A 57078-nucleotide genomic window follows, 5' to 3' on the forward strand; every position below is an offset into this window, starting at 1 on the left:
CCCGGTGGCGGTCCCGGCGGTGGCGCGGGTCGTCCCGGCGGCGGTGGCGGTGGCTACCGCGGCGGCGGCGCGCCCGGTGGTGGCGCCGGTGCCGGCACGGGTGCGCCCGGTGCCGGTGGCGCCGCGGGTGGTTTCCGTGGTCGTCCCGGTGGCGGCGGTGGCCGTCCGGGTGGTCCCGGTGGCCGTGGTGGTGCGGCGGGTGCGTTCGGTCGCCCCGGTGGCGCCCCGCGTCGTGGCCGTAAGTCGAAGCGGGCCAAGCGCGCCGAGTACGAGAGCATGCAGGCGCCCGCCGTCGGCGGCGTGCGGCTGCCGCGCGGTAACGGCGAGATCATCCGGCTCGCCCGCGGCGCCTCGCTGTCGGACTTCGCGGAGAAGATCGACGCGAACCCGGCCGCCCTGGTGCAGGCCCTGTTCAACCTCGGTGAGATGGTCACCGCGACCCAGTCGGTGAACGACGAGACGCTCGAGCTGCTCGGCAGCGAGATGAACTACGTCGTGCACGTGGTCAGCCCCGAGGACGAGGACCGCGAGCTGCTGGAATCGTTCGACCTGACCTACGGCGAGGACGAGGGCGGCGAAGACGATCTCGAGCAGCGTCCGCCGGTGGTGACCGTGATGGGTCACGTCGACCACGGTAAGACCCGACTGCTGGACACGATCCGCAAGGCCAACGTCCGCGAGGGCGAGGCGGGCGGCATCACCCAGCACATCGGCGCCTACCAGGTGCTCACCCACCTCGGCGAGCAGGACCGGCTCATCACCTTCATCGACACCCCGGGTCACGAGGCGTTCACCGCCATGCGTGCCCGCGGTGCGAAGGCCACCGACATCGCGATCCTGGTGGTCGCCGCCGACGACGGCGTCATGCCGCAGACGGTGGAGGCGATCAACCACGCGCAGGCGGCCGACGTGCCGATCGTGGTGGCGGTCAACAAGATCGACAAGGAGGGCGCGAACCCGGACAAGGTCCGGCAGCAGCTGACCGAGTACAACCTGGTGGCCGAGGAATACGGTGGCGACACCATGTTCGTCAACATCTCGGCGCGGCAGGGCACCAACATCGACCAGCTGCTCGAGGCCGTCCTGCTCACTGCGGACGCGGCGCTCGACCTGCGGGCCAACCCGGACATGGACGCGCAGGGTGTCGCCATCGAGGCGCACCTCGACCGTGGCCGCGGCCCGGTGGCGACCGTGCTGATCCAGCGCGGCACGCTGCGCGTCGGCGATTCGATCGTGGCGGGCGACGCCTACGGTCGCGTCCGGCGCATGGTCGACGAGCACGGTGACGACGTCACCGAGGCGCTGCCGTCGCGGCCGGTCCAGGTCATCGGCTTCACGTCGGTGCCGGGCGCCGGTGACAACCTGCTCGTGGTCGACGAGGACCGGATCGCTCGCCAGATCGCCGACCGGCGCAACGCGCGCAAGCGCAACGCACTGGCCGCGCGCAGCCGCAAGCGGATCAGCCTGGAAGATCTGGATGCCGCCCTGAAGGAGACTTCGGAGCTCAACCTGATCCTCAAGGGCGACAACTCCGGTACCGTCGAGGCCCTCGAAGAGGCGCTGCTCGGCATCCAGATCGACGACGAGGTGCGGCTGCGAGTCATCGACCGCGGTGTCGGTGGTGTCACCGAGACCAACGTCAACCTGGCGTCGGCGTCGAACGCGATCATCATCGGGTTCAACGTCCGGGCCGAGGGCAAGGCGACCGAGCTGGCCAACCGCGAAGGCGTGGACATCCGGTACTACTCGGTGATCTACCAGGCCATCGACGAGATCGAGAAGGCCCTCAAGGGCATGCTCAAGCCGATCTACGAAGAGGTCGAGCTGGGCCGGGCGGAGATCCGCGCGATCTTCCGTTCGTCGAAGGTCGGCAACATCGCCGGTTGCATGGTCACCTCGGGTTCGGTCAAGCGCAACGCCAAGGCGCGCCTGCTCCGCGACAACGTGGTGATCGCCGAAACCGTCACCATCTCCTCCTTGAAGCGGGAAAAGGACGACGTCACCGAGGTCCGCGAGGGCTTCGAATGCGGTTTGACGCTGACCTACAACGACATCAAGGAAGGCGACATCATCGAGGCCTACGAGCTGCGCGAAAAGCCGCGCGACTGAGCTCTGGACCGTGCGTCACGCCCGGCGTGACGCACGGTCCGGCCTTTCGAACTTTGTGAGGTGGATGGGTGTACCTGGGTGCACTGGAGTTCGACCTCCTCCTGGGGGATGTGCATTCGCTCAAGGAGAAACGCTCGGTGATCCGGCCGATCCTGGCCGAACTACAGCGTTTCGGGGTGAGTGCCGCCGAGGGTGGGGAGCACGACCGCCATCGTCGCTCGTTGCTCGGGGTCGCCTTGGTCAGTTCCGGTATGGATCACCTGACCGAGGTACTCGATCGTTGCGAGCGGCACGTCGCGGCACGTCCGGAGTTACAGTTGCTGGCAGTGCGCCGCAGGATCTTCGGACCCGAAGATTGACCGTGGCGGGAGGTCCGTTCACTCCCGTCACCAGTGAAAAGAGGAGGGTTCAGCCATGGTGGATCAAGCCAGGGCACGCCGACTCGCGAAGCGGATTTCCTCGATCGTGGCGACCGCGATCGAATACGAGATCAAGGATCCGCGGCTGGGTTTCGTGACCATCACCGACGCCAAGGTCACCGGCGATCTACGCGAGGCGACGGTGTACTACACGGTGCTGGGCGAAACCTTGGACGCCGAACCGGACTACGAGGGCGCCGCGCAGGGGCTGGAGAAGGCCAAGGGCGTGCTGCGCTCGAAGGTCGGCGCGGGCACCGGCGTGAAGTTCACGCCGACCCTGGCGTTCGTGCTCGACAAGGTGCCCGAGGTAGCGGCGGATATGGAAGCGCTGCTGGCCAAGGCCAGGGCGGCGGACGAGGCGGTGGCCAAGGTGGCCGCGACCGCCCGGCACGCCGGTGACGCCGACCCCTACAAGGTCGAACGCGACGACGAGTGACGTGCGGTAGACGATGACGACGATGCGGGAAACAGTCGACCTCGAACCGGCTGTCGAGGCAATGAAAGCCGCCCGCTCGGTCACCGTCCTCTGTCATGTGCAACCGGATGCCGACACGGTCGGCAGTGGTCTCGCGCTGGCGTTGGTGCTGCACCGGCGCGGGATCCCGGTATGGGTGTCGTTCGCCGAGCCCGCCGAGCTGCCGGAATCGATGCGGTCGCTGCCCGGTGTGCAGCATCTGGTGCCGCCCGCCGAGGTTCCGGCGCAAGTCGATCTGCTGATCGCGGTCGACTGCGGCAGTGCCGGGCGCCTCGGCGCACTCGCCGACCGAATGGCCGGGGCCGCAACGGTTCTGGTGCTCGACCATCATCGATCCAATACCCGGTTCGGCACGATCAACGTGATCGATCCCGGTGCGGAATCCACTACCAGCTTGATCGTGCGAGTGCTCGACACGTGGGGCATTCCGATCGATCCCGAAGTGGCGCACTGCCTCTACGCGGGACTGGTGACCGATACCGGATCGTTCCGCTGGGTGCGTCCCGGCACCCACGTGCTGGCCGAGCGGCTGCTCGCGACCGGCATCGACGGCGCCGAGATCGCCCGAACTCTGTTGGACACCCACCCTTTCGGCTGGCTGACCATGCTGTCGAAGGTGCTGGGCACCACCCAGCTCGTGCCGCAGGTGCGCGGCGGCATCGGGCTGGTGTACGCGTTCGTGCGGCGCGACGATATCGCCGAGGTGAGTTCCGAAGAGGCCGAAAGCGTCATCGACATCGTCCGCACCACCTCGGAAGCGGGAATCGCCGCGGTGTTCAAGCAATCTCGCACCGTGGCCGACCGCTGGACGGTGTCGCTGCGGTCCCGTGACAGCAGGCCGGGCGCGAACGACGGCGTGGACGTCGCCGAGATCGCGAGCGGACTCGGCGGCGGGGGGCATCGGTTCGCCGCGGGCTACACCGCCTACGGCACCGCCGACGATCTCGTCGCCACCCTCCTGGCCGCGCTGGAGTGAGCGGCTCACGTTCATTGGACTGCGCACCTCGGGCCGGGACTCGCAGGTCGAGTCTGCTGGTCTTCGAGGCCGCGGCGCTTGCAGCGCGTGCGCGATGGGTGTTTTGTCGGTGCCGCATGGCAGGGTGATCGCCGTGGCGCGGTCCGCCGGGGGTCCGCGGCTGCTCGGCCCGTGCTGGTCGGTGTCGCTTCCAGGCTTGCCGCGTAGCCCGGCGATATCCGTCGTGCCGACGGGTGTAGCCAAAAGTGTTGTGGTGAGGGAGGTCCGATGAGCGGGCGAAGCATGGTCGGATCGTCGCGCACGGTCCGGTGCGAATGTGGGCCGTGCGAGGCGCGGGTAGGACAGCGCGGGGCACGATCCGAACGCGGGCAGAGCGGGGCGCGGGAGCGGCGGTGTGGGGCTCGACCCGAGCGTGGGTCACGCGTGGCGCGGGTAGGACAGCGCGTGGTTCGACCCGGACCTGGGCAATGCGGGGCGTGGGAAAGGTATTGCGCGCCATCGGGTGTGGCGGTGTCGAGTGACGGGGTGGATGCGTGAGCGGGGAGCGTGGGTGGCCGATCGAGGACGATCCGGCCGCGGGTGCCGCGCCGTCGACCGTGGCGACCGGTGAGGTGGAGGCCGAGCCTGTGGGGCAGGCGGGTCCGCGGCGGATTCTCGGGCTGGCGATTCCGACGCTCGGTGTGCTCGTCGCCGAACCGCTCTATCTGCTGTTCGATCTGGCGGTGGTCGGGCGGTTGGGCGCGCTCGCGCTGGCGGGGCTCGCGGTGGGCGGATTGATTCTGGCGCAGGTGAGTTCGCAGCTGACGTTTCTGTCCTATGGGACGACGGCGCGGGCGGCGCGCAGGCACGGGGCGGGGGACGAGCGGGGCGCAGTGGCCGAAGGTGTGCAGGCGACGTGGCTGGCGATCGGTGTGGGACTGGCGATTCTGGTGCTGGTCCAGTTGTGCGCGGTCCCGCTGACCAACGCGATCTCGGGCGGCGGGGATATCGCCGACGAGGCTCTGCTGTGGGTGCGGGTGGCGCTGTTCGGGGTGCCGCTCATCTTGATCTCCATGGCGGGCAACGGGTGGTTGCGCGGCGTGCAGGAAACGCGCCGTCCGCTGATCTATGTCGTTGCCGGGCTTGCGATTTCGGGGGTGCTGTGCCCGGTGCTGGTGCACGGGCTGCTCGGCGCGCCCCGGATGGAACTGCCCGGTTCGGCGGTCGCGAACGTGATCGGCCAGCTGGTGATGGCGGCGCTGTTCCTGAATGCCCTTGTTCGCCGGCGGGTTCCACTCGCGCCGCACTGGTCGGTGATGCGGGCGCAACTGGTGCTCGGTCGCGATCTGATCGTGCGCAGCCTCGCCTTCCAGGCCTGCTTCGTGTCGGCTGCGGCCGTGGCGTCCCGCTTCGGCGCGGCCTCGGTCGCGGCGCACCAGCTGGTGCTGCAACTCTGGAATTTCCTTGCGCTGACTCTGGATTCGCTCGCCATCGCCGCGCAGACCCTGGTCGGTGCCGCGCTCGGTGCGAACGACGCGGCCGGCGCGCGGACGCTGGCTCGGCGCGTCACCCAGTGGTCGGAGATCTTCGCCCTCGGGCTCGCCGCGTGTTTCGCCGCGGGCGCTGTGCTGATCCCGAAGCTGTTCACCGACGATCCCGCGGTGCTGGACCGGACCCATGTCGCGTGGTGGTTCTTCGTCGGCATCATCCCGGTCGCGGGCGTCGTGTTCGCCCTCGACGGCGTCCTGCTCGGTGCGGGCGACGCCGCCTATCTGCGGACCAGCACGCTCGGCTCGGCGCTGCTCGGCTTCCTCCCCGCCATCTGGCTCTCGCTGGCGTTCGACTGGGGGATCGCCGGAATCTGGGCCGGGCTGGTGGCTTTCATGGTGCTGCGGCTGGCTGCGGTGTCGTGGCGGGCGGCGTCCGGTCGCTGGGCGCAGGTGGGCGCGGAGGTTCCCGGCCGCGAAAAGGCCGCCGGTTGACGAACGAAACCCCGGGCCGCGCCCGGGGTTTCGCGCTCCGTACGGTGCGTCAGTTGGGCAGGAAGCAGCGGTCGGCCGGTAACGCCTCGACCGTGCCCGCGGGCACCGACACCTTGGCGCAGGCCAGGGTCGGGTACGTGCCGGGCGTCTGCGAGTCGCCCTCGTAGTCGGCGCAGTAGGTGACGGCCAGATGGTCGCCTGCGGCCACCTCGCGGCTCAGGGTGAAGTTCGCCGGTGCGGCGGCTCGGTCGGACAGCTCGTTCTGCTGCGGATCGCCGTCGATCAGCAGCGTGCACTGCACCTGAGCGGCGGGTAAATCGGAGCTGATCGTGGTCAACGTGGCGGTGACTGTGCTGCCCGCGACTTGTAAGGTCGCGCTGCTCGGCGGGATGGTGACGGCCGCCCCGGCGAGGCCGGGAGCGGCGATGATGGCTGCCGCGGCCGATGATGCCACGGCAAACCCTCGAATTGTGTTGCGTGCGATCATGGCCCGCAACCTACCGTGTTGCTTGCTTCGATTCGGAAGTTTCGGGATTCCGTTTGTCAGGTCGCCGCACGCCGCGGTCGGTGATCTCGGCGCGCCCGGGGGTGGGCGGCGCGGAGGGGGTGGGTGTGCTTAAGGTGGGTGTGGTGATACCCAAGTTGATGGCGGTGAGCGACATTCACGTCGGGCACCAGGGGAATCGGCCGGTCGTCGAGCAGATCAAGGCCGACTCGCCGGAGGACTGGCTGATCGTGGCCGGGGACGTGGGGGAGAAGACCGACGACATCCGGTGGGCGCTGGAGCTGCTGCGTGGCCGGTTCGCGAAGGTGATCTGGGTGCCGGGCAACCACGAACTGTGGACCACGGCGAAGGACCCGGTGCAGATGACCGGCGCCGCCCGCTACGACTACCTGGTGTCGATCTGCCGCGATCTCGATGTGCTGACCCCGGAGGACCCCTTCCCGGCGTGGGAGGGCGCGGGTGCGGAGCAGTACGGCGGGTCGGTGACATTGGCGCCGATGTTCGTGCTCTACGACTACACCTGGCTGCCCGAGGGCGCGACCACCAAGGCCGAGGGCCTCGCGATCGCGCGGGACCGCAATGTGGTCGCCACCGACGAGTACCTGCTCTCCCCGGACCCGTATCTGACCCGCGATGCCTGGTGCAACGCCCGCGTGCAGGTCACCAAGCGCAAGCTGGACGCGCTGCCCGAGGGCACGCCGCTGGTGCTGATCAATCACTTCCCGCTGGTCCGCCAGCCGACGGACGTGCTGTTCTACCCCGAGTTCGCGCTCTGGTGCGGCACCGACCAGACCGCCGACTGGCACACCCGCTACAACGTGGTCTGCTCGGTCTACGGTCACCTGCACATCCCGCGCACCTCGCACTACGACGGCGTCCGCTTCGAAGAGGTGTCGCTCGGCTATCCGCGCGAATGGCAGCGCCGCGGCCTCCCGGACCGCCTGCTCCGCCAGATCCTGCCCGCCCCGGAGTATCCGCCGGGCACGTTGAACGAGTGGGGCGGCCACTTCCAGGTCACCCCGGAGATGAAGGCCGCCGCCGAGGAGATGCGCCTGAAGGCCAGGCGCCGCCGTGGGCTGTGAGTCGGCCCCGCTGCGGCGGCACGGTGCCTGCCGGCCTGCCGCTGCGGCGATTTGATTCCCGACGTAACTACTGATTTGGTGTGTGCATGGGTAACTCGTCGGATACCGGCGAACTCAGCGACTTGTCTACCGCCGGACGCCCGCTGAAGCAGCGTGGCACGCGAGTCTGGCCTGAATTCGCGGGGAGGCGGACGAGCTGATCGAGAACATATTGCCTGCGGGGGTTGCGTCGGCCGAGCTGCTGAAGTATCCGGCGGACCTGACGGCGCATCCGGCGGAAGAGCATCTCATCGCGAAGGCCGTGGAGAAGCGGCGGCGGGACTTCATCGGCGCCCGGCACTGCGCGCGCCTGGCGCTGGCCGAGCTCGGCGAGCCGCCGGTGGCGATCGGCAAGGGCGAGCGCGGCGCGCCGATCTGGCCGCGCGGGATCGTCGGCAGCCTCACCCACTGCGACGGGTACCGAGCCGCGGCGCTCGGGCACAAGCTGCGCTTCCGTTCGATCGGGATCGACGCCGAACCGCACGCGGAACTGCCGGAGGGCGTACTGGATTCGGTCTCGCTGCCGCCGGAGCGCGAATGGCTGCGCGCGACGGATTCCCCGCTGCACCTGGACCGCCTGATCTTCTGCGCGAAGGAAGCGACGTTCAAGGCGTGGTGGCCGCTCACCCTGCGCTGGCTGGGCTTCGAGGACGCGCACATCACCTTCGAACTCGAGAACAACGCCGTCGGCGCCGGCCACGGCACGTTCCACAGCCAGATCCTGGTGCCCGGGCAGACGAACGACGGTGGCGTGCCGCTGTTGTCGTTCGACGGCAAGTGGCAGATCGTCGACGGTTTCATCCTCACTGCGATCGTGCACGTCTGATGGCCGGTCTCGGCGGGTTGCTGATCGTCGACAAGGACGGTGGCTGGACCAGTCACGATGTCGTCGCGAAGTGCCGGAAACTGCTGCACACCAAGAAGATCGGGCATGCGGGCACGCTCGATCCGATGGCCACCGGCGTGCTCGTGCTCGGCGTGGACCGCGCGACCAAGCTGCTCGGTCTGCTCACCCTCACCACCAAGGCCTACACCGCGACGATCCGGCTCGGTCAGGCCACCAGCACCGACGATGCCGAGGGCGAGGTGCTCGCGACCATCCCGGCGCTGCACCTCGCCGATGCCGAAATCGCCGCGCACACCGCGAAACTCACCGGTGACATCGATCAGGTGCCCGCCACGGTGAGCGCGATCAAGGTGGACGGGGAACGCGCCTATGCCCGGCATCGCGCGGGCGAGGACGTCCAGTTGGCCGCCCGGCCGGTCACAGTGTCCCGGTTCGACATTCTCGGCCGCCGCGACGTTGCCGAGGGCGAGTTCGTCGATCTCGACGTGGTCGTCGAATGTTCTTCCGGCACCTATATTCGGGCGTTGGCGCGCGACCTGGGCGCGGCGCTCGGCGTCGGCGGGCATCTGACCGCGTTGCGCCGCACCAGGGTCGGCCCGTTCACCCTCGAACATGCCCGCACCCTGGACGAATTGGCGGTGGCCGCCGAATCGGACGGCTCGTTGCTCAGCCTCGACATGGACGAGGCCGTGCGAACCGCCTTCCCGCACCGCGAGATCGACGAGAACCAAGCAGAGGACTTGCGCAACGGCCGGTGGCTCGAGCCGGTCGGCCTGCGCGGCGTCTACGCGGCGATCGATCCGGCGGGCCGGGCGATCGCGCTGCTCCAGGAGAGCGGTAAGCGGGCGGCGTCGGTCATGGTCGTGCGGCCGTCCAACCTGTAGCGGCGGATCGGAAGCTACTGCGGCCCAGCCGTTTCGGCGGTGGCGAGGTCGGGGCCGAGAATCGGCTGCAGTGCGCCGAGCAGTGCACCCTTGCTGATCTCGAGCAGTTCGGCGCGGGAGTAGTGCTGGTTCTCCAGCCATTCGACGGTGAGCACCCGGACGAAGGTGAGCCAGCTGCGGAGTATCGAGGACCGTCGCCGTCTACGGCTGGCCGCACTAATTCCAGATCGTCCTCACCGCGATCGCGGCCGTCTTGCCCCCGCTGTACTTCTGGCTCGCGAGCGCGGACGAAAAACGCCTCGGCGCATCCGCACCGGTGCACAGCACCGTAGCCTTCAGTCGAGTTGTGCCGCCGCCCCTGATCCATGGGGATTGACCGGTGGTAACCGTCGCGTGCAAAGTGGCGATAGGCGGGGTATCTGGTTGCTCTGACGGGGGAGGTGGCGGCGATGGTCGGTCGCAGGACGGTACGTGTGGTGGGGGTGCTCTTCGCGGTGCTGCTGGCCGGGGCCGGGTGCGGTGGGGATGCGGAGCCATCGGAGGGAAAACCGACGAGTTCCGCAACGCAGCGGTCGACAACCGTTGTGGCGTCGCCAGATCCGTCACCCGCTCAACCGCCGAAGCTGATTCCGTCACCCGGTCAGCCGCCGCGGGTCACGCCGCCGCCCGGCAACCCGCCGCCCGGCAACCCGCCGCCCGGCAATCCGCCGCCCGGTATGGGGACGGCGATCATCAAGACCCGGACTCTTTCTCAGGCGCCGGTGCCCAATGTGCCGGTCTATGTGACCTTGGTGCAGCCGTGTGACCCTGCATCGCACGACATTCCGCTCGGTGAGACCAGGGAAGTGCTGAACCGGCAAGCGGTCACCGACGGCTCCGGTTCGGCCACCTTCGCGGTGCCGCTCGGCTGCTATCGGTTCGGCATGGGCACCCCGCCGCCCGGCACGAAACCGGTTCCGGAGGGGATGCACCAGCTCTTCCTGGTCCGCGAGGCCGACGTGGTCGAAGGCCTGCTGCGGTTCGACGACACCGGGCAGCCGCAGTGCTCCTCGGGGGCGATCGCGCACGACCTGGACGATATCGGCGGGCTGACCGAATACCAGGCCGAGGTGCACTACTGCGACGGCGCCTGGGGTGTCATCGCCTGGGATGCGCCCGGTGACAGTCAGCGAATAGTCCGGCGCGGCAACGGCGGCTGGGTCACCTATCTGGTCTTTCCGCACGACCAGTGCTGGTCGAAGGCCGCCGCCGACGGCGTCCCCGAGAGCCTGCGGCACTACTTCAGCTGCTGACTGCTCCGATCGGCGGCGATGGCCTGGACGGCGCCGCGCATGTGCTCGACCAGCAGTTTGCGCGCGCGGGCGGCGGGTCCGGCGCCGATCGCGTCCCGGAGTTCGACGTGTTCGCGTGCTTGCTCGTGCAGGTCCGGATTGGTGGTCTGCAAGGCGCCCAGGCACATTCGGGTCTCGATCAGCAGGGTGCGGGCAGCGCGGGCCAGCCGCGGACTGCCCGCGCTGTCCACCAGCGCGACGTGGAAGGCCTGATCGGCGTCGGAAAGCCCGGCGGCGTCACCGTTTTCGGCGGCCGCGCACATCTGCTCGACGCTCTCGCCGAGCGCCGCGTACGCGATCTCGCGGCGGCCGTCCAGGATCAGCTCCAGCGCACCGCCCTCGATGGCGGTCCTGGCGTGGTAGATGTCGGCGACGTCGTCGAGGGTGAGGTCGATGACGAAGATGCCGCGATGCCTGATGCTGTGCAGCAGACCCTCGGACACGAGTCGCTGCATGGCCTCGCGGACCGGCCCGCGGGACACGTCGAAGCGGGCGGCGAGGTCGGCCTCGCCGAGTTGGTCGCCGGGCGCGAAGCTGCCGCGCATGATCGCCTCGCGCAGTCGGTCGGCGATCACCTCGGCCGTCGACTGCCTGCTGACCGGCTCGATCTCAACGAGCGGCATGAGCGTGCCTTTCTGTGAACAGGGTGCCTAGAACTGGGCAGGTCGCGGTGTGGCCCGCCAGTCGCAGCCCGGCCCAGATGGTGACCTGGTTCGCGGTCAGCACCGGCTTGCCGAGGGCGGCTTCCAGTTCCGGCAGCACGGCAAGCGTATGCATGGCCGTGTCCGGGATGAGCAGCGCCTGGGCTTCGGGGTGATCGTTGGCCACGGCCAGCTGCCGAACCTGGGCGGCGTCCAGTGTGCCGACCTCTGCGGCGGTATCGATGCCCGCGCTGCGCATCGAGACGACGCGGATGCCCGCGTCGGCGAGGAATTCGACGAACAGCCGCGCGACCTCGTCCGGATAGCTGGCGGCGATGGCGACGGTGTCCAGGCCGAGTGCGTGCACCGCGTCGACGAAGGCGAGGCTGGTGCTGGTCGCGGGTACGCCCGCGGCGGCGGCCAGCGCGTCGACCTGCTCGCGTGCCCCGCGCGGACCGTAGACGAAACTGCCTGAGGTACAGGCCCAGACCACGGACTGCGGCCGGTGCGGGCGAGCAGTTCGGCGCCGTGGCGCAGCTTGTCGGGGCTACCCAGGTCCAGCAACTCGGCGACGGCGTGCAGGTCGGTGCCGTAGATATGGGCCACCGGCAGGTCGGCGCCGAGCACCGCGGCGGCCCGCGGGTAGTCGTCCTCGGCCGCGTGATCGGGGTAGATGAAACCGACTGTGGTGGTGTGCATGTGCTGTGCTCCCGATCAGAAGACGTTCAGTAGCCATTTGCCCGGGCCCATCATCGGCAGCTTCATCCGGCCGAGGCAGGCCCACATGGTGAGCTGGTTGGCGGTGAGGACGGGTTTGCCGAGGGCCTGTTCCAGCGGCTCGATCACGTCGTAGGTGGGCAGGTTGGTGCAGCTGACGAAAATCGCCTGAGCCTGCGGGTCGTTCGCGCCGACGATGCGCTCGGCGATGGTGCGGTAGTTGACTTTCCAGATGCCGCCGCCGAGACCGAGATGGTCGGAGCGGATGACGCTGCACCCGGCCTCGCCGAGGAACTCGTGCAGCTTGTTGGTCAGCACCTCGTCGTACGGCGTCAGCACCGAGAGCCGGGTGATGTCGAGGTGCCGGATCGCCTCGAGCAACGCGCCCGAGGTGGTCACCGCGTCCAATGCGCCTGCGGCGCAGATTGTTTCCCGTAGGGATCGTTCGTACGCGAGTCCCTTGATGAAACTGCCCGAGGTGCACAGGTACGCCACCACTTCCGGCTCGACGTGCAGCACGTCGCGGGTCGCGGTGGTCAGATGCGCCGGGTTCGAGACGAGTTCGGCCATCGCCAAGGAAACAGGGACGGGTTCGTACGGGGTGCGGGCCAGATGCAGGCTCACCTCCATCGGTGCCCAGCGCCAGAGCTCGCGCTCGAGCGCGAGGTCGAACGGCGCGATGATACCGATGCCCCGCTGTGCGACCGGGCCCTCGATATCCGGGAAGCTGAGTTCCATACGGCCCCTCTCGCACTCAGCTGGGTAGACCTCCGAACGCGATCGGATTGTTGACAATCATACGATGCGATCTTAGTGTGTCAATGTGGAAACGGGCCCCATTGTCACCGTCCTGCACAGTGACCGCGTGCCCGAGGCGGATCTGATGGCCGCCGTGGCGGCTCGCGCCACTGTGCGCTACACCGAGGCAGCCGGTCTCGCGACCGCCCTGCGCGGTGCCGACGTGCTGTTCGTCTACGACTTCCTGACCCGCGCCCTACCCGGCGCGTGGCCGGCGGCCGACCGGCTGCGATGGTTGCACATGGGCTCGACCGGGGTGGACCCGGCGATGTTCCCGGAACTGCGGGCCAGCGACGTAGTGGTGACCAATACGCGTGGTCTGTTCGACACGGCCATCGCGGAATACGTGCTCGGCCAGATCCTGGGCTTCGCCAAGGATCTGCCCGGCGCGCTGCGCAGGCAGCTGCGCCACGAATGGGAACATCGCGAGAACGAACGGATAGCGGGCGCCACCGTGCTGATCGTCGGCACCGGTTCGATCGGCCGTGCCATCGCGCGACTGTTGCGCGCGGCCGGGATGAACATCCGGGCGGTGGGCCGGCGAATGCGCTCGGACGACCCGGATTTCGGCGCGGTGGGCACGGACTTGCACGCCGAGTTGCCCGCGGCCGACTATGTGGTGGCGATCGCCCCGCTGACGCCGCAGACCCGGAACATGTTCGGCGCGAGGGAATTCGCCGCGATGAAACCGCATGCGAGGTTTGTCAACGTGGGCCGCGGGGAACTCGTAGTTACCGACGATCTGGTCGCCGCCCTCGGCGCCGGGTCGATCGCCGGGGCGGCGCTCGATGTGGTCGCGCCCGAGCCGCTGCCCCCCGACCACCCGCTGTGGGATCTGCCGAACGTGTCGATCACACCGCACAATTCGGGCGATTTCATCGGCTGGCGGACCGAGATCGTCTCCGTGTTCGCCGAGAACTTCGACAACTGGATCGCCGGTCGGCCACTGCGCAACGTGGTCGACAAAGAGCTGGGGTACGTGCCCGGCTGAAGGAGCCCCGAGAATGAGCGAACACCGTGAGCGAATCATGTGCCAGCGCGCCGTAGGCATGGCGGAACCGAGCGCCAGCGAGGTGCAGCCATGAGTTACCCCGATATCAATATTCCGACCGAGCCCGCGGCGATGACCGCCGTCCAGTTGGTCTCGGCCTACGCCGCGGGCGCGCTCTCACCGGTCGAGGCGACCGAGGCCGTGCTGGCCGCCATCGCCGCCAACGATCCGGCGGTGAACGCGTACTGCCTGGTCGATCCCGATCGAGCGCTCGTGCAGGCCAAGGACTCCGAGGCGCGCTGGCATTCCGGGCACGCGCGCGGACTGCTCGACGGTGTGCCGATCTCGATCAAGGACATCTTCCTCACCGAGGGCTGGCCGACGCGTCGCGGCTCCACGTCGGTCGATCCGGCCGGTCCGTGGACGGTGGACAGCCCGGTGGCCGCGCGGCTGCGCGAGGACGGCATGGTTTTCCTCGGCAAGACGACGACGCCCGAAATCGCTTGGAAGGCAGTCACGGACAGCCCGCTGACCGGAATCACCCGCAACCCGGTGGATCCGGCGACGACGGCGGGCGGCTCGTCCGGCGGCAGCGCGGCGGCGGTCGCGGGCGGGATGGGGCCGGTCTCGGTCGGCACCGACGGCGGCGGCAGCATTCGCATCCCGGCGGCGTTCTGCGGCATCGTCGGTTTCAAGCCGACGCACGGGCGGATTCCGCTGTATCCGGCGAGCCCGTTCGGTCCGTTGGCGCACGCGGGCCCGATGACCCGCACGGTCGAGGACGCGGCGCTGCTGATGGACATTCTCTCGCTGCCCGATCCGCGCGACCCGACGAGCCTCGCGCCGACCCTGACGACCTTCCGCGGCCAGGTGGTGCGCGACGTGCGCGGACTCACCGTCGCCTATTCGCCGACCCTGGGTTATGCGAAGGTCGATCCCGAGGTGGCCGCCCTCGTCGACGCCGCGGTCCGTAAGCTCGGCGAGGCCGAATTACGGGTGGCCACAGCCGATCCCGGTTTCGCGGATCCGCGCGAGGCGTTCGAGCTGCTGTGGGCGGCGGGCGCCGCCACCATGCTGTCGAAATTCCCCGCCGGGTCGCCTGAGCGGGTAGATCCCGCGCTGCGGGAGGTCTGGGAGCAGGGCGACGCCGTGCGGGCGGTGGACTATCTCGACGCACGTAACGAGGCGGCGCAACTCGGCATCACCATGGGAACCTTCCACGCCGCCTACGACGTGCTGATCACTCCGACGATGCCGATCAACGCGTTCGAAGCCGGACACGACGTGCCGCCCGGCAGCGGCCTGACGAGCTGGCCGCAGTGGACGCCGTTCACCTACCCGTTCAACATGACTCAGCAGCCCGCGATCAGCATCCCGGTCGGCACCACCGCGGCCGGACTACCGGTCGGGCTCCAGATCGTCGGCCCGCGCCACTCCGACGACCTGGTCCTCGCCGTCGCCCGCTACGCCGAACACGTTCTGGCGCAGTAGGGCCGGTGCGGCCGCCGCGCACCTCTCATGCCGCCGCGCACGAATTCGTCGATGAATTCGTGCGCGGGAGGCGAGTTCGTGCGCGGGGTCAGGCGCGGGCGAAGGCCAGCGTCTCGCCGGAGACGCCGTGCAGCCACAGGTCGTTGCAGGCGGCGGCGATATCGGCCAGGCCATCCTCGATCGTGGCGAAGACGTTGCCGGGCACCCAGCCCATGTCGCCGTTGATGAGCAAGTTGTTGCGGCCGTAGAAGATCGCCAGATCGGTCGCGCCCTGGTCGTGGTGCGCGGTCGAGCCCGGCTCGTAGCCGTAGGCCGGGTTGCCGATCTCCCAGGCTTCGAAATCGAACAGGCAGACATCGCCCGGGATCGGCGTGACCGTCGGGTTCTCCCGATGCGGGGCCGCGCCGATGCGGGGGACCAGGGTGTAGACCTCGTTGCGGGCGTACTTGGCGTGGAAGGCGTCGCCCTCCTGCGGGAGCGCGTCCCACACGGCGGCGCAGGTGTGCGGCGCCTCGGCGTCGAGCAGCCGGGCGCGGCAGGTGACGGCGGCTTTGGTCAGGGTGATGGTGATGAAACGAGCCATTGCTGTCTGCTTTCTGTTGTCGCGCGGGTCGATGTGCGGGACTCACAGGCGTCTGTTCGGCTACCGCGAGGCTATCGCCGGGCAGGCCGAGGTGCACGCGCCGCGGGGGCCTGCGGGTCAGAGTTCGGCAAGCACCTCGGTCCAGATCGCGAGCGCGTCATCGATCTGGGTCGCGGTCACGATGAGGGGCGGGATCATGCGCACTACGTTCATGTGCGCGCCGCAGGTGAGCAGCAACAGTCCCTTCTCGACCGCGAGCCGCTGTGCGGCGCTCGCCGTCTCGGTATCGGGTTCGCCTGTCGCGGTGGTGAATTCGGCTCCGGCGAGCAAGCCGAGGCCGCGTACGTCACCGATCGCCTTGGTGGCGCTCGCGCGCAACCCGGCGAGCAGTTGCGCGCCGCGGGCGGCGGCGTTGTCCACCAGGTGCTCGGATTCGATGACCTCCAGGGTCGCCACGGCGGCGGCGCAGGCCACGGCGTTGCCGCCATAGGTGCCGCCCTGTGAACCCGGCCAGGCCTTGGCCATCAGCTCGCGCGAGGCCGCGATACCCGAGAGCGGGAAGCCGCTGGCGAGCCCCTTCGCGATGGTGATGATGTCGGGTCGCACGTCGAAATGCTGGTGCCCGAAGAACTTTCCGGTGCGACCGAACCCGGTCTGGATCTCATCGATCACGAGCAGGATGCCGTGCCGGTCGGCGCGTTCGCGCAGGCCGCGGAAGAAGGCGGTGTTGCCGGGGATGTAGCCGCCCTCGCCGAGCATCGGCTCGACCACGAACGCGGCGGTCTCCGCGGGCGAGGTGAGCGTGGCGAACAGATAATCGAGCTCGCGCAGCGCGAACGCGGTCGCCTCCTGCTCGGTCCAGCCGTAGCGGAACGCGGTCGGGAAGGGCGCCACGTGCACGCCGGACATGAGCGGGCTGAAACCTGCGGAGAACCGGGTGCCCGATGTGGTCATGGTGGCCGCCGCGACGGTGCGACCGTGGAAACCGCCGTGGAAGACCACGACATTCGGCCGTCCGGTCGCCTGGCGCGCCAGCCGCAGCGCGGCTTCGATCGCCTCGCTGCCGGAGTTGGCGAAGAACAGCGCGTCCAGTCCCGCAGGCAGGACTGTGCCCAGGCGCTCGACGAGCTGCAGCATCGGCCGGTGCATGACGGTGGTGTATTGGCCGTGGATCAGGCTGCCCACCTGGGCTTGCGCCGCCGCGACCACGTGCGGGTGGCAGTGGCCGGTGCTGGTGACACCGATGCCGGCGGTGAAGTCGAGGTAGCGGCGTCCATCGGTGCCGTGCAGGTAGCAGCCGGTGCCGTGATCGACGGTCACCGGTGTGGCCTGGCGCAGAACGGGCGAAAGTTCGGTCATGGTGATCCGCCTCCCGGGCAGTGGTGCGATCGCAACATCCGGAGATTGTCTATTGTCGGATTGTTGACAATATGCATAACATGGCGGGGGAGGTCGCAGCAATAGCGTGCGGCTGCCTCCTGGTAGCGAAAGGAGTCCGGCGCCGATGCTCACCGAGACCGTGTCCGCCGCGGAGCGGGCCGTAATCGACACCGTGCCAACGGGTTTGTATATCGACGGACAGTGGTGCGCGACGAATGCCGAACTGCCCGTGCTGGATCCGGCCACCGGCACCGTGTTGTGCGCGGTCGCCGATGCGAGACCGCAGGACGGGCTCGACGCGTTGACCGCGGCGCACCAGGCCCAGGCGGCCTGGGCGGCGACACCGCCTCGGGCCCGCGCCGATCTGCTCATGCGTGCGCACCACGCGCTGCTCGACGACACCGACCGGCTCGCGCTGATCACGACGCTGGAGATGGGCAAGCCGATCGCCGAGGCGCGCGGCGAAATCATCTATGCCGCAGAGTTCTTCCGCTGGTTCGCCGAAGAAGCCGTCCGCTCGGACGGTGGCTACCTGCCCGCCCCGACGGGCGGTTCCCGGTTCCTGGTGACCAAGCAGCCGGTGGGCCCCAGCCTGCTGATCACGCCGTGGAACTTCCCGATGGCGATGGGCGCGCGCAAGATCGCGCCCGCGCTCGCCGCCGGCTGCACCTGTGTGGTGAAACCCGCTGAGCAGACGCCGTTGTCGATGCTCGCGCTCGCCGATCTGCTCGATCGCGCCGGGCTGCCGCGCGGTGTCGTGAACGTGCTGACCACCGCCGACCCCGGTGCGCTGATGACGCCGCTGATCTTGGACGAGCGCTCGCGCAAACTGTCTTTCACCGGTTCCACCGCCGTCGGCAAACGCCTGCTCGAGCAGTGCGCGCGCACGGTCATGCGCACCTCGATGGAGCTCGGCGGCAACGCGGCGTTCATCGTGTTCGACGACGCGGATCTGGACGAGGCCGTCGAGGGCGCGCTCGCGGCCAAGATGCGCAATATCGGGCAGGCCTGCACGGCGGCGAACCGGATCTTCGTGCAGCGCGGCATCGTCGACGAGTTCGCCGCCCGGCTCGCCGAGCGGATGGCGGCCTTGCCGATGGGGCGTGGCACCGAGCCGGGGGTTGTCGTCGGCCCGTTGATCGACGCCGACGCGGTCACGAAGGTCACCGAACTCGTCGCCGACGCGCGCCGCCGTGGCGCCCGCGTGCTCACCGGCGCCACCGTGCTCGACGGGCCCGGCAACTTCTATCCGGCGACGGTGCTGGTCGGCGTGCCCGACGATGCGGCGATGTGCCACACCGAGATCTTCGGCCCGGTCGCCTCGATCACGACCTTCGACACCGAGGACGAGGTGGTCGCCCGCGCCAACAACACGCCCTACGGCCTGGTCGGCTACGTCTTCACCGAGCAATTGCGCCGCGGCCTGCGTGTGTGCGAGGCCTTGGAAACCGGCATGGTCGGGCTCAATCAGGGCGTGGTGTCCAACCCGGCCGCACCGTTCGGCGGTGTCAAGGAATCCGGGCTCGGCCGCGAAGGCGGGATGATCGGCATCGACGAATTCCTCGAGACCAAATACATCGGAGTGCGACTGTGACAGCGCCCAGGTACCGCATCGCGACCATCCCCGGCGACGGCATCGGCGTGGACGTCACCGCCGCTGCCGTCTCGGTGCTCGACGCCGTGCTGCCCGGTCTCGAGTGGACCGAATTCGATTGGTCCTGCGCGAATTATCTGACCACCGGCCGGATGATGCCCCCCGACGGTCCCGAACAGCTCGCCGGCTTCGACGCGATCCTGCTCGGCGCCGTCGGCTTTCCCGGTGTGCCCGACCATGTTTCGCTGTGGGGCCTGCTGATTCCGTTGCGCCGTGCCTTCGGTCAGTACGTCAATCTGCGCCCGGTCCGGCTGCTGCCCGGCACCGAGTCGGCGCTGCGCGGGCGCGGCGCCGAGGATCTGGACCTCCTCATCGTGCGGGAGAACTCCGAGGGCGAATACTCCGAGATCGGCGGCACGCACAATCCGGGCCGCGCGGACGAGTTCGTGCTCCAGGAGTCGGTGTTCACCCGGGTCGGGTGTGAACGGATCATCCGGTACGCGTTCGAGCGGGCTCGGGAACGCGGCGGCCGGCTGTGCTCGGCCACCAAATCGAACGGTCTGATCCACTCGATGCCCTACTGGGACAGCGTGTTCGAACGGATCGCCGCCGACTACCCCGATGTGCAGACCCGGCAGATGCACGTGGACGCGCTCGCGGCGGAGATCGTGCTGCACCCGGATCGGCTTGACGTGATCGTGGGTTCGAACCTGTTCGGCGACATCCTGTCCGACCTCGCCGCGGCCGTGACCGGCGGCCTCGGGCTCGCCCCCTCGGGCAACATCAACCCCGAGCGCACCGCACCGTCGATGTTCGAGGCGGTGCACGGCAGCGCGCCCGATATCGCGGGCCAGGGCATCGCCGATCCGATCGCGCAGATCCTCGCGGGCGCAATGCTGCTCGACCACCTCGGCGAAACCGCCGCGGCGGCCGCGGTGGACCGGGCGGTGTGCGACGTACTCGGCACAGGCGAAGTGCGCACGCCGGATCTGGGTGGCGACGCGACCACGACCGAACTCGCCGCCGCCATCGCGGACCGCGCCACCGAATTGGTCGCTTCCCCGCCGGGCTAAGGCTGGAATCAGTTGACCCGCAACAGTTTTCCGTTGCTCAGGTGGTCAACCAGATGGCCTCGGCCGCGGGACGGCCGAGGTCGGTGGGCGTTTCCCCGCCGCCGATGCGAATCGCGATGGTGCCCGCGAAGTCCCGGCGTTCGACCACGGTGATCGCGGTGTCCAGGGCGATGCCCACGGAGTCGAAATAGCGCAGCATGTCCGGATCCGAATCGGAGATGCGCGCGACCCGGCCCGCCTCGCCCGCGTGGAAGTCGCTGAGCTGACGAGCCGGCGGCGTGGGGACCGCGCCGTCCACCGACGGGATGGGGTCGCCGTGCGGATCCCGGTCGGGATGACCGAGTTTCGCGTCGATGCGCGCCACCAGCAGTTCCGAGACCGCGTGCTCGAGCACCTCGGCCTCGTCGTGCACCTCGTCCCAGCCGTAGCCGAGCTCGTTGACCAGGAAGGTCTCGATCAGCCGGTGCCGGCGCACCATCGCGATGGCGGCGCGGCGGCCGCCCTCGGTGAGCGTGATCGACCCGTAGCGGGCGTGCTCGACCAAGCCTTGGTCGGCGAGTTTGCGCACCGCCTCGGACACCGTGGACGCGGAGACCCCGATCCGTTCCGCGAGCAGTTTGGTCGACACCTTCTCCTGCGACCATTCCTGCGCGGTCCAGATCACCTTCAGATAGTCCTGCGCCACCGAGGAGAGCACCGGCGCGATGGTCGCGGTGGTGCCGCGGGCCTCGCCCGGCACGGGGGCGTCGGTCAGCTCGCGTCTTGTGGCGATGTCTCGTTTACCGGGCACATACTCGAGCTTAAGCACAGCAGACCCGATTGACACAGCTCGCCGCACAGTGGAACCAGGGTTTCATCACCCGTACACAACTCCGGAAGCTGCGCGTGACATCAGCCACCCTCGCGGTGGTGTCGGCCCTGGCACCGCCGTTGCGGCGAGCGACTTCGGTCGGACCGGGTTTCCATGCGCGATATAAGCTGCGCGTGTGCAGAGATGGCGAGGTCTCGATGACGTGCCCGCGGACTGGGGCCGATGTGTACTGACGATCGGTGTGTTCGACGGTGTGCACCGCGGACATGCGCAGTTGATCAGCAGAGCGGTCCAGAAGGCGGCCGCGCGCGGGGTGCCCGCGGTGTTGATGACCTTCGATCCGCATCCGATGGAGGTGGTCCGTCCCGGCTCGCATCCGGCGCAGCTGACCACCCTGACCCGCCGCGCCGAGCTGGCCGAGGAATTGGGCGTCGACGTGTTCTGCGTGATGCCGTTCACCCAGGCCTTCATGAAGCTCACGCCCGTGCGCTACGTGCACGACCTGCTGGTCGAGCGGCTGCACGTGAGCGAAGTGGTGATCGGCGACAACTTCACCTTCGGCAAGAAGGCGGCGGGCACCGTCGACACCATGCGTGAGCTCGGCAAGCGCTGGGGCTTCGAGGTCGACGGCGTCAAGCTGCTCGGCGAACACGCGGTCACCTTCTCCTCCACCTACATTCGGGCCTGCGTCGACGCGGGCGATATGGCCGCCGCGGCCGAGGCGCTCGGGCGGCCGCACCGGGTCGAGGGCGTGGTCGTGCACGGCGACGGGCGCGGGCGCCAGCTCGGCTTCCCGACCGCGAACGTCGCGCCGCCGATGCACGCCGCGATCCCGGCCGACGGCGTGTACGCGGGTTGGTTCACCGTGCTCGGTCCCGGACCGACCATCGGCACCGTCACCCCCGGTGAACGCGCGATGGCCGCGATCTCGGTCGGCACCAATCCCACCTTCTCCGGGCGCGCCCGCACGGTCGAGGCATATGTGCTCGACGGTGAGGCCGACCTCTACGGCCAGCACGTCGCGGTCGATTTCGTCGACCACGTGCGCGGGCAGCGCAAATTCGATTCGATCGATGAACTCATCGAAACCATGGGTCGCGATGTCGAGAATGCGCGAAAGGTGCTCGCCGCCGAGGACAAGTGAATCCGCCGGTGCATGGCATCCGACCGGGTGAATCGACCGCGATTCGGTCTACCGCGCCCGGTCCGGTAAGGTAGATCCTCGGGTTTGCTGCGGTCCGCGGCGGCGCCCGCACCCGGGTAACCGGAAATTCGAGCGCGGCACTGAAATAGGGAGTGGATGCCTCATGGCTCTGACCACTGAGCAGAAGTCGGCGATCCTGAAGGAATACGGCCTGCACGAGAAGGACACCGGTTCGCCGGAGGCCCAGATCGCGCTGCTGTCCAAGCGGATCTCCGATCTCACCGAGCACCTGAAGGTGCACAAGCACGACCACCACACCCGGCACGGCCTGCTCGCGCTGATCGGTCGTCGTCGTCGGCTCTCGAAGTACCTGGCCGCCAACGACATCCAGCGCTACCGCTCGCTCATCGAGCGTCTGGGCCTGCGTCGCTGAGTTCGCGTAGTACCGGTTACCGGAGGTAGCCGGAACCCGGCCAACGGGGAGACGTACAATCTCCCCGTTGGCTATTCGTGTATGGGGGCGACAGCGGATTCGTGCGTCCGATACACGACGACATTTGGACAGCCGTAAGTACCCGCCCGCGTGGCGTCGGTCTTCGGTAGTGGCCTCCCGGCAGGGGATAGACCGCCGGCGGGCTTCGATCGATGACCGCCTCCGCGTCGCCGTGATCCAAGGGGATTCGGCCGGGTCTGCGCGTCGCAGCCAGGAGGGTTGCCGCGCGTCCGTACCCAGGTACGGCTGACGAAGCGCCGGATCGCGCCGCCCAAGCGCTCGAGCCGGCGAAAGACGAGAGGTTGAGACAAGAGAATGACCGAAACAACTGAACGCAAGTCCTCGGCCGTAGAGGTCGAGCCCGGTGTGTTCGAATCCGTCGCGCTGATCGACAACGGCACGCTCGGTACCCGCACCGTCCGCTTCGAGACCGGCCGGCTCGCCCGGCAGGCCGCCGGCGCGGTCGTCGCCTACCTGGACGACGAGACCATGCTGCTGTCCGCCACCACCGCGGGCAAATCGCCGAAGGACCAGTTCGACTTCTTCCCGCTGACGGTCGACGTCGAAGAGCGCATGTACGCCGCGGGCCGCATCCCGGGCTCGTTCTTCCGTCGCGAGGGCCGCCCGTCCACCGACGCGATCCTGACCTGCCGCCTGATCGACCGTCCGCTGCGCCCGTCGTTCGTCGACGGCCTGCGCAACGAGATCCAGGTCGTCGTCACGGTGCTGAGCCTGGATCCGAACGACCTGTACGACGTCGTCGCGATCAACGCCGCGTCCGCCTCCACCCAGATCGCCGGCCTGCCGTTCTCCGGCCCGGTCGGCGGCGTGCGCGTCGCGCTGATCGACGGCCAGTGGGTCGCGTTCCCGACCGTCGAGCAGCTCGAGGGCGCTGTGTTCGACATGGTCGTCGCGGGTCGCGTGGTCGAGTCCGGTGACGTCGCGATCATGATGGTCGAGGCCGAGGCCACCGACAAGGTCATCGCGCTGATCGAGGGCGGCGCGCAGGCGCCGACCGAGGCCGTGGTGGCCGAGGGCCTCGAGGCCGCCAAGCCGTTCATCGCCCGCCTCTGCAAGGCGCAGGCCGACCTCGCCGAGCTGGCCGCCAAGCCGACCGGTGAGTTCCCGCTCTTCCCGCCCTACGAGGCCGATGTCTACGAGGCCGTCGAAGGCACCGCCAAGCGTGAGCTGGGCGAGGCGCTCTCGATCGCGGACAAGCAGGAGCGCGAGGCGAAGATCGACGAGATCAAGCTCGACGTGCTGTCGCGGCTCGGCGACGACTTCGCCGGCCGCGAGAAGGAACTGGGCGCCGCGTTCCGCTCGGTCACCAAGAAGCTGGTGCGCCAGCGCATCCTGACCGACGGCTTCCGCATCGACGGCCGTGGGCTCGCGGACATCCGCGCCCTCTCCGCCGAGGTCGCCGTGGTGCCGCGCGCGCACGGTTCGGCGCTGTTCGAGCGGGGCGAGACCCAGATCATGGGCGTCACCACCCTCGACATGGTGAAGATGGCCCAGCAGGTCGATTCGCTCGGCCCGGAGACCAGCAAGCGCTACATGCACCACTACAACTTCCCGCCGTTCTCCACCGGTGAGACCGGTCGCGTCGGTTCGCCGAAGCGCCGCGAGATCGGCCACGGCGCGCTCGCCGAGCGGGCCCTGATGCCGGTGCTGCCGAGCCAGGAAGAGTTCCCGTACGCCATCCGTCAGGTCTCGGAAGCGTTGAGCTCCAACGGTTCCACCTCGATGGGCTCGGTCTGCGCCTCGACCCTGTCGCTGCTCAACGCCGGTGTGCCGCTGAAGGCGCCGGTCGCCGGCATCGCGATGGGCCTGGTGTCGGACACGATCACCAACGACAAGGGCGAGGACGAGGTGCGCTACGTCGCGCTGACCGACATCCTCGGCGCCGAAGACGCCTTCGGCGACATGGACTTCAAGGTCGCGGGCACCAAGGAGTTCGTCACCGCGCTGCAGCTCGACACCAAGCTGGACGGCATCCCGTCGCAGGTGCTGGCCGGTGCGCTGAGCCAGGCGCACGACGCGCGCAACACCATCCTGGAGGTCATGGCCGAGGCCATCGACACCCCGGACGAGATGAGCCAGTACGCGCCGCGGGTCACCGCGATCAAGATCCCGGTCGACAAGATCGGCGAGGTGATCGGGCCCAAGGGCAAGGTGATCAACCAGATCACCGAGGAGACCGGCGCCAACATCTCGATCGAGGACGACGGCACGGTCTACGTCGGTGCGACCAACGGCCCCGCGGCGCAGGCGGCGATCGACCAGATCAACGCCATCGCGAACCCGCAGCTGCCGAAGGTCGGCGAGCGCTTCCTGGGCACGGTCGTCAAGACCACCGCCTTCGGTGCGTTCGTCTCGCTGCTGCCGGGCCGCGACGGCCTGGTGCACATCTCCAAGCTGGGCAACGGCAAGCGCGTGGCGAAGGTCGAAGACGTGGTGAACGTCGGCGACAAGCTGCGTGTGGAGATCGCCGATATCGACAACCGCGGCAAGATCTCGCTGGTTCCGGTCGAAGAGGAGACTGCCGAATCGGCCGCCGCGCCTGCCGATGCCGAGACCGTTGATGCGGGCGCGGCAGGGGCAGAGTAGTACTTGTCTCTGTGACGAAGAAGAAGACGACAGCCCCTCTGCTCCGCCGCGAGCAGGGGGGTTCGTCTGTGGAGCTGCGGGCGAACATGATTGATCCCGGCGTACAGCGCACCGTGCTACCCGGCGGGCTGCGCGTGGTCACCGAGCACGTGCCCGGCGTGCGTTCGGCCTCGATCGGCGTCTGGGTGGGCGTGGGTTCACGCGACGAAGGTCCGACCGTCGCCGGTGCGGCCCACTTCCTCGAGCACCTGCTGTTCAAGGCGACGCCGACGCGCACCGCGCTCGATATCGCGCAGGCGATGGACGCGGTCGGTGGCGAGCTCAACGCGTTCACCGCGAAAGAGCAGACCTGTTACTACGCGCATGTGCTCGACGAGGATCTGCCGCTGGCCGTCGACATGGTCTCCGATGTGGTGCTCAACGGGCTGTGCCGCGCCGCCGACGTCGACGTGGAACGGCAGGTGGTGCTCGAGGAGATCGCCATGCGCGACGACGACCCGGAGGACGTGGTCGGCGACTCGTTCCTGTCCGCGCTGTTCGGTGATCATCCGATCGGACGGCCGGTGATCGGCTCCATCGAGTCCATCGAATCGATGCACGCGGCGCAGCTGCGCGGCTTCCACCTGCGGCGCTACCGGCCGGACCGGATGGTCGTCGCGGTCGCGGGCAACGTCGAGCACGACCACACGGTGGAGCTGGTGCACCGGGCGTTCCAGAATCGGCTCGATCCGGCGGCGCAACCCGCCAAACGGCGGGAGGGCCGATTCCGGCCGCACAGCGATCCCGAATTGCAGTGGAGCCACCGCGACAGCGAGCAGGCGCATCTGGCGTTCGGGGTGCGCGCCTTCGGACGGCACGAGGGGGAGCGGCGCTGGCCGCTCTCGGTGCTCAACACCGTGGTCGGCGGAGGACTGAGTTCCCGGTTGTTTCAACGCATCCGGGAGGAACGCGGGCTCGCCTACTCGGTGTACTCCAGCGTGGACACCTTCGCCGACACCGGGGCGTTCTCGGTGTACATCGGCTGCCAGCCCGAAAACCTGGGCAAGGTGGCCACGTTGGCCCGCGGCGTGCTCGAAGAGGTTGCGGCCGACGGCATCTCCGATGCCGAGTGCGCCCGCGCCAAGGGGTCGCTGCGCGGCGGTCTGGTGCTGGGCTTGGAGGATTCGGCGTCCAGGATGAACCGCATCGGCCGCAGCGAGCTCAGCTACGGCAACCATCGCAGCGTGTCGGAAACCCTGGCCCGGATCGATGCGGTCACCACCGACGAGGTCTCGGCGATCGCCCGCACCCTGCTGGCCCGCCCCTTCGCGGCGTCGATCGCCGGTCCGTACAAGCGAACCCGGGAAATTCCCGCCGCCGTCCGGCGGTTGGTCGAGGGCTAGGTCACCTAGGCGCGCGCCGACGGGTCAGGCGTCGGCGCGGTTCGCGGCGTCGACGATCGAGGGGAGCAGGCCGGGGAGGGCGGCTTCGACGTCGGTGGCGCGCAGGCGCTGCCAGATCTGGCCGTCGACGATCACGCGCTCGATCACGCCTGCCTCGCGCAGGATTTTGAAATGGTGGGTCGCGGTCGATTTGTTGATCGCGTCGTAGAGCGAGTTGCAGCGCACCGCGGTGCCGATGCCCGCATTGCTCAGGCGGCGCACCATCTCGAGCCGCACGGGGTCCTGGAGTGCGGCGAGCACGGTCGGCAGCGGGGCCACCGGTGGGACATCGACCACCGTATCTTTAGCATCGGTCATGATCCACCTCACTTTGGGGTTTGATGATCGTCGTACCGGATGTATGGTCGAGCTCGGTTCGATCATTATCAAACCTACCCGATCGGAGTTTCGATGGCAGTGACGGTAGCGACACCCGAGACGGGCGAGCGGACCTCGCAGCGCTGGGCATACGCACTGGTCCTGGCCGCGAGCGGGGTGGCGCTCGGGGTGTCCGGGGTGCCCGCCCCGCTGTACGGCATGTATCAGCAGGAGTGGCATTTCTCGCCGCTGACGACGACCTTCGTCTTCGCGGTCTACGCGTTCGCGGCGCTGGCCGCGGTGCTGGTGTCCGGCAAGATCTCCGACGTGGTGGGCCGCAAACCCGTCCTGCTCGGTGCGTTCGTGACGATGATCGCGGGACTCGCGGTGTTCCTGCTCGCCGACAACGTCGCGATGCTGCTGCTCGCACGGGCGTTGCACGGGTTCGCGGTCGGCGCGACCGTGGTCGCCGGTGCGGCGGCCCTGCTCGATCTGCGGCCCAAGCACGGCGCGCGCTCGGGTCAGCTGAGCGGCGTGGCCTTCAATGTCGGGATGGCCGTGGCGATTCTGGGTTCGGCCCTGCTCGCCCAGTACGCCCCGCACCCGCTGCGCACGCCGTACGTGGCCATCACCTTCGTGTGCCTGCTCATCGGTATCGGCATCATCGCATTGGAGGAGCCGCACACCGCTCGCATCGCCGGACGCATCCGGATCGCGAAACCGGCTGTGCCGCAGGAAATCCGCGGTGACTTCTGGTTCTCCGCGCTCGGTGTGATGGCGGCCTGGTCGGTGCTGGGCGTGCTGCTGTCGCTGTACCCGTCACTGGCCTCGGCCGAAACCGGTATCCACAACCTGGTTTTCGGCGGCGCGGTGGTCGCCTCGACGGCGGTGGCCGGGGCCACCTCGCAGTTGTTCGCGACCGCGATTCCCGCGCGGCGCGCGGCGATTCTCGGCGACACCGGCATGGCGATCGCGCTCGTGCTCACCGTGCCCGCGCTGCACACCGGCAACTGGATCGTGGTCCTGGTGGCCGGCGTGCTGCTCGGGGCGACGTTCGGCCTGGGCTTCGGCGGCTCGCTGCGGCACCTGTCCGAGGTTGTGCCGCAACACAAGCGGGGCGAAACCATGTCGGCGTACTACCTGCTCGCCTACACGGCGATGGCGCTGCCGACCATTCTCGCCGGCTGGGCGGCCACCACGTGGGGACTGAGCACCGTGTTCCCGTGGTTCGTCGGGGTCGTCGCGCTGGCCTGCCTGGCCGCGGCCGGCCTGGGCGTGCGGCGCAATCGCGCGACCGCCCGGCAGTCCGCGTAAGGGCGGATTGGCATTTTCCGCCGCCGATCGGCTAGAGTTTCATCTCGCATCACGGAGCGTTCTCCAGATGCGAACGCGGATGTAGCGCAGCTGGTAGCGCATCACCTTGCCAAGGTGAGGGTCGCGGGTTCGAATCCCGTCATCCGCTCAATTCATTCAGCAAGCCGCTGTTTACGCCGCGGCGCCGTGGATGCGATCTCTTCCTTCGTCAACAGCCCGGCCATGAATCCGAGGACGTCCGGGTCTTCGAGTGGTTTCCACTGCGGCGCAAGAAGTTTCATATAGCGCTCGACATACAGCAGTTGTTTGCCGACCAGCACCAATTCGCGCGGCAGCTTGGCCTCGTAAATCCTGGCCACTTCCGCGAGGCGGCGACCGAGCTGGGTATAGGACAGCGCGCCGAGATCGGACTTCTGCAACGGGGCGGTGACCGACCGGATATCGCGGGCCGCGCGCTTGACATTGCCGGGACGCCGGACCGCACCCATATCGAAAATGGTGCGGCCCGCCGCCTCGAAGTCGTTGTGCACCATCAGTTCCACCACGAGCCGGCGCAGCAGCAGCCGGGTCCGGTCGTCGAAACGGCCGACGATGCCCCAATCCAGGAACACGACCTTGCCCGCCGCGTCGACCAGGACGTTGCCCGCGTGCAGATCGCCGTGGAACAGCCCGGCCCGGAATGCCGACTCCAGCAGCGAGAGCAGGATCGTCTTCAGCAACGCGGCGCCGCGGAACCCGGCGGCGCGCACGGCGGCGACATCGTCGATGCGCACGGCGTCGATGTATTCCATCGTCAGCACCTTCGTGGTGCTGAGTTCCGGGTACACCTGCGGCACCCGCACCTGCGCCGCGAACGGGGTGTTCGCGATGAATCCCGGCCACTCGGTCATGGCCGTGGCCTCGGTGTGGAAATCGATCTCGTCGTTGAGGTTGGCCGCGAAGTCGGCCACGATATCGCGCGCGCCGAGCATGCGGCCGTACTCGGACAGTTCGAGCAGCTGCGCCGCACGTTCCAGGATCTGCAGGTCCGCGGCGAGGCGAGACTTGATGCCCGGCCGCTGGATCTTCACCACCACGTCGGTGCCCGAGTGCAGGGTCGCCCGATGCACCTGTGCGATCGAGGCCGACGCGATCGGTTCGGGATCGAAGCGGGCGAACAGCTGCGCGGGCGGCGCGCCCAATTGCTCGGTGAGCAGCGTCCGGATCGCCGCCGGATCGGCCGGCGGTACCCGATCCAGCAGGGTGCGGAACTCGTTCGACAGCGTCTCGGGGAAGACCCCGGGGCTCGACGCGATGAGCTGACCGAGCTTGACGTAGGTGGGCCCCAGCGCGGCGAATCGGTTGCGCGCCTCGTGCGCCGCCCGATTCGCCAGCGGGCGCCCGTCACGGCGGCTGAACAGCAGGCGTGCGCCGCCGCGGGTGGCCTGCCACAGGGTCGCGCCGACCCGCGCGGTCTCGGTGCCGATCGACACCGGCTGCAACCGCAGTGGCGTAGTGGCGCCCGATGGGGCCATCGATCCTCCGTCGTCGGTGCGCGCGCCCGGCCGCTCGCTCACGGCACGCGCGACTGCCTGCATACCCGAACACAGAATAGGCGTTCGGGCGGTGATCGGAACGACCGGCGGATCGAGCGTGTCCGGGCGGGGTCAGGGGCCTCGCCTCAGGCGAGCAGCCGGACCACTTCGCGGGCGCTGCCCCAGGACAGGCTGACGCCCATGCCGTCGTGGCCGTAGTTGTGCACCACGCGGGCGCCGCCGATCTGCTCCTCGTCGAGCCGGGCGGCGGTGCGGCCCGGGCGCAGGCCCACTTCGTGGCCGACCACCTCGGCGTCGGCCAGCCGCGCGTCGACCTCGATGGCGCGGCGCAGGATGCGTTCGGCCAGTTCGGGATCGGGGTCCAGACTCCAGCGGCCCGGATGCCGGGCGCCGCCGAGGATCAGGCGCTCGCCGTGCGGGAAGATGCCGGTCCACTCCGGTTCCTCGACGAACTCGACGTAGAAATCGGTGAGACCGGGGTTGCGCAGGATGACGTGCTGGCCGCGCACCGGCTGGACCTGGGCATCGCCGACCAGCTTGCCCGCGGCCACGCCGGTGCAGTTCACCACGACGGGCGCGGCGGCGGTGGCCTCACCGAGATCGCGCACCCGGCGCTGTTCGATCTCGATGCCCGCCGCGCACAGCCGACCGGTCAGGTAGTCCAGGTAGCGCGGCAGGTCGATGAGCGGTGCGGTGCACCACAATCCGACCAGCATGCCCTCCGGTAGCTCGTCGGCCCGGCAGAACTCGGCCTCGCCGAGATCGTCCATCCAGTGCGGCGGTTCGGCCGAAAGATTCGACACCTGGAGTCCGCGTTCGAAATGCACGCCCGACGCGGGTTCCTCGGCGAGCCGGGAGAGTTCGGTGAAGGAGACCCGGCTCCACGCGAGATCCCGCGGCGTATGCCCCGGCCCCCACAGGCCGCTCGCGACGGCGGAGGTGGTCTGCCGGGGCGGCAGTTCGGCCCACACCCGAACCCGATGGCCTGCCTCCGCCAGGCACACCGCCGTGGTCAACCCGATCACGCCCGCCCCGAGCACCAAAACATCATCAGCCATCTCGTGACGGTACCTACGAATACCGCTCGCGGACTTGAAAAGAACGGAATGGCAACGTCAATGACTCTGTGCGGGATCAAGATTCGCAAGGCCGGCGCGGGCGGCAGACCACCGTTCAGTCGGTCGGTACCGCGGTTTCCTGGATGATCCGCCATCGGTAGCGCGGGGGTGCGCCGTCGGTGGTGAGGACCGCCGTGCTGCGGCGGTCGGTGTGCTTGCCGTCGAAGTGGTGGCGCTCCAAGAACCGGACGACGGTCACGCCGCCCTCGACGAGCAGCAGTTCCACGTCGTCGATCTCGATGTCGAGACCGGGCCTGGAGTTCTTGGCGCGGCGCAATCCGGACAGCAATTCCGATTGGCTCACTCGAGCCCCGTCCAGGGTCACCATCGAGAACGAGTCGTGCTGGGTGGCCGCGAACTGCTCCAGCACCTCCTGGTCCGCATCGGTGCCCAGCCAGGCCGACAACAGCGCGTGTACGTGCTCGACCTCGGCGACCGGGTCGAGGGAATCGGAAGCAGACATAACGGCACCCTACTCGAGCAACCACACCGCAACGCCCCGGCACGCGGACCCGGTGGCAAGAGGACATGCTGGAATGAGTTGGGGCACTGTGATAGCCGATCTTGTCCGGTAGTCGCCAGGCGGCAATCCGGCTACCATGCGCTAATGCGATGGGGGAGGTTGGGCGACCGACTGCACCGCGCGGCGTTACTGCTTGCGGTGTCGATGGCGGTCGTCGGCGGGCTCGCCATCGCGGCACTCACCTGGTGGCTGCTGTGGCTGGGCTTCGGGGCCACCGCCGAGCAGCCGAACCGGTTGGACCTCACCAAGATCGCGCTGGCGGTCGCGGCGGGTGTCGGCGGCGCCGTCGCGCTGGCGGTGGCCTACCGGCGCCAGCGCGACCTGGAGCGCGGCCGTTTCGCCGAACTGTTCGGCGCCGCCGCGCGGCAGCTCGGGGACGCCGATGTGGCGGTCCGCATCGCCGGGGTCTACGCGATGGCCGGCGTCGCCGACGACTTCCGCGCGCCGAACCGCCGCCAGCAGTGCGTCGATGTGCTGTGCGGTTACCTCCGGCTGCCCTACGACCCGGTCGCCGGGGCGAACCACCTTGTCTCGCAGGCGGAAACGGTGGACGAATCCGGGCTGAAGGTCGAGCGGGTGTACCAGTTCCGGCAGAACGATCGCGAAGTCCGTCGCACCATCGTCAAGGTGATCGCCGATCACCTGCGCCGGTCGGCCGAGATCTCCTGGTCGCACTGCGAGTTCACGTTCAATCGCGCCGTGCTCGAGCAGGGCGACTTCCGCGACACCGTATTCGCGGGGCGGCAGACCTCCTTCGCCGGGGCCCTGTTCACCGGGCGCACCACGTTCGAGAACGCCGTCTTCGCCGGTCCACACGTCACGTTCCGGGATGCGCGGTTCCAGGACGGGCCGGTGCTGTTCGAGCGGGCACAGTTCGGCTCGGCCCGCGGCGAAAAGAAAGGCGAGCGCGCAGGCTACGGCACCACGTTCGACGGCGCGGACTTCGACTGCTCGGTGTCGTTCGAGCATGCGGTCTTCCTGGGCCCGCGCGCCGGTTTCACCGGCATGCGCTGCACCGGGGCGCGAACCTCGTTCCAGGACACGAAGTTCCAGACAGAGGTCACCGCGTTCGACCGTGCCACGCTCGATGGTCAGCACCTCACGTTCACCGGGGCGGAACTGTCGAGCGCCCGGATCACCTTCGCGGGCACCAACTTCGAGGCGAGCACGGTCGCCTTCGACGAGACGCGGATCGGGGCCCCGGCGCGCATGCGCAACCGGGGGACCCGGGAAACCGATTTCCGCCGCGCGGAATTCCACGGCACGACCACCTTCGCGGGCACCACGTTCGCGGGCCGCGCGGTGGACTTCACCGAGGGCGACTTCTTCGGCGACATCTCCTTCGTGGGCGCGCGGTTCACCGCGGGCGAGGTGCGCTTCGATCGGCCCATGGCCTGGGTCGGGATCCATTTCGATTGGGACGACATCCCGACCCGCAAACCGCAGAACGTGAAACCGAATCCGTGGCCGCCGGAGCCACCCGACGAGTGAGTCCTGCTAGGGGACGACCGCGGGGTAGGGCCGCAGCGCGGGCCAGGTCTGCGCGGTCAGCTTGCCGAGGGTGTATTTGGTGAGCAGGTCTTCGGCGATCTTTCGCGCGATGAGCTGGTAGACGGCCTCGGTGGGATGGGCGAGATCGCTGGTGGTGAGGAATCGGCGGAACACCGGCTCGACCGGGTCGCGCTGCCCCAGATAGTGCACCGGAACGCCGTGCTCCTGGGCGAAACCCTTGAGATCGAACGCGTCCTGATGCTCGGCGACGAACCTCATCCACGCGTTCATCCGGACCAGCGTGATGTTGTCTTTCTTCGCGCCGGGGCCGGGATCCTCGGCGGTCGAGGGCCAGTGCGTGGCGAGGTAGTCCAGTTGGTCGTTGAAGCGGACCGTATTCGCCTCGAACTTGTCCACCTGTTTGCGCTTGCCGTCGGCGATCTGATCGAGGAAGCGGATCGAGATGGTCGGGCTCGGCAGATCGATGAGCAGGAAATGCTCCTGATCGCGGTTGCCCGAGGCATTGGCGATGCTGTCGACCAGCCCCTTGATCTCCTCGATGATGGGTGTGATGCCGGTGCCGTCCTTGTTCGACTCGAAGTAGCCGACCCGGTAGACCTCCCGCTCGCCCATCACCAGGCCCGCGCCGCGTTCGGCGGTGACGATGTCGTTCAAGCCGATCCAGATGATGTGCAGGGTGTGGCCGCGATAGTTCGCGCCCATCGCCCGGCGCGCCGCCAGATACGCCTCGATCTCGTCCTTCAGATAGCCCAGCGCGCCGGCCTTGGGCTTCCAGTCCGAGGCGGCGATCGCCCCGCCCTCGGCGTAATTGGCATAGAACAGTGGCGGATTCGCGTTCGTGTCCGTCTTCAGCAGCATCGAGCGGGTGGTCAGGCTGCGGTGCGGCAGGGTCGCGCTCTCGGTCGCGTCCTTGTCGCCGCGGACCAGGGGGTCCGCACCGGTCCACTCGACCAGGAAGTCGGTCCAGTTCTTCCCGTCGCTGAAGCGCCCGATCTCGTTGGTCCGCATCGCTTTCAGCGCGCGGGCGAACAAACCGGTCGGCGCTTCACGCTTGTTACCGACGTCCGACAAACTGTCGCCGAGCACGATCAAATTCTGCACCGCAGTAGGCATGGCAAACTCGCATATCGCAAATACAAAAAGGCGCAAGGCCTTCCGGACAAGACGAGAATACGCAGTCGCCGGACGCGGCACGCCGAACTCGAAAAACAAACCGGGACAGCCGAATTCGAGTGGAGTGATAGAAAAGAATAAAAACGGATAGTGCGCGGGGGGTGGGGCGGCGCCCGGTGAGACGCCGCCCCGCGCCGCTAGCTCGGCCAGCCGCCGTAGGGCACCGTGATCAATTCCATGAAGTGGCCGTTGGGGTCCAGGAAGTAGACGCCGCGACCGCCATCGTTGTGGTTGATCTCGTTGACCCCCTGTTGGCGGGGATCGGCCCAGTGCTCCAGCTGGTAGCGCTGGATCTTGGTGTAGGCCGCATCGAATTCGGCCTCGCTGATCAAGAAGGCGTAATGCTGGGGTGATATCTCGGTGACGTGCGGCGGCACATTCGCGAAATCGAACGTGACTCCGTTGTCCAGCGGCAGCGGGATGAACGGGCCCCATTCGACGCCGAGGTCGGTACCCAGGATGTCTGCCCAGAATTCTGCGGTCACCCGGTTATCGCGGCAACCGACAATGGTGTGATTGAACTGTACTGACAGGGGATTTCTCCTTGTGTCGTGACGGTCCCGACCCCGGGCTCGGTACAAGGCGGCCAACGGGAGCACCGTCACGGTCGACGACGCTAGCAAACATCCGACGGATTTCGCCAGCATGCCGTGACGCAGAACATGTTTCGGCCCTCAGGGCAGCGGCTGGGCGTGCGTGACCGGCGCAGCCGGCTCGGCCATCGCGGCTCGGCTCGACGGGCACCGCTCAGCGCGGCAGCCGCAATTCGGCGCGATAGCCGCCGTCGGCGCACGGCCCGGAGGTGAAGCTGCCGCCGAGCAGTTCCGCGCGTTCGCCGAGACCGACCAATCCGTGCCGTGAGCTGGGCAGTCGCATCGCGGGCCGGGTGGGCCGGGTGTTGGTGACGGTGACGCCGAGCTGGTCGGCGTCGTGCCACAGCCGCACCTCGGCGGTCGCGCCGGGCGCGTGCTTGCGGACGTTGGTCAGCGTCTCCTGCACCGTCCGATAGATCGTGCGCTGGGCGGGTGCGCCGAGGTCGGCAGGCAGGTCACCGCTGAACTCGACCTGAATACCGCTGGAATCGAGCAGCTTTCGCAGATCGGCCAGGGTCGGCTGCGGGGTCAGCTCGGTGCCCTGGCCGCCCGCGGCGCGCAGCAGGGTGACCATATGGCGCAGCTCGTCGAGCGTGTCCACGCTGAGCCTGCGAATGGTGCGCGCGGTCTCGGCCGCGGCCACGTCGGTCGTCGCGACCTGTAAGGCGCCCGCACTCACGGCGATCAGACTCACCTGGTGCGCGACGACATCGTGCATTTCCCGGCCGATCTGCGCGCGTTCGCGGGCCAGCACGGCTTGGGCGTGCAGCAATCGTTCGTGGTCGCGGGCCGCCTCGATCTCGCACAGCCGGGTGGACAACTCGCGGCGGGTCCGCGTCAGCTGGCCGAGCAGCACCGGGGCACCGGCCCAGGCCAGCGAATAGGCGAGCGAGACGAGGGTGTCCGGTGTGCGGTAGTCGTCCGAGCCCGGCCAGGGCAGCGCCGCCGCTACGGCGGTGGCGAGCGCGGCGGCGGTCAGCAGCGCCCGGTTCCTGGTGCGTTCGGCCAGCGTGTACAGGGCGATCGCGGGCGCGGCGAGCACGGCGAGCAGCAGACTCGCCGGCAAGGTCAGCAGGAAGGACACCAGCGGAAAACGTCTGCGCAACAGCAGGCCCGCGCACGCGATACCGCCGGCGATCCGCGCGCCCACGGTGCCGTCGTCACCGTCGATATACACGTCGGCCGCGGCGACGACGACCAGCGCGAGGTCGATCAGCCACGGGTTGATCCGGTTCACGGCAGTAATCCGGCTCGCTGGGCCAGCAGGGCCGCTTGCACCCGGCTGCTCACACGCAGTTTGGTGAAGATCGCGCTGACATGGTCTTTCACCGTGCCGACGCTCAGATGGATCTGCTGCCCGATCTCGGCGTTGGACAGCCCAGCGGCCAGCTCGACGAGCACGGCGCGTTCCCGTTCGGTCAGCCGCTCGACGCGCGCGGCCTCGGCGTCGATATCGGCGGTCGTGGCCGGTTCGGCGTTGCGCAGCAGGGCCGCGGAGGCTTTCGGTGACAGCACGACACCGCCCGCGGCGAGCGTGCGCGTCAGTTGGGCGAGTTGCTCGGGCTCGGTATCCTTGAGCACGAAACCTGCTGCGCCCGAACGTAATGCGGAAAGGATGTACTCGTCGGTGTCGAAGGTGGTCAGCATCGCCACCACGGGAGCCTCGGGCAGCGCGCGCAGCAGGCGCAGCACCGCGAGCCCGTCGACGTCGGGCATCCTGATATCGAGCAGTACCACGTCGGGCCGTTCCCGCTCGACCGCCGCCACCGCCTCCGAACCGGTCGCCGTGGCCACCACCTCGATATCGGCCGCGGCGTTCAGGATCAGCTCGAATCCGGAGCGCACCAGCGCCTCGTCGTCGACGACCACCACCCGAATCATTCGCTCGCACCCTTTTCGCCGTCGTTGCCCGCTCTCTGTCGAGCCTAGATCTGCCCTGTTCACCGGGCTGCGCACGACCCCGGCGCACAGCCGGACGGCGGGGGTGGACCAGCCGATCGGCGGTGCGGCGCGGCCGACGGGCAGACCGGCTCCGGACCTTCGCCCGATACCCGCCGCGCAGTCCGTCGCCGAGGCTGAAGAACATGGCACACCATGGTGTTCCGGTCGCGGCCGGTCCGAAGCGTGCGGCAGATGGTCGGCGGGACGGGGTCGCGGCGGTGACGGCGGAGCGGGGGCGGACCGGGATGACGCCGGCTGAGGTGGCACGGATCGAACTCGCGGACGGCGCTGCGGCCCGTGCCGCCGGGCGCCTGATCGGGGTCGATCTCGCGCGCGGGATCGCGGTGCTCGGCATGTTCGCGGCGCACCTCGGGCCGATACCCGACCACGGCGGGGTCGTCGGGTTCGTCATGGAACTGGCGCACGGGCGGTCCTCCGCGCTGTTCGCGTTCCTCGCCGGGTTCTCGATCGTGCTGATCACCGGGCGGCGGGCGCCCAAGACCGGGCGCGACGGCCGCCAGGCGGTGGTGAAGGTCCTGATCCGAGCGGGCATCCTGCTGGTCGTCGGCACCGGGCTGACCGCGCTCGGCACGCCGGTCGAGGTGATCCTGGCCTACTACGGGTTGTATTTCGTGCTGGCGCTGCCGCTGTCGCGGCTGCGCGCCACGAGCCTGGCGGTGAGCGCGGCGCTGAGTGCGCTCGTGTTGCCGCAGATCTGGTTCCTGGTGACCGACGCGCCGCCCGGCTGGTTCGACGCCGTCGACGGCCACGATCCGCTCGCGTGGGCCAGCGGGCGCGGCGAGGCGGTCGGCAGTCCAGGCGGGCTGATCGGCCTGCTGTTCACCGGCAGCTATCCGGCGCTGACCTGGCTGCCGTTCGTGCTCGCGGGCATGGCGGTGGCGCGACTCGACCTGTCCGACAGGGTGATTCGGCTCCGGGTGCTGACGGTCGGGATCGCGCTCGCGGTGCTGGGTTACGGCGGCTCCGCGGTGGCGTTGCGGGTGGTGCCCGGGACGGAGCCGCCGACCGGGCTGATGGACGCGCCGTGGTGGTCGGATCTGGCCGAGGAACAGCCCGGCTGGCGGGAGCAACTGGTCGCGGTGCCGCACAGCGAGACCACGCTGTCGATCGTCGCGAACACCGGTGTGGCCATCGCGATCCTGATCGCCTGTGTGCTGGCCTGTGCGCGCTCCGGTGGGTTCCGCCGGGTGAGCGCGCCGCTGATCGCGGTCGGCACCATGTCGTTGACCGCGTACGTGTTCCACATCGTCGCCGTGGCGATCCTCGGCATCGACACGCTCCCCGCCGACAGCCTTCCGGTGCTGCTCGGCCTCAGCGCGATCGTCCTGATGTTCGCCTACTGCTGGACCCGCTTCTTCACCCGCGGTCCGCTCGAATGGCTGCTGCACCGGGCCACCGCGGTGGCCGGGCGGGTCCGGTGATCGGCCGAGCAGGTCTGTGCCCGCGACAGTGCGGGCGGTAGCGTCGGCGGCATGAAGATTCGTGGGGCGGTCCTGGAGCAGATCGCGGCGCCCGTGCCGTTTGCCGAATCGATGCCGATCCGGGTGGGTGAGCTGGAACTCGGTGCGCCCGGCCCCGGTGAACTGCTGGTTCGGATCGAGGCGGCCGGGCTGTGCCATTCGGACCTGTCCGTGGTGGACGGCAACCGGGTGCGTCCGGTGCCCATGCTGCTCGGGCACGAGGCGGCGGGCCGGGTCGAGGCGATCGGGCCGGGGGACAGCGACCTCACGCTCGGCCGGCGCGTGGTGATGACCTTCCTGCCGCGGTGCGGCGAGTGCGCGGGCTGCGCGACCGACGGGCGCACACCGTGCGTGCCGGGCAGCCTCGCCAACAACGCGGGCGAACTGCTCGGCGGTGGCCGGCGGCTGCGCCGCGACGGTGCGGAGGTACACCACCATCTGGGCGTGTCCGCCTTCGCCACGCACGCCGTGGTGGATCGCCGATCGGTGGTTCCCGTGGACGACGACGTGCCGCCCGAGGTGGCCGCCGTGCTCGGCTGCGCGGTGCTGACCGGCGGTGGCGCACTGCTCAATTCGGCGAAGCCGGGGCCGGGCGACCGGATCATGGTGGTCGGGCTCGGCGGTGTCGGCATGGCCGCGGTGCTCGTCGCGGTATCGCTCGCGACCGCCGGGCACGAGGTGATCGCGGTCGACACGGTGCCGGAAAAACTCGGCCTGGCAACCGAATTGGGGGCCACCGCGGCGTACACCCCCGCTCAGGTGGCCGAACTCGGCGTGCAGGCGGAGATCGTGGTGGAGGCCGCGGGCAATATCCGCGCCTTCGAAACCGCGGTCGCCGCAACGGCTCCCGGGGGCACCACGGTCACCGTCGGGTTGCCCGCACCCGACGCGCGCGCCACCATCTCACCGCTCGCGCTGGTCGCGCAGGGCCGTTCGATCGTCGGCAGCTACCTCGGCTCCGCCGTGCCCGCCCGCGACATTCCCGCCTACGTCGACATGTGGCGTTCGGGCAGGTTGCCGGTCGAGCGACTGGTCTCCGCGCATATCGGGCTCGATGAGATCAACCGCGCCATGGACGAATTGGCCGCAGGTCACGCGCTGCGGCAGGTGATCGTCTTCGACTGAACCCGCGACGCTGCGGATGAGGACCGGCTCCACCTCAGTGTCATCACCCTGGAGGGATTCGGAAGGGCATCGAGAAGCTGCCGGATTCGCCCAAGCGGCAGCGGCTGGTGGAGTGGTTGACGGAGTCGTTGCTCACCCGCTTCGGGCGGCGCATCTTGCCGGTCGATGCGGTTGTCGCCCAAGCCTGGGGACGCCTGGCGGCCAGGCTCGAGCAAAGTGGGACGTCCGTGGAATCGGCGGATGTGTTGATCGCGGCAACCTCGGAGTCGCACGGCTTCACGGTTGTCACTCGTAATGTGAAGCATTTCGAGCCGACCGGAGTTTCGCTGGTCTGCCCGTGGGGTGAATAATCAAGTGCGGCTGAGGAATTCGGTGACCAAGGCGACGTAGTCGGCGGTGCGGCTGATCGCCAGGGAGTGGCCGCCCTCGGTGAACGTGCGGTACTCGGATCCTGGGTGTAGTTCGCGTAGGCGATCGGTGTGTGTGGAGGTGATCAGCGGATCGTCGTCCGCGCGGAAGATCAGCGTCGGCCCCGACCAGGCGGGGCCGCGCAGGAGATCGTCGACCTGCTCGGCGAGTTCCAAGAGCAGCCCGTACGAATTCGCGGAGCCGACACTGCCGTGCGCGTCGGACGCGCGCAGCACCTGATCGATCCAGAACTCGGCCTCGTCGGAATCCTTCCAGGTGGCGCGCAACGCGGTCTGGATCGCCGCGCGGGTCTGCGGCCACGGCGTCGCCAAGGTGACCTCGATCCGCGCCCGCAGCCGGTCCATATCCTCGGGGCCGTACAAACCCGTGCTCGACAATGTCAGCGACCGGACGCGCTCCGGAACCCGGCGCGACAGCAGCTCCGCGAACATGCCACCCGCGGACTGTCCCACCACGTGCGCCCGCTCGATGCCTTCCGCGTCGAGCAACGCCACCAAACCGTCGACCAGCTCGGCGCAGGAGGTGATACTCGACGGATAGTCGGGCGCGATCGTCCGGAACCGTGGCGTCAGCGCGTGCGCCACATCGAGCCAGCCGATCCCGATCCCGGCGCCGCCCGTGAGCAGCAATACCGGATCGCCCGCGCCACCCGCGTAGTAATGCCAATCATGGTGCCCGGCAGTCGACTTCCGGCTGTCGTGGGCGTCCAGAAATGCCGCTGCCCGGGTCTGGATCGAAGTCACCCTGGCGACCGTAGGGCAGAAAACAGACAGGCGCAATTATGCGCATGTAGCAATGTAAATCACGGAGGTCAGCGGACCGGCACGGCGACCAGGTCGATAGGCTGACACCGACGACGAGGACTGAGGAGATGCGGTGACCATTCGGGTCGGAGTGCTGGGAGCGCGCGGCAAGGTCGGGCAGGCCATCTGTGCGGCCGTGGAAGCGGCCGACGACCTGGAGCTGGTCGCGGCCGTCGACAAAGACGACGCGCTCGACACCTTCACCGCGGCGAACACGCAGGTGGTCGTCGACTTCACGCACCCCGACGTGGTGATGGACAATCTGAAGTTCCTGGTGCGCAACGGCATCCACGCGGTGGTCGGCACCACCGGCTTCGACGCGGCCCGCCTCGACGAGGTGCGCGGCTGGCTGGCCGACCGGCCCGAGACCGGCGTGCTGATCGCCCCGAACTTCGCCATCGGCGCCGTGCTGTCCATGCGCTTCGCCGAACAGGCCGCACGGTTCTTCGAATCCGTCGAGGTCATCGAGTTGCACCACCCGAACAAGGCCGACGCGCCCTCCGGCACCGCCTACCGCACCGCCGGGTTGATCGCCGCGGCCCGGGACCGGGCGGGCGTGGGTCGCAGTCCCGACGCCACCAGCACCGAGCTCGACGGCGCGCGCGGCGCCGACGTCGACGGCGTGCGGGTGCACTCGGTGCGCCTGGCCGGACTCGTCGCGCATCAGGAGGTGTTGTTCGGCACCCAGGGCGAGACCCTCACCATCCGGCACGACTCCATCGACCGCTCGTCCTTCGCGCCGGGCGTGTTGCTCGGGGTCCGGGAGATCGCCGGCCGTCCCGGACTGACCGTCGGCCTCGACCCCTTCCTCGACCTGTGAGCACGCACGCGCGCGGCGCGGGAGTGTTCCGGTGAACGCCGCGGCCGCCGACGGCGACAAACAGAACCGCGATGTGGTCAAGGTCGTCGCGTTCCTCGCGGTCCTGGTCGTCGTTCTCGTCTTCTACTTCGTGCTGCTCGGCCGAATCGCATTCAGCCTCATCGCCTCCGGCGAGATCGCCGCGATCCTGATCGGCATCGGCGTGCTGATCCTGCCGCTGGTCGGCGTCTGGATCGTCACCGCGACCGTGCGGGCCGCGCTGGCCCACCAGCACCTGGCTCGCCGCATGCACGACGAGGGCCGTGAACTCGATATCAGCGAGCTGCCGCGCCGCCCCTCCGGCCGGATCGAACGCGCCGCCGCCGACGAGCTGTTCAACCAGGTGAAGGCGGAATGGGAAGCCGATCCCGACAACTGGCGCGTGTCGTACCGGCTGGCCCGCGCCTACGACTACGCGGGGGACCGCGGGCGGGCCCGCGACACCATGCGCCGCGCCGTCGCGCTGGAACGACTCGAACGCGAACAGCGGGCCTAGCACGCGGATAGGCTCGTCGGGTGCCGCAGCTGCTGATCGTTCATCACACGCCGTCCCCGCACATGCAGGCGATGTTCGAGGCGGTGGTGTCGGGCGCGACCGACCCGGAGATCGCAGGGGTCGAAGTGGTGCGCCGGGCCGCATTGGGGGTGACCGCTTCGGACGTGCTCGCGGCGGACGGCTATCTGCTCGGTAGTCCGGCGAACCTCGGATATATGTCGGGCGCACTGAAACACGCCTTCGACACGTTCTATTATCCGTGCCTGGATTCCACCGGGGGCAGGCCGTTCGGTTTCTATCTGCACGGCAACGAAGGCACCGAAGGCGCCGAACGCGGCGTGACGAGTATCACCACCGGACTCGGCTGGACGCTTGCTGCCGCGCCCGTAATCGTCTCTGGGGCACCGGGAAAGGACGACCTCCAGCGCTGCTGGGAACTGGGCGCGACCATTGCCGCCCAGCTTATGGACGTATGACAGATTTTTTCTCCGAAGTAGCTGGCGGTGACAATACCTGCCGGTAGCCGACGCGAAAGCGGCCCCGATTTCTAGTGTCTGACCATTCCGAGCGCGGGACCTGCATACTGACAGAACGTTGTTGCGGTGGGGATGTGAACGAGTTTGCTCGGGAATGGAGAATTTCAGGTGACGTTGGCCGAAGGGGGCGAAAACGCACCGCGCCGGATCGGAGTGGTCGAGGACCACGAATCAGTCGCGATCGGACTGGCCGCCATGCTGGCGCCGGAACCCGACCTCGATTTGGTGCTGACCGCCGGCACGGTGCCGGAACTGCTGGCCGCCGCCCAGAATTTGCCGCAACTCGACCTGGTCATGCTCGATCTACGACTGGCCGACGGCTCGAACCCGGAGGACAACGTGCGCACCCTGCGCGACCTCGGGATCGAGGTGCTGATCTTCACCGGCGCCGACAACGCGTTCCTGGTGCGTTCCGCGGCCCGGGCCGGCGTGCTCGGCGTGGTGCGCAAGTCCGAGGACGTGCAGACCGTGGTCGCGGCCGTGCGCCGCGCGGCCTCCGGCGAACAGGTGGTGACCACCGACTGGGCCGCCGCCATCGACGGCGACCCGCAACTGTCCGATGTCGGCCTCAGTCCGCGGCAGCAAGAGGTGCTCACGCTCTACGCGTCGGGTGAGAAAGCCTCCCGGGTCGCGCGGTTGACCGGCCTTTCCGAGCAGACGGTCAACGACTACCTCGGTCGCATTCGGCAGAAGTACGCCGACGCGGGACGCCCGGCGCCGACCAAGACCGACCTGTACAAGCGGGCGGTGGAGGACGGGTGGCTACCGGTGCCCGAGCGGAACTCGCGCACATGACGGTGTCCAGCATGCTGGACACCTCGACGAACTCCCGCTCTGTCTCGCTCGGCCGTTCCGGTCCGAGCCGTTGGCGCCGTGGCATCGTGGCGGCGTCCAAACAGAGTGCGTACGAGGGCGCGTCCGACCGCATCCTGCGGCGCTTCGGCTTGGCGATCGGCATCGCCGGCGTGATCGTCGCGGTGGTGGAGTTGCCGGAGATCGCCGGGCAGAGCCGGTTTCTCGATGCCGGTTGGACCATCGTCACGATGGTGCTCGCCTTCGGGCTGTTCCCGGTGCTCGCCGTGGTGTCGATCAGCCTGAGCAGACAGATGATTCAGCTGGTCGCCGGTGCGGCCGCGGTGAGCTTCCTCGCGGCGCTCGTGGTGATTCCGCTCTCGTATCCACATCCCGCGCCGGACGTGAGTTCGGTGTGGTTGTACCGGGTGCTCGCGCTCGGCGTGCTCGCGGCCGTGCTCGCCTGGCGGCCGCTGCCCGCCGTCACGTATCTGGTGGTCGGCTCCGCGGTGGCGTCGTTGTCGAACGGGCTGGTGGTGCCGCACACGACGCCATTGGTGTGGGCGGGTGACTTCGTCCGCGCGGCGGGACTGTGCGCGCTGTTCCTGTGGTGTGCCATCTACGCCAAGGCGGCGGCCGACCGGGTGGATCGGGAGTCGGCGATCGAGAGCAGGCGCGCGGCCGCCGTGGCCGGCGCCGCGGCGCGCGATCGGGAACGCGCCCGCTTCGCCGCGCTGATCCACGATGCCGTGCTGTCCACGCTGCTCGACGCGTCCCGCGCGGGCACGGATTCGCCGGTGCTGCGCAGGCAGGCCGAGCAGACCCTCGAACAGCTCGACGAATGCCGGGTCGGCGAGGTGGAACCGAATCGGTTGGACGCGCAGTCGGCCACCGGCTTCCTGCGCTCGGCCGTGCACGAGGTGAACGCGGGCATCCGTTTCACCGCGCGGCGCTGGTCCGGCTTCGACGATCTGCGGCTGCCGGTCGACGCCGCGGGCACCATCGCCGCCGCGCTCACCGAGGCGGTGCGCAACAGCCTGCGGCACGCCACCGTGCCGGGCCGCGAGGTGCAGCGCACGGTGACGGTGACCATCAGCGCCGGCGGCATCCGGGTCGTATTCCGGGACGACGGAGCGGGTTTCGACATGAGCCAGGTGCCGGCCGATCGGCTCGGCATCTCGGTGAGCATCCTGGGCCGAATGCGCCAGCTCGCCGGTGGCGCGGGCTTCGTGGAATCGCAACCAGGTGAAGGCACCACGGTGACCCTGGTGTGGGGTAGCGATGGCTGACACCGACGCCGAATTCGGCCTGCGCGATCTGCTCGGGCTGCGGGATCCGGCGGCGGGACTGTTCCTGCTGATCCTGCAGGCGACCATCGTGCTGTACATGGTGCGCAATTTCAGTGAGTCGCCGCTGATTCCGGCGGCCGCGGCGCTGGCGCTGCTGGCCGCGGCGGGCGTGCTGGTGCTGGTGATTCCGGTGGATCCGCTGCCGTGGCCGGCGACCGTGTTCGTGGCGGCGTCCGGTCCGCTGGCGACCTTGCTCACCTCGTTCGAGGTGGAGCAGAACTGGTCCAAGCAGGTGTGGACGGCGTTCGCGTCGTCCTATGTGCTGGCGGTGCTGGTGTTGCGCGGCAGGCTCGGCGCGGCCTGGCTGGGGGTCGGCGGTGTCGCGGTCGTGATCGCGACGGTCGGCGTGCTCAACGGGGTGCGCGGCGGGGTGATCGCCGGGGCGATCGTGCCCATCTCGACGGTGGCGGGGGTGTCGCTGTTCGCGGTGATCATGCGGCCCACCCAGCGCTCGCTGCGGTTGCTGCGCGAGGAATCGACGATGCGCGCCGCCGCCGAGGCGACGATGGCCGCCGAGAACGGCGAACGCGACCGCCAGCTGGCCCGGCTCGACAAGGTCGCCCGGCCGATCCTCGAGCGCATTGCCGACGGCGTCGAACTCACCGCGGCCGAACGCGAACAGTGCAGGCTGCTGGAAGCCGAACTGCGCGACGGACTGCGCGCCCCGCAACTGGTCACCGACGAGCTCAGCAGTGCCGCGCGCGGTGCGCGTTCGCGCGGGGTCGAGGTGGTGCTGCTCGACGACGGCGGTTTCGCCGGGGTGCCGCGCTGGGTCCGGCAGCAGGTGATCGAGGCCGCGACAAAGGAATTGGACGCCGCCAACGCGGGGTCGGTCACGGTGCGGGTCCTGCCCATGGGCCGGCGCATCCTCGCGACCATCCTCGCCAACGCTCCCGAACAGGACCGTCGCACCGAGATCGACGCCGCGGGCAGCATCAAGGTGTCCACCTAGGACCTCCGGACCGGACTGGTCCGGCGAAGTTGTCGGTGGGTCATGGCATTGTTCGGGTATGCGGAAGATCAGTGCGGGGGCGGCTCGGCGGATCGCGCTGGGCGCGCAGGGGTTCGCGGCGCGCAAGCCCGCCCGGACCACTCGCCGCGCGGTGCTCGGGGTGCTGGACAAAACGCAAGTGCTGCAACTGGATTCGGTATCGGCCGTGGTGCGTGCGCACTATGCGCCGGTGTTCAGCCGGATCGGCGCCTACGACCGGTCGCTGCTCGACGAGGCGGCCTGGCGCGACAGCGCGCGCCGCCCGCGGCGCCTGGTGGAGTACTGGGCGCACGAGGCGGCGCTGATCCCGGTCGAGGACTGGCCGCTGATGCGCTGGCGGATGGCGCAATTCGCGCGCGGCCGCTGGGCGGGCATGCGCCAGGTGGTCGACCGCAACCCCACGCTCGGGCGCGACATCCTGGACGTGATCCGTGAGGTCGGCGCGTGTACGGCGGGTGAGGTCGAACGGCACCTGGAACTCGACAAGCCTCGCGCCAAGGGCTCCTGGTGGAACCTCAGCGACACCAAGATGATCTGCGAGCAGTTGTTCGCGGCGGGGGAGCTCTCGGTGGGCAAGCGCGTCGCCTTCGCCCGGCACTACGACCTGACCGAGCGGGTGATCCCGCCGGATGTGCTGGCGCGCAACGTCTCCGAGGAGGACGCGATCCGGGAACTGGTACTGCGCGCGGCCACCGCGCACGGCATCGGCACCGAGACCGACCTGCGCGATTACTACCGCCTGCACCGCAAGCAGACCGAGCCCGCCATCACCGACCTGATCGACGCGGGCGAGCTGGCCGAGGTCGCGGTGGAAGGCTGGGACAAGCCCGGCTACCTGCGGGCCGGCACGCCGATGCCGCGCCGGATCGAAGGGTCGGCGCTGCTGTGCCCGTTCGATCCGCTGATCTTCTTCCGCCCGCGCACCGAGCGGCTCTTCGATTTCCACTATCGGATCGAGATCTACACTCCGGAACCCAAACGGGTACACGGCTATTACGTCTTCCCGTTCCTGTTGAACGGTGAGCTGGTCGGCCGGGTCGACCTGCGCGCCGAACGCGCGGCCGGGCGGCTGTCCGTCCCGGCCGCCTTCGCCGAGCCCGGCCACGACACCCCGGCGACCGCCTTCGCGCTCACCGAGGCGTTGCGCGATATGGCCGACTGGCTCGAGCTCGACAAGGTGGTCATCGGCGATCGAGGAAATCTCGCGCCGCTGCTCTAGCGAACAGGCTCAGGAGTCGCGCTTGGGGCCGTAGCCGCGCATCTGGTCGCGCAGCGCGCCGGAAACCGCGCTGGACAGCCAGGAATTGAGCGACTGGCCGCTCTGCGCGGCGGCCTCCTCGGCGCGGGACTTCATCTGTTCGACGAGGCGCAGCGTGACGCGGCTGATATCGCCGGTCATCTCCTCGAAGCTCGGATGCTCGTCGGCGGATGACGTCTTGCGCAGGTCGACCTTGGCGTCGGTGCCGTCGAAGGACAGGTGCACGCTGCGATCGCCCAGTTCGGTGCTGATCTCGGCGGCGAGGTCGGACAGGGCGGCAAGCAACACCAGCCGCGCCGAACTCTCCGTCGCCGCGGCCAACGCCGCCGCGGTGGCCTGGGTTTTCTCGTCGCCGAGGGCGGCGGCCGCGACCAGGTCCGTGCGCAGGCGAGCGGTGTACTTGTTCAGATCCATGACATCAGTGTGACGCCATATGTGATGTCCGGCAAGGACAAGAATGGCATCACCATGACGGAATAGGGGCGGGATCACCCGACAGGCCGGTCAGTTCGGAGACGACGGTGTCGAGGGCGTTATCCCGACCGGGTAGCCTTTCTGACCATGACGAACGGTAATTCGACGCAAACCGAGCTGAGTGCGTCCGGCACAGTTGGTGTCGCGATGGTGACTCCCTTCAGTGCCGACGGCAAGCTCGACGTCGATGCCGGAGTCGCCCTCGCGTCACACCTGATCGATCGCGGTGTCGATCTGCTCGCGATCTCCGGGACCACGGGCGAATCACCGACCACCACCGAATCGGAGAAGGCGGATCTGCTGCGCGCCGTCGTCGACGCGGTCGGCACGCGCGCCACCGTGATCGCGGGCGCGGGCACCTACGACACCGCCCACTCGATCGAGTTGGCGCGCAACGCGCAACGGGCCGGCGCCCACGGCCTGCTCGTGGTCACGCCCTATTACTCGCGTCCCTCGCAGGAGGGTCTGCTCGCGCACTTCACCGCGGTCGCCGATGCCACCGACCTGCCGGTCACCCTGTACGACATTCCGCCGCGCTCGGTGGTGCCGATCGCCACGGACACCCTGCGCCGCCTGGCCGAGCATCCGCGGATCGTCGCGGTGAAGGACGCCAAGGGCGATATCAATGCGGGCGCCGACCTCATCGCGAACACCGGCCTGGCCTTCTACTCCGGCGACGACACGCTGAACCTGCCCTGGCTCTCGGTCGGCGCGACCGGATTCATCAGCGTCATCGGGCATCTGGTGCCCGAGCGGCTGCGCGAGCTGCTGACCGCCTACACCGCCGGTGACGTGGTGCGCGCCCGCGATATCAACGCGAGCCTGGTGCCGTTGAACGCCGCGATGTTCCGCCTGGGCGGTGTCGCGATGAGCAAGGCAGGTCTGCACCTGCTCGGCATCGAGGTGGGTGAGCCACGGTTACCGCAATTGATGCCGTCACCGGAACAACTCGAGGTCCTGGCTGCTGATCTGCGGACGGCAGGGGTGCTGGCATGAGCGAACCGCTAGCTCGTCGTCCGCGTCGTACTGCCAGCCGGGCCGCCGGTGCGCCCGCGCCGGCGCCGCCGCCCGCTCCGGTCGAAAAGTCTGCTGCGGCACCGGAAGTCACCGAGGTGGTCGAGGTGACCGAGGTGGTCACCGAGAAGTCGGTGCGCACCGGCGACGCCGAACGGACCGAGCGCTCGGCCACCGTGCAGGCGAAGAAGTCCGCCCCGGCGAAGAAGGCAGCGCGCGCCGAGGCGCCGCAGCACAATCAGCAGGCCAAGAAGTCCGGTCGTGGCCGTCAGCAGTCCGGTCGCGGTCGCGGCGAACAGTCGGCGCCGCAGCAGGACCCGCGGGCCATCACGCCCGCGCACGACCGGCTCGGCACGCCGCCGAAGCTGCCGAAGAACGGCCTGCGCGTCTTCGCGCTGGGCGGGATCGGCGAAATCGGGCGCAACATGACCGTTTTCGAGTACGGCGGCAAGCTGCTCATCGTCGACTGCGGTGTGCTGTTCCCGGAGGATCAGCAGCCCGGTGTCGACCTGATCCTGCCCGATTTCCGGCCCATCGAGCATCGGATGGCCGATGTGGTGGCCGTGGTGCTCACGCACGGCCACGAGGATCACATCGGCGCGGTGCCGTTCCTGCTGCGGCTGCGCTCCGATATTCCGGTGGTCGGCTCCAAGTTCACCCTCGCACTGGTCGCGGCCAAGTGCCGGGAGCACCGGCAGCAGCCGAAGCTGGTCGAGGTCGTCGAGGGCCAGCACACCGATCACGGACCGTTCGCCTGTGAGTTCTTCGCCGTGAACCACTCCATCCCGGACGCGCTGGCCGTGGCCATCCGCACGCCGGCGGGGGTGGCGTTGCACACCGGCGATATCAAGCTCGACCAGCTGCCGCTCGACGGCAGGCTCACCGACCTGGCCGGGTTCTCCCGGCTCGGGGACGAGGGCGTCGATTTGTTCCTGGTGGACTCCACCAATGCCGAGGTGCCCGGCTTCGTCACGCCGGAACGCGAGATCGGCGGCGTGCTCGACACGGTGATCGGCAAGGCGCGCAACCGGGTGATCGTCGCGTCCTTCGCCAGCCACGTGCACCGCATCCAGCAGGTGGTCGACGTCGCGCAGAAGTACGGCAGGCGGGTGTGTTTCGTCGGCCGCTCGATGGTCCGCAACATGCAGATCGCGCAGGATCTGGGCTATCTGACCGTGCCGGACAACATCGTCGTGGAGCTCGACCAGGCCGCGACGCTGCCCGGCGACCGGCTGGTGCTGATCTCCACCGGTTCGCAGGGCGAGCCGCTCTCGGCGCTGTCCCGGATGGCGCGCGGCGATCACCGCCAGATCAACATCCGCGAGGACGACCTGGTGGTGCTGGCCTCCTCGCTCATCCCGGGCAACGAGAACTCGGTGTTCGCCGTGGTCAACGGCCTGGCCAGGCTGGGCGCCACGGTGATCACGCAGCAGAACGCCAAGGTGCACGTGTCCGGGCACGCCTCCGCCGGCGAGCTGCTCTACCTGTACAACGCGGTGCGGCCGACGAACGCCATGCCGGTGCACGGCGAATGGCGGCATCTGCGCGCCAACGCCGCGCTCGCCATCGCGACCGGGGTACCGGAGGATCGGGTCATGCTCGCCGAGGACGGCGTGGTGGTGGACCTGGTCGACGGCATCGCGAGCATCGTCGGGCGGGTACCGGTCGGGCACGTGTACGTCGACGGCCTGTCGGTCGGCGATGTCGGCGAGTCGACGCTCTCCGATCGCCTGGTGCTCGGCGAGGGCGGGTTCATCTCGATCACCGTCGCGATCGACGAGACCACCGGCAAGGCGGTCAGCCCGCCTGAACTCAGTGGTCGCGGCTTCTCCGACGATCCGACCGCGCTGTCGGACGCGGCCCAACTCGTCGAGGCCGAGCTGTTGCGCCTGGCGACCGAGGGCGTCACCGATACGCATCGGATCGCGCAGAGCGTACGGCGCGTGGTCGGGCGCTGGGTGGCCGACACCTACCGCCGCCGCCCGATGATCGTGCCGACCGTCATCGGCGTCTGACCCGGACACGCGAAAGCGCCGGTTGCCTTGGCAACCGGCGCTTTTCGTCGTGACTCAGTTCATCCCTGGGACCAGCTCATTCCTGGCACGCCGCGGATTCGATCTTCGCGCTCTTGACGATGTTGCACGCGAAGGTGTGGTCGACCTTCCATTCGCCGCCTTCGGAGACGAACGAGATGAATGCGTTGTCGACCGGCGAGCCGCCGATGGTGACCTTCGCGTCGGCCTTCACCTTGCCGTCCTGCGGTTCCTGAACGTTGGTGACCTCGACCTTGACGTCCTGCTTCTTGGCGGCGTCGACCAGGTTGGCGACCAGGTACGGATCCTGCTCGGCGGCCTGGATCCAGCTGATCTTCTCCTTGTTCGGCACAGCGGGATCGAACGCCTTGGCGAGCCGGTCGTTGAGCTGCTGCACCGACGGCTTGGCCAGGGCGGGCGAGGACGGCGTGGTCGGTGCGGAGCCGGTCTCCTTCTCACCCTTGTCGCTGCCGCCCTGTAGTTCCCCCGGCTGCGTGTCGGCGTTGGCGCTGGTGCTCGGCGACGCGTCCTTCTTGTCGTCGTTGCCCGAGGCGCAGGCGGTGAGCGTGCACGCGGCGGCGGTCAGCACGACGGCCACGGCGGTGCGGAAAGTGCGATGCTTCACTGTGTTTCCCCTGAATCAGCCGTGGTTGGACGTGCAGTTCCAGTGCACGATGTAGGCGTCGGAGTTGTTGTAGGACAAAGCCTTGCTCTGTGCGGACCGGCGCGAGGCGGCGTACGCCCAGCTGTAATTGCCGGTCCGGTTCGAGTACGCCACGGCCCCACACCCATTGGCGAACCACACCACGGTCTCGCAGTCGCTCGCTCCGCAGCTGCGTACCGCCCGCGCCTGCGCGGACGAGGAATCCGGGTAGTCGTAGGAGTACCCGATCAACCCGGTCGACGTCGACAACGCGATCGCACCGTAGTTGTACGGCTTGGCTTGCGCGGCGGGTGCGCTGATAGCCAGCGCGCAACCTGTCGCCGCGATCACGGCCGCACCAGTAAGAAACTTCTTCACAGGGAATTTGCCCTTCTTCGTTTCAAGAGTCCACGACCCGATGGACCGAGTGACAAGGTACATAGCGAACACTCATTGCGCTACCCAAGAATTCGGGGGTTCGCGTGTCCCAAATCAGAAATAGGTCCGATTCGCAATGGGCGGGGTCTCGGCCGTGGGGCGTGGTCGGTATGTTCAGCGGATGAGCATGGCGCAGCGCGAACGGCAGCAGCTGGTGCAGGCGATGGCGGCGGCCGGGCCGGAGGCGCCGACGCTGTGCGGCACGTGGACGGTGCGCGACCTCGCCGCGCACCTTGTGGTGCGCGAGCGCAGGCCGGACGCGGCGCCGGGCATCCTGCTGAAACCGTTGGCCGGGTATCTCGAAGGGGTGCAGGCGAAAGCGGCCCGCAAACCATTCCCCGAGCTGCTCGACGAGGTGCGCACCGGCCCGCCGTGGTGGTCGCCGCTGCGTCCGGTGGACGCGATCGCGAACCTGTCCGAGATGTTCGTGCACCACGAGGACGTGCGCCGCGGCGCACCCGGCTGGGCGCCGCGCGAGCTGCCCGCCGCCGATGAGGCCGCGCTCTGGGCGCTGGTGCGCCGCATGGCCGTCCGGTCCTATCGCAAGGCGCCGGTGCGGGTCGTGCTCGCCACGCCGGACGGCGAGCGGGCGACCGCCGGTGCGAAATCGGGCGGCGAGGTGACGTTGACCGGCAAACCGTCGGAACTGCTGCTGCACGCGTTCGGACGGGACGAGGTTCGATTGGCGACGACCGGCGAGCCGGAGGCGGTACGCGCCGTGCTGGGTTTGGACCGTTCCATCTGATCGGACCGCTCGTCCGACACGCGGAAGCGGGCGCTGAGCGGGGGTTGTGTCCGGCCGTCCGCCATCGCCGCCGACCTGGGCATCCGCACAGTTACGTGCCGTTGTGGCGTGGGGTACCAGTGTTGCGGATGGTCTGGATGGGGCGTTTGCGGCTAGCCTTGACCCATGGCAGGTAAGTCCCGCAGCACCACGACTACTCGGGCGCGGGCGGGATCGGCGCGGGGCAGGACCACCACGGCACGGTCCCGTTCGGCGACACCCCGCGCCGCGGCGGCGCCGCGCGGGCGCAGGCAACCCGCCCGCCGCCCGGTCCGGCGCGCGTCCAACACGGCCCCGCTCGCGGTGTTCAGCCGGGGGATCAGCAGTGGGTGGAACATGCTCGCGCGCGGCCTCGGCGCCACCACCAGGGCGGTCAGCCGGGCGGGCGAGATCGAGCACGGGCACCGTCGCGACGGCGTCGCACTGGCGTTGATCGCGTTGAGCGCGGTGATCGCCGCCGCGGTGTGGTTGTCCGCAGGCGGCCCGGTGGGACACTGGGTCGGCGAGGCCATCCGTGCGGTTTCCGGGTCGGCGTCGGCGGGGCTGCCGTTCGTGGCGACCGCGATCGCCGTCGTACTCATGCGCACCGAACCGCGTCCGGAGATCCGGCCGCGACTGGTGCTCGGCGGGCTGCTGGTCGGCCTGCCGGTGCTCGGACTGTGGCACGTCATCGCCGGCGCCCCGACGGATCCGCACGGACGCGCGCACGCCGCGGGTTTCGTCGGCTTCGTGGTCGGCGGCCCGCTCACCGACGGGCTCACCGCCTGGCTTTCTGTGCCGATCCTGTTGCTGGCCATCGTGTTCGGTGTGCTGCTGCTCACCGGGACCACGGTCCGCGAGGTGCCCGCCAAATTGCGCGAGTACTTCGGCACCGGCAGCGGCGGCGACGAATACGGGGAGTACGACGGCGAATACGACCCCGCGAAGTACGACGCGGACGGCTTCCCGCTGCACTCGACCCGATCCAAGCGCCGCGGCCGCACACCCGCCGAGAACTATCCCGCCGACGAGTTCGGTGACGGCGACGCGGTGACCGAGGTGCTCGGCGAACCCCCGCTGCGCGACGCGAAGCCGATCGTCACCGAAGAGCCGCCCGCGCCGCCGAAGCCGAAGAAGCAGCGCCCGGCCAAGGTGGTCGAGGTCGAGGATCAGACCCCGCCGCCGCCGAAACAACTGGAGTTCGTCACCGACCGCGAGGTCGAGGGCGATTACACACTGCCGCCGCTCAGCCTGCTGACCGACGGCGATCCGCCCAAAAAGCGCAGTGCCGCCAACGAATCGATGATCGAGGCGATCACCGAGGTGCTGGTGCAGTTCAAGATCGACGCGGCGGTCACCGGCTTCGTCCGCGGCCCGACCGTCACCCGCTACGAGGTCGAGCTCGGCCCGGGCGTGAAGGTCGAGAAGATCACCGCGCTGGCCCGCAACATCGCCTATGCCGTTGCCACGGAGAACGTTCGGCTGCTCGCGCCGATCCCCGGCAAGTCCGCGGTCGGCATCGAGGTGCCCAACGCCGACCGGGAGCTGGTCCGCCTCGCCGACGTGCTCAAGGCGCCCTCGACCCGAAACGACCACCACCCCCTGGTGATCGGCCTCGGCAAGAACATCGAGGGCGACTATCTCGCGGCGAACCTGGCCAAGATGCCGCATCTGCTGGTGGCCGGTTCCACCGGCTCGGGTAAGTCCAGCTTCGTGAACTCGATGCTGGTCTCGCTGCTGCACCGGGCCACGCCGGAGGAGGTCAGGATGATCCTGATCGACCCGAAGATGGTGGAACTCACCCCGTACGAGGGCATTCCGCACCTGATCACGCCCATCATCACCCAGCCGAAGAAGGCCGCCGCCGCGCTGGCCTGGCTGGTGGAGGAGATGGAGCAGCGCTATCAGGACATGCAGGCCAACAAGGTTCGCCACATCGACGACTTCAACAAGAAGGTGAAGTCGGGCGCGATCACCGCCCCGCTCGGTAGCGAACGGGTGTACCGGCCCTACCCGTACATCCTCGCCATCGTCGACGAGCTGGCCGACCTGATGATGACCGCGCCGCGCGACGTCGAGGACGCGATCGTGCGGATCACCCAAAAGGCCCGTGCCGCAGGCATTCACCTGGTGCTGGCCACCCAGCGCCCCTCGGTCGACGTGGTCACCGGCCTGATCAAGACCAACGTGCCGTCCCGATTGGCCTTCGCCACTTCGTCTTTGACGGACTCGCGGGTCATCCTGGACCAGCCGGGCGCGGAGAAGCTGATCGGCATGGGCGACGGCCTGTTCCTGCCGATGGGCGCGAACAAGCCCACCCGCCTGCAGGGCGCGTTCATCAGCGACGAGGAGATCCACGCCGTCGTCGATTTCGCCAAGAACCAGGCCGAACCCGAATACCAGGACGGCGTCACCGCCGCGAAGGCGGGCGAGAAGAAGGACGTCGATCCCGATATCGGCGACGACCTGGAGGTCTTCATCCAGGCGGTGGAACTGGTCGTCACCTCACAGTTCGGCTCCACCTCGATGTTGCAGCGCAAGCTGCGCGTCGGCTTCGCCAAGGCGGGGCGCCTGATGGACCTGATGGAAACCCGCGGTGTCGTGGGGCCCAGCGAAGGTTCCAAGGCGCGCGACGTGCTGATCAAGCCGGACGAGTTGGACGGCCTGCTGTGGACCATTCGCGGGGGTGGCGACGAGCCGCCACCGGACGAGGACGCCGGCTGAAATTCGGTTGAGGTTTGCGGCCACGTCGGTACCGTCGAGCAGCATGGTGTCCGATGACGTGGCCGTGGACCCGTCCGCGGATCCCTGGAGCGCGCACGACGCGACCGTGGCCGCGACCGGTTTCTGGGCGATGGCCCGGCAGCTGCCCACGACCTTCGCCCAGGTGCTGCGTGAGTGCTGGCAGGTGAGCAGGCTCGACACCGCTGCGCTGGTGGTGAGCAGCCTGCTCGCCGAGATCGGCACGGCGGTCGGCCTTTTGGCCACCACCGCAGTGCTCGAACGCTTGCTCGCGACGGGACCGACGCCCGACCGGGTCCGCGCCGCGGCGCCCGCGCTGCTGCTGATCACCGCGATGCTGCTGCTCCGTGGTGGCCTGCGCGAGGTGGCGACCTGGGTGAAGTCGCGGATCGACCCGCAGCTGCGCCGTAGTTTGCGCACCCGGCTGCTGCGCTTGACGACCGACGTCGAATTGGTGGCTTTCGACGACGACGTCTTCCAGAACACGCTGCACCGCATCCGAGAGCGCGCCCCGCACGCGGTCTCGGGGCTGGTCGACGGCGTCTTGCGCCTGATCTCCGGGGTGATCGGCGTCGTCATGGTGACGGGTGTGCTGGGTGTGCTGCACCCGATCCTGGTGCCGCTGTTGGTGATCGCGCTCGTCCCCACCTGGTGGGCGGCCGTACGCGGGGCCCGAATGGGCTACGAGATGTATGCCGCGACCAGCGGCGCCGAACGCCGGATGGAGACTTTGACCGATCTGATGGCGGATCGTCTCCCCGCCGCCGAGATCCGGGCCTACACCATGCGGACGTTCCTGCTCGCGGAATTCGACCGCCTTGCCCATTTCGTGCAGGGCAAGGCTTTACGGCTCGAACGTGCACAGGCGGGCGTTCGCGCGCTCGGGGCGACCCTCGCCGGGCTCGCGATGGGCGTGGTGTATCTGGCGCTCGGCCTGCTGCTCTTCGCGGCCGTACTGCCGCTGGCCGTGGCGGGCACCGCGGTGGTCGCCCTGCGCACCGCGACGACGGCCCTGCGCGAGCTGGTCGAGAGCATGAACTGGAGTTACGAGAACGCGCTGTTCTACCGGGATTACCTCGACTTCTGCGCCGAAGCGCAACGGCGACAGGAACGTCGCGGTGGGACGGCGGTGGGTGCGGACGTGGACCGCATCGTTGCCAGGGACCTCACGTTCACCTACCCGAATGCCGAGCAGCCTGCCTTGCGCGGGCTCAGCATGCATATCGAACCCGGCGAGATCATCGCCATCGTGGGTGAGAACGGTTCCGGCAAAACGACACTCGCCAAGATTCTCAGCGGCCTGTACCAACCCGACTCCGGCACCGTCACTTACGGCGGCGTGCGCCTGCAGGACATCGATCTGCGGCTGCTGCGGGACCGAATCGCGGTGGTGGCGCAGAACTTCACGCACTGGCCCTTCTCGGCGCGGCAGAACATCACCATCGGCCGCCACGATCATCCGGAGTCGGCGGCCGCGTTCGACGCGGCGGCGCATGCCGCCGGGGCCGATGCGGTGCTGGCCGGTCTGTCCAGTGGGCCGGACACCTTGCTCGATCCCACCTATCAGGGTGGCGTCGAGCTGTCCGGCGGGCAGTGGCAGCGCATCGCGGTGGCGCGCGGCCTGTACCGGGACGCGCCGCTGCTGATCTGCGACGAACCGACCGCGGCCTTGGACGCGCGCACCGAGCACGCCGTCTTCGAGACGATCCGCACGCACGCCGCGCAGCGCACGGTCGTGCTCATCACGCATCGGCTCGCCAGCGTGCGCTACGCCGATCGAATCTATGTCCTCGAGCGCGGCCGGGTGGCAGAGCACGGCAACCACGACGAACTCATGGCCCGCGATGGCCTCTACCACGAGTTCTATTCTTTGCAGGCGCAGGCCTACCAAGCGCCGGAGGCAGTGGAGTAGCGACGGATCGGACGGTGGCCTGCTGATCGGCGCTACGGCTGGTTCGTGCGTTCGGCGGTGCGCACCCGCTCGCGCCAGGTGCGGTTCTTTGCGCGGTTGCCGCAGTTGGTCATATCGCACCAGCGGCGCGAGCGGTTGCGGGAGGTGTCGAAATACGCCCAGCGGCAGTCTCGGGCCGCGCAGGATTTGAGCCGGGCCCAGTCGCCCGCGGCGCGCGCGGTGAGATAGGTCTGCGCGATTTCGGCGATGACATCGCGGGCCGGGGCCGTGTCGGCAGCGCACAGCTGCGGTCCCCGGCGCTCGTCGCCGAGCGTGACGACCACCGGTACGGACGCCAATATCGTTGCCGCACCGCGTAATACCTCGGCATCGGGGTCCTGCGCGTTGTTCGCCGCAGCCAGCTCACGCAGGCCTTCGCGCAGCTCCCGCAACGCCAGCAGCTCATTCGGCGTGACAGACAGTTCCGCGCTGTCGCGGCCGAGCCAGCCGGCGAGCCAGCCCGGTGCGCGCTCGTCGGTCAGCACGTCGTCTCCGTCGGGGC

Annotated in this window: 54 protein-coding genes, 1 tRNA gene and 1 pseudogene (1 of these 56 only partly in view); 35 read left to right on the forward strand and 21 right to left on the reverse strand. The window is 68.9% G+C overall.

Features of this window, described 5'->3' with window-relative positions; translation table 11 throughout:
• The 5 genes from infB to NBRGI_RS21845 form a co-directional block, all read left to right on the forward strand.
• Positions 1 to 2109: translation initiation factor IF-2 (gene infB, locus NBRGI_RS21825; protein WP_029899118.1), on the forward strand; the 2109-nt coding region annotated here is incomplete at its 5' end.
• A 68-nt stretch (positions 2110 to 2177) separates the two neighbouring features.
• Complete coding sequence (locus NBRGI_RS21830; protein WP_014986911.1) at positions 2178 to 2468, forward strand: DUF503 domain-containing protein; 291 nt, start codon at positions 2178 to 2180, stop codon at positions 2466 to 2468.
• A gap of 55 nt (positions 2469 to 2523) precedes the next feature.
• On the forward strand, positions 2524 to 2964 hold the full coding sequence (gene rbfA, locus NBRGI_RS21835; RefSeq protein ID WP_014986910.1) for a 30S ribosome-binding factor RbfA: 441 nt from the start codon (positions 2524 to 2526) through the stop codon (positions 2962 to 2964).
• Between the two features lie 13 nt (positions 2965 to 2977).
• Positions 2978 to 3979: a DHH family phosphoesterase gene (locus NBRGI_RS21840; RefSeq protein WP_029899119.1), complete on the forward strand. Its 1002-nt coding sequence runs from the start codon at positions 2978 to 2980 to the stop codon at positions 3977 to 3979.
• Positions 3980 to 4590: 611 nt separating this feature from the next.
• The gene (locus NBRGI_RS21845; protein ID WP_029899120.1) at positions 4591 to 5940 is read left to right on the forward strand and encodes an MATE family efflux transporter; all 1350 of its coding nucleotides are present in this window, start codon (positions 4591 to 4593) and stop codon (positions 5938 to 5940) included.
• 49 nt (positions 5941 to 5989) lie between these two features.
• Here the strand turns inward: NBRGI_RS21845 and NBRGI_RS21850 are convergent, their stop codons facing one another.
• The gene (locus NBRGI_RS21850) at positions 5990 to 6394 is read right to left on the reverse strand and encodes a hypothetical protein (protein ID WP_148310901.1); all 405 of its coding nucleotides are present in this window, start codon (positions 6392 to 6394) and stop codon (positions 5990 to 5992) included.
• A gap of 176 nt (positions 6395 to 6570) precedes the next feature.
• On the opposite strand from NBRGI_RS21850, the gene NBRGI_RS21855 reads away from it, so the two are divergent.
• The 3 genes from NBRGI_RS21855 (at position 6571) to truB (ending at position 9297) form a co-directional block, all read left to right on the forward strand.
• The gene (locus NBRGI_RS21855) at positions 6571 to 7527 is read left to right on the forward strand and encodes a metallophosphoesterase family protein (protein ID WP_148310902.1); all 957 of its coding nucleotides are present in this window, start codon (positions 6571 to 6573) and stop codon (positions 7525 to 7527) included.
• A gap of 196 nt (positions 7528 to 7723) precedes the next feature.
• Positions 7724 to 8392, forward strand: coding sequence for a 4'-phosphopantetheinyl transferase Npt (npt, locus tag NBRGI_RS21860; protein WP_029899123.1), 669 nt, complete (start codon positions 7724 to 7726; stop codon positions 8390 to 8392).
• Entirely contained in the window at positions 8392 to 9297 is a 906-nt protein-coding gene (gene truB, locus NBRGI_RS21865; protein ID WP_029899124.1) for a tRNA pseudouridine(55) synthase TruB, read from the forward strand. Before npt ends, truB begins: the two co-directional genes overlap by 1 nt.
• Positions 9298 to 9311: 14 nt before the next feature.
• Here the strand turns inward: truB and NBRGI_RS46535 are convergent, their stop codons facing one another.
• A complete protein-coding gene (locus tag NBRGI_RS46535; RefSeq protein WP_200882208.1) occupies positions 9312 to 9452 on the reverse strand; it encodes a hypothetical protein in 141 nt (46 codons plus the stop codon).
• A gap of 429 nt (positions 9453 to 9881) precedes the next feature.
• Between NBRGI_RS46535 and NBRGI_RS21875 the strand changes: the two genes are divergently transcribed.
• Positions 9882 to 10589: a hypothetical protein gene (locus NBRGI_RS21875; RefSeq protein ID WP_235211063.1), complete on the forward strand. Its 708-nt coding sequence runs from the start codon at positions 9882 to 9884 to the stop codon at positions 10587 to 10589.
• Here the strand turns inward: NBRGI_RS21875 and NBRGI_RS21880 are convergent.
• The 3 genes and pseudogenes from NBRGI_RS21880 to NBRGI_RS21890 form a co-directional block, all read right to left on the reverse strand.
• A complete protein-coding gene (locus tag NBRGI_RS21880; RefSeq protein ID WP_029899126.1) occupies positions 10574 to 11251 on the reverse strand; it encodes a GntR family transcriptional regulator in 678 nt (225 codons plus the stop codon). The two genes, NBRGI_RS21875 and NBRGI_RS21880, sit on opposite strands and share 16 nt — an antisense overlap.
• Positions 11238 to 11968 (reverse strand): annotated as a pseudogene (locus NBRGI_RS44075) (maleate cis-trans isomerase family protein). Before NBRGI_RS44075 ends, NBRGI_RS21880 begins: the two are co-directional and overlap by 14 nt.
• 15 nt (positions 11969 to 11983) lie before the next feature.
• Positions 11984 to 12724 carry a maleate cis-trans isomerase family protein gene (locus tag NBRGI_RS21890; protein ID WP_029899127.1) on the reverse strand — a complete coding sequence of 247 codons (741 nt, stop codon included), beginning with the start codon at positions 12722 to 12724 and terminating at the stop codon, positions 11984 to 11986.
• Between the two features lie 85 nt (positions 12725 to 12809).
• Between NBRGI_RS21890 and NBRGI_RS21895 the strand changes: the two genes are divergently transcribed.
• The gene (locus NBRGI_RS21895; RefSeq protein WP_029899128.1) at positions 12810 to 13775 is read left to right on the forward strand and encodes a D-2-hydroxyacid dehydrogenase; all 966 of its coding nucleotides are present in this window, start codon (positions 12810 to 12812) and stop codon (positions 13773 to 13775) included.
• Positions 13776 to 13880: 105 nt separating this feature from the next.
• Positions 13881 to 15266: an amidase gene (locus NBRGI_RS21900; RefSeq protein ID WP_200882210.1), complete on the forward strand. Its 1386-nt coding sequence runs from the start codon at positions 13881 to 13883 to the stop codon at positions 15264 to 15266.
• An 88-nt stretch (positions 15267 to 15354) separates the two neighbouring features.
• On the opposite strand, the gene NBRGI_RS21905 is transcribed toward NBRGI_RS21900, so the two are convergent.
• Both NBRGI_RS21905 and NBRGI_RS21910 read right to left on the reverse strand, forming a co-directional pair.
• Positions 15355 to 15849 carry a DUF3830 family protein gene (locus tag NBRGI_RS21905; RefSeq protein ID WP_029899130.1) on the reverse strand — a complete coding sequence of 165 codons (495 nt, stop codon included), beginning with the start codon at positions 15847 to 15849 and terminating at the stop codon, positions 15355 to 15357.
• A gap of 117 nt (positions 15850 to 15966) precedes the next feature.
• The gene (locus tag NBRGI_RS21910; RefSeq protein ID WP_029899131.1) at positions 15967 to 17208 is read right to left on the reverse strand and encodes an aspartate aminotransferase family protein; all 1242 of its coding nucleotides are present in this window, start codon (positions 17206 to 17208) and stop codon (positions 15967 to 15969) included.
• Positions 17209 to 17353: 145 nt separating this feature from the next.
• Between NBRGI_RS21910 and NBRGI_RS21915 the strand changes: the two genes are divergently transcribed.
• Together NBRGI_RS21915 and NBRGI_RS21920 are read left to right on the forward strand one after the other, a co-directional pair.
• Positions 17354 to 18823, forward strand: coding sequence for an NAD-dependent succinate-semialdehyde dehydrogenase (locus NBRGI_RS21915; RefSeq protein ID WP_029899132.1), 1470 nt, complete (start codon positions 17354 to 17356; stop codon positions 18821 to 18823).
• Positions 18820 to 19896 (forward strand): tartrate dehydrogenase, encoded by a 1077-nt coding sequence (locus tag NBRGI_RS21920; protein ID WP_029899133.1) that lies wholly within the window; start codon positions 18820 to 18822, stop codon positions 19894 to 19896. The genes NBRGI_RS21915 and NBRGI_RS21920 overlap by 4 nt, the downstream gene beginning before the upstream one ends.
• A 37-nt stretch (positions 19897 to 19933) precedes the next feature.
• Here the strand turns inward: NBRGI_RS21920 and NBRGI_RS21925 are convergent, their stop codons facing one another.
• Positions 19934 to 20602, reverse strand: a complete 669-nt coding sequence (locus NBRGI_RS21925) for a metal-dependent transcriptional regulator (protein WP_029899134.1) — start codon at positions 20600 to 20602, stop codon at positions 19934 to 19936.
• Positions 20603 to 20882: 280 nt separating this feature from the next.
• Between NBRGI_RS21925 and NBRGI_RS21930 the strand changes: the two genes are divergently transcribed.
• From NBRGI_RS21930 to NBRGI_RS21945, 4 genes are all read left to right on the forward strand, one after another.
• Positions 20883 to 21851, forward strand: coding sequence for a bifunctional riboflavin kinase/FAD synthetase (locus NBRGI_RS21930; RefSeq protein WP_029899135.1), 969 nt, complete (start codon positions 20883 to 20885; stop codon positions 21849 to 21851).
• 163 nt (positions 21852 to 22014) lie between these two features.
• Positions 22015 to 22284 carry a 30S ribosomal protein S15 gene (gene rpsO, locus NBRGI_RS21935; RefSeq protein ID WP_014986888.1) on the forward strand — a complete coding sequence of 90 codons (270 nt, stop codon included), beginning with the start codon at positions 22015 to 22017 and terminating at the stop codon, positions 22282 to 22284.
• Between the two features lie 375 nt (positions 22285 to 22659).
• Positions 22660 to 24951 carry a polyribonucleotide nucleotidyltransferase gene (locus NBRGI_RS21940; RefSeq protein WP_029899136.1) on the forward strand — a complete coding sequence of 764 codons (2292 nt, stop codon included), beginning with the start codon at positions 22660 to 22662 and terminating at the stop codon, positions 24949 to 24951.
• Positions 24952 to 25037: 86 nt separating this feature from the next.
• Entirely contained in the window at positions 25038 to 26333 is a 1296-nt protein-coding gene (locus NBRGI_RS21945) for a M16 family metallopeptidase (protein ID WP_051727947.1), read from the forward strand.
• Between the two features lie 24 nt (positions 26334 to 26357).
• Here the strand turns inward: NBRGI_RS21945 and NBRGI_RS21950 are convergent, their stop codons facing one another.
• Positions 26358 to 26690 carry an ArsR/SmtB family transcription factor gene (locus NBRGI_RS21950; protein WP_029899138.1) on the reverse strand — a complete coding sequence of 111 codons (333 nt, stop codon included), beginning with the start codon at positions 26688 to 26690 and terminating at the stop codon, positions 26358 to 26360.
• A 93-nt stretch (positions 26691 to 26783) separates the two neighbouring features.
• Here NBRGI_RS21950 and NBRGI_RS21955 point away from each other — a divergent pair, with 93 nt between their 5' ends.
• Positions 26784 to 28004 carry an MFS transporter gene (locus NBRGI_RS21955; protein WP_029899139.1) on the forward strand — a complete coding sequence of 407 codons (1221 nt, stop codon included), beginning with the start codon at positions 26784 to 26786 and terminating at the stop codon, positions 28002 to 28004.
• Between the two features lie 75 nt (positions 28005 to 28079).
• Positions 28080 to 28152: transfer RNA gene (locus tag NBRGI_RS21960), tRNA-Gly, on the forward strand.
• Positions 28153 to 28156: 4 nt separating this feature from the next.
• Here NBRGI_RS21960 and NBRGI_RS21965 read toward each other — a convergent pair.
• The 3 genes from NBRGI_RS21965 to NBRGI_RS21975 all read right to left on the reverse strand — a co-directional run bounded on the left by NBRGI_RS21965 (position 28157) and on the right by NBRGI_RS21975 (position 31120).
• Entirely contained in the window at positions 28157 to 29518 is a 1362-nt protein-coding gene (locus tag NBRGI_RS21965) for an ABC1 kinase family protein (RefSeq protein WP_051727948.1), read from the reverse strand.
• Between the two features lie 146 nt (positions 29519 to 29664).
• Entirely contained in the window at positions 29665 to 30597 is a 933-nt protein-coding gene (locus NBRGI_RS21970; protein WP_029899141.1) for an FAD-dependent oxidoreductase, read from the reverse strand.
• A 115-nt stretch (positions 30598 to 30712) separates the two neighbouring features.
• Positions 30713 to 31120, reverse strand: coding sequence for a hypothetical protein (locus NBRGI_RS21975; protein WP_029899142.1), 408 nt, complete (start codon positions 31118 to 31120; stop codon positions 30713 to 30715).
• Between the two features lie 144 nt (positions 31121 to 31264).
• Between NBRGI_RS21975 and NBRGI_RS21980 the strand changes: the two genes are divergently transcribed.
• Positions 31265 to 32671, forward strand: coding sequence for a hypothetical protein (locus NBRGI_RS21980; protein ID WP_029899143.1), 1407 nt, complete (start codon positions 31265 to 31267; stop codon positions 32669 to 32671).
• Between the two features lie 6 nt (positions 32672 to 32677).
• On the opposite strand, the gene NBRGI_RS21985 is transcribed toward NBRGI_RS21980, so the two are convergent.
• The 4 genes from NBRGI_RS21985 to NBRGI_RS22000 all read right to left on the reverse strand — a co-directional run bounded on the left by NBRGI_RS21985 (position 32678) and on the right by NBRGI_RS22000 (position 36339).
• Positions 32678 to 33805: an SGNH/GDSL hydrolase family protein gene (locus NBRGI_RS21985; protein ID WP_148310903.1), complete on the reverse strand. Its 1128-nt coding sequence runs from the start codon at positions 33803 to 33805 to the stop codon at positions 32678 to 32680.
• A 197-nt stretch (positions 33806 to 34002) separates the two neighbouring features.
• Positions 34003 to 34398 (reverse strand): VOC family protein, encoded by a 396-nt coding sequence (locus NBRGI_RS21990; RefSeq protein ID WP_029899145.1) that lies wholly within the window; start codon positions 34396 to 34398, stop codon positions 34003 to 34005.
• 214 nt (positions 34399 to 34612) lie between these two features.
• On the reverse strand, positions 34613 to 35695 hold the full coding sequence (locus NBRGI_RS21995; RefSeq protein WP_029899146.1) for a sensor histidine kinase: 1083 nt from the start codon (positions 35693 to 35695) through the stop codon (positions 34613 to 34615).
• Positions 35692 to 36339, reverse strand: coding sequence for a response regulator (locus tag NBRGI_RS22000; RefSeq protein WP_029899147.1), 648 nt, complete (start codon positions 36337 to 36339; stop codon positions 35692 to 35694). Before NBRGI_RS22000 ends, NBRGI_RS21995 begins: the two co-directional genes overlap by 4 nt.
• Before the next feature lie 203 nt (positions 36340 to 36542).
• Between NBRGI_RS22000 and NBRGI_RS22005 the strand changes: the two genes are divergently transcribed.
• The 3 genes from NBRGI_RS22005 to NBRGI_RS44080 all read left to right on the forward strand — a co-directional run bounded on the left by NBRGI_RS22005 (position 36543) and on the right by NBRGI_RS44080 (position 39355).
• A complete protein-coding gene (locus tag NBRGI_RS22005) occupies positions 36543 to 37841 on the forward strand; it encodes a DUF418 domain-containing protein (RefSeq protein WP_029899148.1) in 1299 nt (432 codons plus the stop codon).
• A 51-nt stretch (positions 37842 to 37892) separates the two neighbouring features.
• Entirely contained in the window at positions 37893 to 39005 is a 1113-nt protein-coding gene (locus NBRGI_RS22010) for an alcohol dehydrogenase catalytic domain-containing protein (protein ID WP_029899149.1), read from the forward strand.
• Between the two features lie 116 nt (positions 39006 to 39121).
• Positions 39122 to 39355, forward strand: coding sequence for a PIN domain-containing protein (locus NBRGI_RS44080; RefSeq protein WP_158439903.1), 234 nt, complete (start codon positions 39122 to 39124; stop codon positions 39353 to 39355).
• Here the strand turns inward: NBRGI_RS44080 and NBRGI_RS45325 are convergent, their stop codons facing one another.
• On the reverse strand, positions 39356 to 40177 hold the full coding sequence (locus NBRGI_RS45325; protein WP_051727942.1) for an alpha/beta fold hydrolase: 822 nt from the start codon (positions 40175 to 40177) through the stop codon (positions 39356 to 39358). It abuts the gene before it with no gap.
• Positions 40178 to 40310: 133 nt separating this feature from the next.
• Between NBRGI_RS45325 and dapB the strand changes: the two genes are divergently transcribed.
• The 7 genes from dapB to NBRGI_RS22055 all read left to right on the forward strand — a co-directional run bounded on the left by dapB (position 40311) and on the right by NBRGI_RS22055 (position 46479).
• Positions 40311 to 41057, forward strand: coding sequence for a 4-hydroxy-tetrahydrodipicolinate reductase (dapB, locus tag NBRGI_RS22025; RefSeq protein ID WP_029899151.1), 747 nt, complete (start codon positions 40311 to 40313; stop codon positions 41055 to 41057).
• A 31-nt stretch (positions 41058 to 41088) separates the two neighbouring features.
• Positions 41089 to 41592, forward strand: coding sequence for a hypothetical protein (locus tag NBRGI_RS22030; RefSeq protein ID WP_029899152.1), 504 nt, complete (start codon positions 41089 to 41091; stop codon positions 41590 to 41592).
• A 20-nt stretch (positions 41593 to 41612) separates the two neighbouring features.
• Positions 41613 to 42068, forward strand: coding sequence for a flavodoxin family protein (locus NBRGI_RS22035; protein ID WP_029899153.1), 456 nt, complete (start codon positions 41613 to 41615; stop codon positions 42066 to 42068).
• Positions 42069 to 42236: 168 nt separating this feature from the next.
• The gene (locus NBRGI_RS22040) at positions 42237 to 42923 is read left to right on the forward strand and encodes a response regulator transcription factor (protein WP_148310904.1); all 687 of its coding nucleotides are present in this window, start codon (positions 42237 to 42239) and stop codon (positions 42921 to 42923) included.
• Positions 42887 to 44209 (forward strand): ATP-binding protein, encoded by a 1323-nt coding sequence (locus NBRGI_RS22045; protein ID WP_235211064.1) that lies wholly within the window; start codon positions 42887 to 42889, stop codon positions 44207 to 44209. The genes NBRGI_RS22040 and NBRGI_RS22045 overlap by 37 nt, the downstream gene beginning before the upstream one ends.
• On the forward strand, positions 44202 to 45221 hold the full coding sequence (locus NBRGI_RS22050; RefSeq protein ID WP_029899155.1) for a hypothetical protein: 1020 nt from the start codon (positions 44202 to 44204) through the stop codon (positions 45219 to 45221). Before NBRGI_RS22045 ends, NBRGI_RS22050 begins: the two co-directional genes overlap by 8 nt.
• Positions 45222 to 45279: 58 nt before the next feature.
• A complete protein-coding gene (locus NBRGI_RS22055) occupies positions 45280 to 46479 on the forward strand; it encodes a winged helix-turn-helix domain-containing protein (RefSeq protein ID WP_029899156.1) in 1200 nt (399 codons plus the stop codon).
• Between the two features lie 9 nt (positions 46480 to 46488).
• Here NBRGI_RS22055 and NBRGI_RS22060 read toward each other — a convergent pair whose 3' ends face one another.
• Positions 46489 to 46932 (reverse strand): hypothetical protein, encoded by a 444-nt coding sequence (locus tag NBRGI_RS22060; protein WP_029899157.1) that lies wholly within the window; start codon positions 46930 to 46932, stop codon positions 46489 to 46491.
• A 147-nt stretch (positions 46933 to 47079) separates the two neighbouring features.
• On the opposite strand from NBRGI_RS22060, the gene dapA reads away from it, so the two are divergent.
• Both dapA and NBRGI_RS22070 read left to right on the forward strand, forming a co-directional pair.
• The gene (gene dapA, locus NBRGI_RS22065; protein WP_029899158.1) at positions 47080 to 47988 is read left to right on the forward strand and encodes a 4-hydroxy-tetrahydrodipicolinate synthase; all 909 of its coding nucleotides are present in this window, start codon (positions 47080 to 47082) and stop codon (positions 47986 to 47988) included.
• Entirely contained in the window at positions 47985 to 50021 is a 2037-nt protein-coding gene (locus tag NBRGI_RS22070; protein WP_029899159.1) for a ribonuclease J, read from the forward strand. Before dapA ends, NBRGI_RS22070 begins: the two co-directional genes overlap by 4 nt.
• 76 nt (positions 50022 to 50097) lie before the next feature.
• On the opposite strand, the gene NBRGI_RS22075 is transcribed toward NBRGI_RS22070, so the two are convergent.
• Both NBRGI_RS22075 and NBRGI_RS22080 read right to left on the reverse strand, forming a co-directional pair.
• Positions 50098 to 50664 carry a hypothetical protein gene (locus NBRGI_RS22075; protein WP_029899160.1) on the reverse strand — a complete coding sequence of 189 codons (567 nt, stop codon included), beginning with the start codon at positions 50662 to 50664 and terminating at the stop codon, positions 50098 to 50100.
• A 15-nt stretch (positions 50665 to 50679) separates the two neighbouring features.
• Complete coding sequence (locus NBRGI_RS22080) at positions 50680 to 51033, reverse strand: DUF4189 domain-containing protein (protein ID WP_014986857.1); 354 nt, start codon at positions 51031 to 51033, stop codon at positions 50680 to 50682.
• 208 nt (positions 51034 to 51241) lie between these two features.
• On the opposite strand from NBRGI_RS22080, the gene NBRGI_RS22085 reads away from it, so the two are divergent.
• The 3 genes from NBRGI_RS22085 (at position 51242) to NBRGI_RS22100 (ending at position 56537) form a co-directional block, all read left to right on the forward strand.
• A complete protein-coding gene (locus NBRGI_RS22085) occupies positions 51242 to 51865 on the forward strand; it encodes a TIGR03085 family metal-binding protein (RefSeq protein ID WP_029899162.1) in 624 nt (207 codons plus the stop codon).
• 165 nt (positions 51866 to 52030) lie between these two features.
• The gene (locus NBRGI_RS22095) at positions 52031 to 54607 is read left to right on the forward strand and encodes a DNA translocase FtsK (RefSeq protein ID WP_036560319.1); all 2577 of its coding nucleotides are present in this window, start codon (positions 52031 to 52033) and stop codon (positions 54605 to 54607) included.
• Between the two features lie 43 nt (positions 54608 to 54650).
• The gene (locus tag NBRGI_RS22100; RefSeq protein ID WP_029899165.1) at positions 54651 to 56537 is read left to right on the forward strand and encodes an ABC transporter ATP-binding protein; all 1887 of its coding nucleotides are present in this window, start codon (positions 54651 to 54653) and stop codon (positions 56535 to 56537) included.
• Between the two features lie 32 nt (positions 56538 to 56569).
• Here the strand turns inward: NBRGI_RS22100 and NBRGI_RS44085 are convergent, their stop codons facing one another.
• Positions 56570 to 57078: the 3' portion of a CGNR zinc finger domain-containing protein gene (locus NBRGI_RS44085; protein ID WP_051727943.1), read on the reverse strand. The gene runs 64 nt beyond the window's last position; the window shows 509 of its 573 coding nt (coding positions 65–573); its start codon lies beyond the right edge, outside the window; its stop codon occupies positions 56570 to 56572.

The organism is Nocardia brasiliensis IFM 10847 (assembly GCF_000710915.1).
In the GTDB taxonomy this organism is placed as follows: Bacteria; Actinomycetota; Actinomycetes; order Mycobacteriales; family Mycobacteriaceae; genus Nocardia; species Nocardia brasiliensis_A.

Coding starts and splice junctions, on each gene's coding strand:
- rbfA (WP_014986910.1), top strand. CDS start 2,524: ATGGTGGATCAAGCCAGGGCACGCCGACTCGCGAAGCGGATTTCCTCG.
- NBRGI_RS21840 (WP_029899119.1), top strand. CDS start 2,978: ATGACGACGATGCGGGAAACAGTCGACCTCGAACCGGCTGTCGAGGCA.
- truB (WP_029899124.1), top strand. CDS start 8,392: ATGGCCGGTCTCGGCGGGTTGCTGATCGTCGACAAGGACGGTGGCTGG.
- NBRGI_RS21880 (WP_029899126.1), bottom strand. CDS start 11,251: ATGCCGCTCGTTGAGATCGAGCCGGTCAGCAGGCAGTCGACGGCCGAG.
- NBRGI_RS21890 (WP_029899127.1), bottom strand. CDS start 12,724: ATGGAACTCAGCTTCCCGGATATCGAGGGCCCGGTCGCACAGCGGGGC.
- NBRGI_RS21905 (WP_029899130.1), bottom strand. CDS start 15,849: ATGGCTCGTTTCATCACCATCACCCTGACCAAAGCCGCCGTCACCTGC.
- NBRGI_RS21910 (WP_029899131.1), bottom strand. CDS start 17,208: ATGACCGAACTTTCGCCCGTTCTGCGCCAGGCCACACCGGTGACCGTC.
- NBRGI_RS21915 (WP_029899132.1), top strand. CDS start 17,354: ATGCTCACCGAGACCGTGTCCGCCGCGGAGCGGGCCGTAATCGACACC.
- rpsO (WP_014986888.1), top strand. CDS start 22,015: ATGGCTCTGACCACTGAGCAGAAGTCGGCGATCCTGAAGGAATACGGC.
- NBRGI_RS21940 (WP_029899136.1), top strand. CDS start 22,660: ATGACCGAAACAACTGAACGCAAGTCCTCGGCCGTAGAGGTCGAGCCC.
- NBRGI_RS21945 (WP_051727947.1), top strand. CDS start 25,038: ATGATTGATCCCGGCGTACAGCGCACCGTGCTACCCGGCGGGCTGCGC.
- NBRGI_RS21950 (WP_029899138.1), bottom strand. CDS start 26,690: ATGACCGATGCTAAAGATACGGTGGTCGATGTCCCACCGGTGGCCCCG.
- NBRGI_RS21955 (WP_029899139.1), top strand. CDS start 26,784: ATGGCAGTGACGGTAGCGACACCCGAGACGGGCGAGCGGACCTCGCAG.
- NBRGI_RS21965 (WP_051727948.1), bottom strand. CDS start 29,518: ATGGCCCCATCGGGCGCCACTACGCCACTGCGGTTGCAGCCGGTGTCG.
- NBRGI_RS21970 (WP_029899141.1), bottom strand. CDS start 30,597: ATGGCTGATGATGTTTTGGTGCTCGGGGCGGGCGTGATCGGGTTGACC.
- NBRGI_RS21975 (WP_029899142.1), bottom strand. CDS start 31,120: ATGTCTGCTTCCGATTCCCTCGACCCGGTCGCCGAGGTCGAGCACGTA.
- NBRGI_RS21980 (WP_029899143.1), top strand. CDS start 31,265: ATGCGATGGGGGAGGTTGGGCGACCGACTGCACCGCGCGGCGTTACTG.
- NBRGI_RS21985 (WP_148310903.1), bottom strand. CDS start 33,805: ATGCCTACTGCGGTGCAGAATTTGATCGTGCTCGGCGACAGTTTGTCG.
- NBRGI_RS22000 (WP_029899147.1), bottom strand. CDS start 36,339: ATGATTCGGGTGGTGGTCGTCGACGACGAGGCGCTGGTGCGCTCCGGA.
- NBRGI_RS22005 (WP_029899148.1), top strand. CDS start 36,543: ATGGCACACCATGGTGTTCCGGTCGCGGCCGGTCCGAAGCGTGCGGCA.
- NBRGI_RS22010 (WP_029899149.1), top strand. CDS start 37,893: ATGAAGATTCGTGGGGCGGTCCTGGAGCAGATCGCGGCGCCCGTGCCG.
- NBRGI_RS22050 (WP_029899155.1), top strand. CDS start 44,202: ATGGCTGACACCGACGCCGAATTCGGCCTGCGCGATCTGCTCGGGCTG.
- NBRGI_RS22055 (WP_029899156.1), top strand. CDS start 45,280: ATGCGGAAGATCAGTGCGGGGGCGGCTCGGCGGATCGCGCTGGGCGCG.
- NBRGI_RS22060 (WP_029899157.1), bottom strand. CDS start 46,932: ATGGATCTGAACAAGTACACCGCTCGCCTGCGCACGGACCTGGTCGCG.
- dapA (WP_029899158.1), top strand. CDS start 47,080: ATGACGAACGGTAATTCGACGCAAACCGAGCTGAGTGCGTCCGGCACA.
- NBRGI_RS22070 (WP_029899159.1), top strand. CDS start 47,985: ATGAGCGAACCGCTAGCTCGTCGTCCGCGTCGTACTGCCAGCCGGGCC.
- NBRGI_RS22085 (WP_029899162.1), top strand. CDS start 51,242: ATGAGCATGGCGCAGCGCGAACGGCAGCAGCTGGTGCAGGCGATGGCG.
- NBRGI_RS22095 (WP_036560319.1), top strand. CDS start 52,031: ATGGCAGGTAAGTCCCGCAGCACCACGACTACTCGGGCGCGGGCGGGA.
- NBRGI_RS22100 (WP_029899165.1), top strand. CDS start 54,651: ATGGTGTCCGATGACGTGGCCGTGGACCCGTCCGCGGATCCCTGGAGC.